We start from the raw sequence: 46,965 nt of genomic DNA, 5'->3' as shown, positions 1-46,965 counted from the left end.
GCCCGCCCACTCGCCGGCCAGCTCGCGGGTCAGCCTGGGCGCGCCCCGCTCGCCGGCGTGGTGGGCGGCCGTGACCAGGCGGCACAGGCGGGACCAGCCGCCCGCGCGGGCCAGCACCGTGACGCGGTCCTCCGCGCCGGGGCCGGTCTTGGGGCGGCGGGGCGGCGGCAGCCCCGGCAGCAGGCTGGGCGCCGGGACGTCGAGCGCGAGGTTCACGCCGAGCACCGGCGCGATGCCGGCCTCGGCGCACGCCTGGACGTGTTTGATCGCGCCGTAGAGCCCGTCGCGGTCGGTCAGCGCCAGGATGTCCATGCCGTGCTCGGCCGCCCGGCTCGCCAGCGCGCGCGGGAAGGCGGTGCCGTAGCGCATGGAGTAGGCCGAGCACACGTTGAGGTGCGGGAACGGGGGCGCCATCAGTCCCACGCCCTCAGCAGCAGCCAGCCGTTGCCGGCGGTGTCGTAGCGCAGCTCGTAGGAGCCCACCTCGCGGCCGGGGCCCGCCTCGACCCGCCAGAACCGGCGCTCGCCCGGATCGCCCTCGCTCGTCTTCCACCACTCGCGCGCGACCACCCAGTGGTCGAGGATCCGGCGCACGAGATAGAGGCGGTCGCGCCAGACGAACTGGGTCGGCTCCCCGTCTCTGGTCCACACCTCTATCGGATCGCCATAGAGTCTGCTCAAGACGCTTCTCCCCGCCGGCTCTGGTCTGTATGTGGAGCCGCCCGGGGGAAGGCGGGCGCTTACCTATCGAACATATGTTCTCAGCGCCCGGAACGCAAGTCGTTCGCCCCCGCCCCCGAGGTGGCCCTTCTTCCCCCGTACGGGGGAAGGGAACGCCTCCTCGTGGGGAGGCGCGGCCGGCGGGGGCCATCGCAGGATGGCGGCCATGAGGAAGCTCTCAGCGGCGGCTCTCGCCCTCGTGTCCGTGGTCCTCTACGGAGGGCTCCGCATCTCCTGGCAGCTCGGGCACATGCCGGAGCGCCTGTCACCGGTCGGTCCCGACCTGGTCGTCTTCACCGGGTGGGGAGCCGTGGCCCTGTGCGGCGCGGCGGCGGTGACGCTCGTGGCCATGATGACCGTCCGTACGGCGGGCCCGGCCAGGACGGCGCTCGCGGCCGTGGCGTGGGCGGTGGGCGGCGCGTTCGTGGTGTCGGGGGCCCTGCTGCTGCTCGACGTCGTCGGCACGGTCATCCCCGGCCTGGGGATCCCGGTCCACCCGCTGGGCGCCGTCAGCAAGGCGGCCTGCGTCGGCTGCGGGTCGCTGGTGTGGCGGTCCGCGCGGGCGTACCGGCGGGTGGAACTCAAAGGGCTGGACCACACGCCGCGCTGGGCGTACGCGGGCGCCTACGTCGCCGTCGGCGGCTTCCTGACGCGGGTCGCGGCGCAGGCGGCGGTCGGGTTCGGGAGCACGCCCTCCGCGGGCGGGACGGCGGTGTTCGAGGCCGGGTTCCTGCTGGCCGGGACGGTGCTGCCGCTGGCGCTCGTGCACAGGTGGGGGCGGGTGTGGCCGAGCTGGGCGCCCGGGCTCGCCGGACGCGCCGTGCCGCGCGGGCTGGTGTTGTGGCCGGCCGTCGCCGTGTCGGGCGGGCTCCTCGCGTACTTCGGGGTCGGGCTCGGGCAGATGGTGGCCGAACGGCTCAGCGGGCGCGTCCCGTTCGGCGCGGGCGACCCGCCGGAGACGTTCTACTGGGTCGCCGTGCCCGCCTACCTCGTGTGGGGGGCCGGGCTGGCCGTGGCGACGTCGGCGTACGCGCGGCGCACACGGGTTCCGTACGGATCTGCCCCGAGCAGGCCGGCATCGGTAAGCTAGCGCGGCGTGAGCGGTGAAACATCCCAGATCGGGCGCTACCGGCTGCTGAACGTGCTGGGCCGAGGTGGGATGGGCACGGTCCACCTTGCCGAGGATCCCGCCGGGCAGCGCGTCGCCGTCAAGGTGATCAACCCGGAGCTCACCCAGCACGAGCAGTTCCGCATGCGGTTCCGCCGGGAGGCCGACGCGGCCCAGCGGGTGCGCAGGTTCTGCACGGCCGCGGTGATCGAGGCCGCTCTCGACGGCGACCAGCTCTACGTCGTCACCGAATACGTGCCCGGTCCCAACCTCGAGGAGGCCGTACGCCAGTCCGGGCCCCTGCGCGGGTCCAGCCTCGACGCGCTGGCCGTCAGCGTGGCCACCGCGCTCACCGCCATCCACGGCGCCGGGGTCGTGCACCGGGACCTCAAGCCGTCCAACGTGCTGCTGTCGCCCGTCGGCCCGCGGGTGATCGACTTCGGCATCGCGCGGGCGCTCGACACGCTCGGCGGCGTCACGGGCACCGGCGAGCTGGTCGGCACGCCCCGCTACATGGCTCCGGAGGTGCTGCGGGGCGAGCCGGTGTCCCCGGCCTGCGACGTGTTCTCGTGGGGCTGCCTGGTGGCGTACGCGGCCAGCGGGCGGGCGCCCTTCGGCGGCGACACGCTGCCGGCGATCGTCTACCAGGTGCTCAACACCGAGCCGGCCCTCGACGCCGTCGAGCCCGGCCTGCGGGAGCTGGTCGGGGCCGCGCTGCGGAAAGACCCGGCCGCGCGGCCGACCGCGCAGCAGCTGCTCGACCATCTCGTGGGGCGGTCGGCCGCGCCGGAGCAGGCGGCGCAGACCGTACAGGTGACCTGGCAGCAGGCCGCCACCGCCCTCTACACCAGCGTGCGGCCGGGTGCGGCGAAGGGGCGCGGCAAGCTGGTCGCCGGGATCGCGGCGGCCACCGCGCTGGTCGTGGCCGGCGGGCTGACGGCGTGGGCGCTGCTCGGCCCCGATGGGCCGCCCGACGACCTGAGCGTCCTCTACCGCGAGGACTTCACGCAGACCACCGGCGGCTGGAACGGCACCTACGACCCGGGGCAGAGCTCCAGTTACGGATACCGCACGGACGGCACCTACGGGCTGGACGTGGAGGAGTACAACGAGGAGCGCTGGGCGAAGGCGCCCATCCCCTTCCTCATCGCCAAGCCCACGACCACGCCCGACCCCTCGGCCACGCCCACGCCGATGTTGCCGTCGTCCGTCGTGGTCGCCGTGACCTCCCAGGTCAAGAGGTCGACAGGCACCGGCGAGTACGGCGTCTACTGCCACAACTCCGACGAGGACGACACCTACTACGAGTTCGGGCTCGACACCAAGGGGCAGGCCAGGATCCGGCGCATCGTCGACGGCGCCGGCGGCACGCTGGCCCAGCCGGTGCAGGTCGACGGGCTGCCCGGCAAGCCCGCCCGCATCGTGGCGTCGTGCGAGCAGCGGGGGACGACGGTGCGGCTGACGTTGTGGGTGAACGACCAGCGGGTGCACCAGGTGGACGACCCCCACGGGATCGGCAACGGCCATGTGGGGTTGTTCGCGCGTACGGCGAAGGACGGCACGTCACTGCTGAAGACGACGTTCGACGACTTCGAGCTGCGCGCCCAGAAGGAGCCCTGAGCGCGCGCCTCAAACGACATCAGCCGGCGGGCGGATCCCGCCCGTGGCCTCGCTCAGAGGACGCCGGCGCGGGCGGCGGCGAGCGCGGCGTCGGCGGCGCGGTCGGCGTCCTGCTCGGTCACCGGCTCGTGCGCGACGAACAGCCGGTAGTAGACGGGGGCGACCGCGACCCTGATCACCTCGCGGACGTCGATGATGTCGGGCAGCTCCCCCCGGGCGACCGCCCGCCGGACCACCTCGGCCGACTGCTCGTGCCGCGCCACGAAGAACTCGTGCAGCGCCCGCGCCGCGTCGGGGTTCTGCATGGCGGCCGCCACGAACGCCGACGAGACCGGCCCCAGCTCCGGATCGTCGAAGCCGGTGCGCACCAGCTGCACGATGCCCCGCAGATCGCCCTTGATCGAGCCGGTGTCGGGGACGGGCCACGGCTCGTCCGTGGCCAGCTCGAGGGCGTCGGAGATCAGCCCCTCGACGTTGCCCCACCTCCGGTAGACCGTCGTCTTGTGCACCCCTGACCGCTCGGCGATGTTCTCCACCGTCAAGCCCGCGTAGCCGCACTCGCCCAGCTCTGCGAGCGTCGCCCGGCGTACGGCGTCGCGCACGCGCGCGCTCCGCCCTCCTGGACGCTTGTTAGACTGCAAAATCTACTCCAGTTGCATTAACCTTCCCCGCATGTCACACTAAAGCTACAGCAGTTGCGATTGGAGTTCTATCCTGATCAGCCTCCGCAAGGTTTCCAAGGCATACGGCGATCGCGCCGTGCTCGTCGACGCGTCCATGGCCGTGGGCCCCGGCGAGCGGGCGGGCATCGTCGGCGACAACGGCTCGGGCAAGTCCACGCTGCTCCGGCTGCTGGCCGGGATCGAGGCGCCCGACGACGGCGAGGTCACCGTGCCGGACGACGCCGGCTACCTCGGCCAGACGCTCGGCCTGCCGCCGTCCCACACGGTCCAGCAGGCGATCGACGCCGCGCTGGCCGGCCTGCGCGCCATGGAGCGCCGGATGCGCGAGCTGGAGTCGTCGCTCACCGACGAGGTCATGGGCGAGTACGGCGAGCTGCTCACGGCGTACGAACTGCGCGGCGGCTACCAGGCTGACGCGCGGGTGGACAAGGCGTTCCACGGGCTGGGCCTGGCCCACGTGGGCCGCGACCGGGTGCTGTCGAGCCTGTCGGGCGGCGAGCAGGCGCGGCTCGGCCTGGCCTGCGTGCTGGCGGCCTCGCCCCGCGTGCTGCTGCTCGACGAGCCGACCAACCACCTCGACGCGCCGGCGCTCGCCTGGCTCGAAGACCGCCTGCGCGAGCACAGGGGCGCGGTGGTCGCCGTGTCCCACGACCGGATCTTCCTCGACCGGGTGGCCACGGCGGTGCTCGAGGTCGAGCGGGGCGCCGTCACCCGGTTCGGCGGAGGCTACACCGGTTTCCTCGCCGCCAAGGCGGCGGCCAGGGCGCGCTGGGAGCAGGCCTACGCGGCGTGGTGCGAGGAGGTGCGCCGGCTGCGCGAGCACGCGGCCACCACGGCGCACCGGGTGGCCGCCGGCCGGCTGATGCGCGACAACAACAAGATGGCCTACGACCGCAACGCGGGGCGGGTGCAGAGCTCGGTCGCCAGCCGGGTCCGCAACGCCCACGAGCGGCTGCGCCGGCTGGAGGCCGACCCGGTCCCCCGCCCGCCGGAGCCGCTCCGCTTCCGCGGCACGTTCGGCGACGCGTCCTCCGCCGCCCCTTCCGGGCCGGAAGGGGCGGCGGGGGACGAACACGGGAGCGCCCCCGCCCGCGTGGTCGTGGAGCTGCGCGACGTAAGCGTCGGCGAGCGGCTGCGGGTGGAGTCGCTGACGATCAGGGCCGGCGACCGCCTGCTGGTCCGGGGCGCCAACGGCGCGGGCAAGTCCACGCTGCTCCAGACCATCGCCGAGCACGCCGAGGGCAGCGTCGGGTTCCTGCCGCAGGAGGTCACGTTCGACCCCGGCCAGACCGTGCTGGACGCCTACGGCCTCGGCTACGCCGACGAGCGCCGGGCGGCCCTGCTCGGCACCGGCCTCTTCCGGCCGCACACCCTCGACCAGAAGGTGGGCGCCCTGTCGGTCGGGCAGCAGCGCAGGCTGGCGCTGGCCAGGCTGCTGGGGCGGGAGCACGACCTGCTGCTGCTCGACGAGCCGACCAACCACCTGTCGCCGGTGCTGGCCGAGGAGCTCGAGCAGGCACTCGACGCCTACGACGGCACGCTCGTCGTGGTGTCACACGACCGCGCCCTCACCCGGCGCTTCCGAGGTAACGAGATCGAGCTCATGAGGGGCACCATATGTTGACCAGGATCAGTGCCGGCGCACCCTACGGCATCACCACAGGGGCGGACGGAGCGTTGTGGTTCACGCTCGTCCACGAAGGGCGCGTCGGCAGGCTGGCGCCCGGCCAGGAGCCGGTGATCCACCAGCTCGACCCGGCCGACGGCCTGCCGACCGTGATCACGCCGGGGCCCGACGGAGCCCTGTGGTTCACCGAGGGCAAGGGCGGGCGGGTCTGCCGCATCACCGCCGAAGGGCAGGTGACGGCGTACGCGGCCGACTCCCCGTACGGCATCGTCATGGGCCCCGACGGCGCCATGTGGTTCACCCAGATGCAGAGCGGCAAGATCGGGCGCATCGCGGCCGACGGGACGCTGAGCGAGTTCCAGGTGCCGGTGGAGGGCGGCATGCCGGCCTTCCTCACGGCGGGGCCCGACGACGCCGTCTGGTTCACCATCAACCAGGGCAACGCCATCGGCCGCGTGTCGATGGCAGGCGAGGTGACCGTCCACCCGCTCCCCACCGAAGCCGGCGCACCGGTGGGCATCACGCTGGGGCCCGACGGGGCGCTGTGGTTCGTGGAGATCGGCGCGGGCCAGATCGGCCGGATCGACACCGCGGGCGACATCACCGAATTCGCCCTTCCCGACCGGGAGGCCCGCCCGCACGCCATCATCACCGGCCCCGACGGCGCCCTCTGGTTCACCGAATGGGCCGCCGGCCGCCTCGGCCGCATCACGGTCGACGGCGTCATCGACCACCGTCCGCTCCCCTCCCTTCCCGACGATCTCGCCCACGGGCCTGACGGCGTGCGCAAGGGCGAGCCGCACGGGCTGACGGTCGGGCCCGACGGGGCGATCTGGGTGGCGCTGGAGGCGGGCGCCCTGGCCCGCATGTCCCCAGGACCGGCGGCCTGACCACCCCGGCGGCGGGCCCGCCCCGTCCTGCGAGCCCGACAAGCCGGCCCGGTCACCGCGGCGCTCGCCGCACCGGCGCCCGCGGTCCGGCCACACCGGCGTTCCCATCCCGGCAACGCCGACGCCCGCCGCTTTCGCCACACCGGCGCCCGCGATCCGGGGCACACCAGACGGTCCCGTTGCCGGGGTGTCCGTCCGGGGTGGTCCGTTCGCAGGCCGATTCGGTTCGGTTTCGTGCTTGACGTGAGGGCCCTTCCCGCGCTGGGGCCGGGTGAGGGCCGTTCCCGCGTTGGGACCGTTACTGGGTGGGAGCCGTCGCGGGGTGAGGCCATTCCCAGGTGGGGCGGTCCAGGGGCAGGATCGCGCCGACACGGTCGGGGCCGGTTGGATCAGGGCGGCGGTGAAGGAGTTGACTAGGGGGATGCAGAGCATCGTCGTTTCCGCTCAGGGCGGCCCAGAGGTTCTCGAATACGCCGAGCGTCCCGACCCGGTGCCGGGTGACGGCGAGGTCGTGGTCGACGTCGCCGCCGCCGGGGTCAACTTCATCGACATCTACCATCGCTCCGGCGCCTACCCGCTCGACCTTCCCACGTCCATCGGCATGGAGGGCGCCGGCACGGTCTCGGCCGTGGGGCCGGGGGTGCGTGACCTCGCCGTGGGCGACACCGTGGCCTGGGCTGACGTCATGGGGAGTTACAGCGGCAAGGTGGTGGTGCCGGCGGCCCGTGCGGTGCCGGTGCCCGATGGCGTGCCGGCCGACGTCGCGGCGGCGGCGATGCTCCAAGGGATGACGGCCCACTACCTCACCCACTCCACCCACGAGGTGCGCGAGGGCGATCAGGTGCTCGTTCACGCCGGGGCGGGCGGCATGGGCCAGCTGCTGATCCGGCTGGCCAAGCTCAAGGGCGCCAAGGTGCACACCACGGTCTCCACCGACGAGAAGGGCGAGCTGGCCCGGCAGGCGGGCGCCGACGAGGTGCTGCGCTACGACGACTTCACCGACGCCCTGCGCGGCAAGATCGACGTCGTGTACGACGGGGTCGGCAGAACGACCTTCGACGGCGGGCTTGAGGTGCTGCGGCCGCGCGGCCTCATGGCCCTGTACGGCGCCGCCAGCGGCCCGGTCCCGCCGCTCGATCCCCAGACGCTCAACCGGAAGGGCTCGCTCTTCCTCACCAGGCCCACGCTCGTGCACCACATCGCGCAACGCGAGGAGCTGCTGCAACGCGCGTCCGACCTGTTCGGCTGGATCTCGGCGGGGCAGCTGACGATCAACGTCTCGCGCCGCTACCCGCTGGCCGAGGCGCGCCAGGCGCACGAAGACCTCGCGGCCCGCCGTACGACGGGAAAGCTCCTCCTCCTACCCTGACAGCATGGACATCGCAGGATCGGTGTTATCGTTCGCCGCCGTGGTCGCCCTGCTCACGCTGACCCCGGGCCTCGACACGGCCCTCATCCTCCGGACGTCGTTGCTGGCGGGCCGGGGGCCGGCCTGGGGCGTGACGCTGGGCATCCAGCTCGGCACCCTGATCTGGGGTGTGCTCACGGCGGCGGGGCTGTCGGCGCTGCTGGCCGCCTCGGAGACGGCCTACCAGGTGCTGCGCTGGGCGGGTGCGGCCTACCTCGTGTGGATGGGCCTGCGCATGATCCTGACCAGGGCGGACGCGCACGCACTGCCGGAGCAGCAGGCGGTCGGGTTCGGGAAGGGGTTCGGCCGCGGGCTGATGACCAACCTGCTCAATCCCAAGGTCGGCGTCTTCTACGTGGCCATGCTGCCGCAGTTCATCCCGGAGGAGGCGCCGCACGCGGTCATGGGGTTGCTGCTGGCCGGGGTTCACGTGGTCGAGGGGCTGCTGTGGAGCGTCGCGCTGATCTGGTTCGCGTCGCTGATGAGCGGGCTCCTGCGCTCGCCCGGCGTGCGGCGGTTCCTCGACCGGCTGACCGGCGTCGTCATCGTCGGCTTCGGCGTGCGCCTGGCGTTCACCGACTGATCGGGAGGTATCCGGCTCGCCAGATCACGATGGCAGCCACAGCAGCAGACGTGTCACTCTCCGCATCTGGATATGTACCGAGCGTTGCGTGAGGGTGGGGTGGTCACACCACCATTCCTCCCGGAGGTGCTCCAACGATGCCCCGTCCCACCATCCTCGCCCGCCTGCTGACCGGCGCGGCCGTCGCCACCGCCGCCGTCGGCGCTCTCGGCCTTCCCGCAGCGGCCGCCCCCGCGCAGGTCCTGCCCCCCGACGTGATCCGGCTCGGCCCCGGCGAGCCGTGCCCGCCCGCCACGCTCTGCCTGTACCGCGACTACGGCCGCAACGGCCCGGCCTACGGCATAGGCGCCGGCCACGACGTCGACCTGCGCGCCCTGCCCATGCCCAGTGGCGTCGGCGGCCCTTCCGCCGCTGACAACGTCTCCTCCTGGGTCAACGCCACCCACAGCGTCGCCCTGCTGATCGACCGCGACGGCAGCCTGCCCCGCCCGCTGTTCCCGCACCGGCCCTTGGAGGAGCCGCCCGCCTCGAACGACTCCGTCGACGTGGTGGCCTGGCCACGTTGACGGCCCCCGGTCGTGCAGATCGCGCGAGCGACTCGAGGCCGTCGCCGCCCGACCTCGCCCCGACCAGAAAGACGCTCGGCCGCGACCACCGGCCGAGCGTCTGCTTCACGCGTTCCCTTGTTCGCGCGATGCCACGCCAATCATCTTATAGAATATCTAAAAGTAGAGAGTCTCTACCTTTATGTTAGGGTGCGGGCATGGACTTACCGAACACCACGTCGTTCATCACCGGAGCAGCGCAAGGCATCGGCCTCGGCATCGCCCGTGCCATCGCCCGCGAGGGCGGCAGGCTCGCCATCGCCGACATCGACGACGCCGCACTCGGCGAGGCCGCCGCCGAGCTGGCCGAGCTGACCGAGGTGGCCGCCTTCCACCTCGACGTACGCGACCGCGAGGCCTACGCTCGCGTGGCGGACGAGGCCGAAGCGCGGCTCGGCCCCGTCATGGTGCTGTGCAACAACGCCGGGCTCGCGTTTCCCGAGCGGCCCGCGGACATGACCTACGAGTTGTGGGACCTCGCCCTGGACATCAACCTCGGCGGCGTCGTCAACGGCGTCCAGACCTTCCTGCCCCGCATGCTCCGCCGCGGCGGGCCCGCGCACATCGTGAACACCGCCTCCGCCGCCGGGTTGATCGGCGCGGGCGTCGGCCCGATGTACACCTCGTCGAAGTTCGCCGTCGTGGGCCTGTCGGAGTCGCTGCGCCACCAGCTCGAAACGGCGGGGCATCCCGTCGGCGTCACGGTCCTGTGTCCCGGCGGTGTCGCCTCCAACATCGCCCGGTCCTCTCGTTCCCTGGTCGCCAGCCAGCACGGCGGCCCAGAACTCAGACGAGCCCAGGACAGGATCGACCAGCTCATGCCCAGGATCGATGCCGCCGTGGCGCGTTTCGGCGTCCCCACCGACACCGTCGGCGACCTCGTGATCAGAGCCGTCCGGGCGAATGACCTGTACGTGCTCACCGACCGCGCGGGAATCGACCTCGTCACCGCCCGCACCCGAGCCATCCTGTCGGCCATGCCCGAAACCGGCCCGGTCGAGGGGGACCTGGACAACGTCCGCGCCGCGGTCCACGAACCGTGAGCGCCCCCATATGGTGTCGGGATGACGGGGCAGACAGCCAAGATCGAGTCGCGTTGCCATGGGTGCGGGGGCACCCTGGTCCGCCAGGTCAACCAGTTCGTCGACCGCGGACAGTTGTGGTGGGATGCCGAGGCCTCCTGCGCGTCCTGCGGTGACGGCTGGTGCGAGCACTCGGATTCAGGCCGGCCGCCGGAAGATGTCCGCGCTGCCCTGCTGCGGCGCATGGCCCAAGCCGACTGCGCGTGGTCGGTCCAGTGCCTGACCTGGCCTCGATCTTGAGGGTTCTGCGAGAGGTCTGGGAGGCGCCGCTTCCCCGGGCTCGTGAACTCGCCGACGAGCTCACTGACACCGGCTTGGTCGGGACGCCGGCGGAGATGGAGTTCCTGCGCATCCGGCTGCGAAGCCGTGGCGTCGCGGCCGAGGTGAGGTCCGATGGCAGCCCCGAGCGGATCCCCCCATAGCCGGTCCTCAGCTGCCAAGGAGGCCCGGGGCGCTCGCGTGACGACGGGAGCCGTCGGCCGGGTGGTGCATCAGGGGACGCCTGGGGGCAGGACGGGCAGTTCGGAAGGGCCGTGCTCGATGAGCCGGAGCAGGGCGGCGGTGTCGAGGTGCCGCTCGACGAGGTCGCCGAGCGCGTCGAGCCGTTCTTCTCTCAGCCGGGCGAAGTCGGTGCCCGGAGCCGGGACGAAGGCCCGCCCCGCGCGATCGGCCACGTCGGCCAGGAAGGCGCGGCGGAAGCCGTCGTTCTCCAGGGCGCCGTGCCAGGTGGTGCCCCAGACGTGACCGGCCCGGCACCCGTCGAGGAACGGCTCGCCGCCCTCCACGGTCGCCCGGCCGTGATGGATCTCGTACGCGCGTACGGGCTGCCCGTACGCGACGCCCTCCGGCCGGCCGAGCCGCTTGTCCGGCGCGAACTCGACCCGTACCGGCAGCCGTCCCAGCCCGTCGACCCGGCCCGCGCCGGACTCGACCGTGTCGACGATCTCCCGCCCCAGCATCTGGAACCCGCCGCAGATACCCAGCACGGGCCCCTCCCTGTCGCCGATCGCCGCCGCCAGGCCGGTCGCGCGCAGCCACGCCAGGTCGTCGACCGTGGCCCGGGATCCGGGCAGCACCACCAGGTCGGCGTCGTCCAGCTCGATCGGATCGGTCACGAAACGCACCACCACGCCCGGCTCGGCGGCCAGGGCGTCCAGGTCGGTGAAGTTCGAGATCCTGGGCAGCCGTACGACCGCCACCCGCAGGGTCTGCCGGCCGTACGGCGGGCCGGTGGCCACCCTGCGGCCGTCGAGGGCCAGGGAGTCCTCCACGTCGAGCCAGAGCCCGTCGAGCCAGGGCAGCACGCCGTAGACCGGGCGTCCCGTCAGGCGTCTGAGCATGTCGAGCCCGGGTTCGAGCAGTTCGGCGGCGCCGCGGAACTTGTTCACAACAAATCCGGCAATGTGGGATTGGTCGGCGGCGTCCAGCAGCCCCACCGTGCCGTAGAACGCGGCGAACACCCCTCCCCTGTCGATGTCGCCGACCACGATCACGGGCAGGTTCGCGGCCCTGGCCAGGCCCATGTTGGCGATGTCGGCCCGGCGCAGGTTGATTTCGGCAGGGCTGCCCGCGCCCTCGCACACCACCACGTCGTACTGCTTTCTGAGCCTGCCCAGCGCCTCCAGCGCCGTGGTGCGGAGCAGGTCCTTCAGCGCGCCGTACTCCATCGCGTCGACGTCCGCGACCGGGCTGCCCATGAGCACGACCTGGCTGCGGCGGTCGCTGCCCGGCTTGAGCAGGACGGGGTTCATGTCCGCGACGGGTTCGACGCCGGCGGCCTGCGCCTGCATGGCCTGCGCCCGGCCGATCTCGGCGCCCTCGGCGGTGACGTACGAGTTGAGCGACATGTTCTGGGCCTTGAAGGGCGCGACGCGGACGCCTCGGCGGGCGAGCCAGCGGCAGATGCCGGCGGTGACCACGCTCTTGCCCGCGTCGGACGTGGTGCCCGCGACCAGCAACGCTCCCTTGACCATGCGAGCACCGTACCGGAGCCGACCGCTCACGAAATTCCGTGAAATCCCCCATTTACGAATGCTGTGACTTCTGCCACTCTGGCTAGAACGTAGCCCTAGAACGAGATTCTAGAGTTCCCTACTGAAAGGGTGGGCATGGTCGGTACGTTGGGCTCGCCACGCGCCGGCGCCATCGACGCGCAGGCCCGCGCGCCATTCGGCTGGGCGCCGCTGATCGTTCTCTTCATCGTCGGACTCGTCGACCGCATCGAGCACAACCTCCTGTCGGGCGTGCTCCCCCTCATCCAGCGCGAATGGGGCTTCAGCGACACCGCCGCCGGCTCCATCCCGACGGCCGCCGCCCTGGCCGCCGCGATCGTGTCGCTGCCCGCCGGCTACCTGGCCGACCGGTTCAGCCGTACGCGGATCATCGCGGTGGTCGTCTTCGTCTGGGCGATCGCCACGCTCGGCTCCGGCCTGGCCACCGGCTTCGCCATCTTCTACCTGATGCGGGTGCTGCTGGCCGCGGCCGAGAACATCGACAACCCGGCCGCGGGCAGCCTGCTCGCCGACTACTACCCGCCGGTCAGCCGCGCGAAGGCGTACGGGCTGACCCGCGTCACCACCTACCTCGGCGGCATCGGCACGCTGCTCGGCGGCGTGCTGGCCGAGATGTTCTCGTGGCGCACTGCGTTCCTCGTCATGGTCGTCCCCGGCGTCCTCACGGCGCTGCTGGTCTGGTTCCTGCGCGAGCCGCGCCGCGGCGAGCTGGACCGGCTGGTGGCCAAGGGCGAGGCCGCCCCCGCCACGCCCGCGGCGGAGCCGAAGCCGCCGTTCTGGCGGCAGTTCAGGCAGGTGCTGGCCATCCCCACGCTGATCTTCGTCTGCGTCGGGCTGTCCTTCCTCACCCTCGGCCTGGCAGGCATCTTCTACTGGCTGCCGACGCTCATGGTGCGCGGCTTCGGCGTCGGCGTGGGGACCGCCGGCTCGCTGAGCGGCCTGATCACCGTCGCGGGCACGCTGACGGGCACCCTGGTCGGCTCGTGGCTGGGCCGCAAGTGGCACGGCAGCCGCAAGGGCGGCCGGCTGCTCGCGGGCGGCGGCGGCATCACCGCCGGCTCGCTGGTGCTGGCGGTCGCGCTGTCGATGGACTCGATCGCCGCGCTGACGGCGCTCGTGCTGCTGGCCTGCTCCCTGATGTCGATCGCGATCCCCAACATGATGGCGTGCGTGGCCGACGTGGTGCCGGCCGCCTCGCGGGGTCTCGGCTTCGCGGTGCTGCAACTGCTCATCACGGCGGGCGGCGCCTTCGGCTCGCTCATCGTCGGCATCGCCTCGGACCGGCTCGGCTCGCTGCTGTCCGGCATGTACCTGCTGGTGATCCCGATGGTGGTCGGCGGCCTGCTCACGCTCGGGGCGCGGGCCTCGTTCGAGCGCGACGCGCGCAGGGTCCTGGAGGACGCCGCCCGCCGGCCCTAGGCTGGACGGATGCCGTCCGACCTGCCCATCTGCCGCACCTGCGGCGTCCAGTACGGCGAGCCGCGCGCCGACTGCCCGATCTGCGAGGACGAACGCCAGTACGTGGGGTGGAACGGCCAGCAGTGGACGACCCTGGCCGGGCTGGCGGACGAGGGCCACCGCGGACGTGTGGCGGCGGAGGGCCCCGGCGTGCTGGGCATCGGCACCGCCCCGCCCACGGCCATCGGCCAGCGCGCCCTCCTCGTCCGCACACCGGCGGGCAACGTCATGTGGGACATGGTCTCCTACCTGGACGATCAGCTGATCGCCGAGGTCGGAGAGCTGGGCGGGCTGGCGGCCATCGCCATCAGCCACCCCCACTTCTACGGCTCCATGATCGAATGGTCGCGGGCCTTCGGCGACGTCCCGATCTACATCCACGCCGCCGACCGCCGGTGGGTGGCCCGCCCCGACGACGCGGTGGTCCTCTGGGAGGGCGACACCCACCAGATAGCGGACGACCTGACGCTGATCAACGCGGGTGTGCACTTCGCGGGCGGCCAGGTGCTGCACTGGTCGGGCGGCGACGGCGCGCTGTTCTCGGGCGACATCGTCCAGGTCGTCCAGGACCGGCGCTGGGTGAGCTTCATGTACAGCTATCCCAACTACATTCCCGAACGACCGCACACCGTGCGCCGCGCCCTGTCGCTGCTGGAGCCGTACGCGTTCGACCGGGTCTACGGCGGCTGGTGGAACCGCGTCGTCCACACGGACGGCGCGGCGGCCGTGCGCCGTTCGGCCGAGCGTTATCTCGGCTTCGTCGAGGAACGCTGAGCGTCTCAGCCCTGCGGCGGCCTGCGCTGCTGCTCCTGCGTGCCCGGCTGTTCCTGCCCCTGCTCCTGCGGGCCCGCCTGCCCCTGCTCCTGCTGGGCGCGCCGCTGCTCCTCCTCCTGGCCCGCGGGGGCTCCGCCGCCGTAGCGCCGCTGCACCGAGTCGGCCCCCTTGCTGATCTGCTCGTCGTACTTGTGCCCGGTGCGCTCCTTGGCGTACTGCTCGGCGCGGTCGATCACCTGATCGAACTGCTTGGGGTGCCCCCTGGCCAGGTTCTCCGCCTTCTTCAGCCATTCTCCGATGCGGCTCATGACCGTCTCCCCGTTCCTTCAGACTGCAGTCGCCCCCTACCCGGACCTGAACCCAAGATGTTTCGCCAGGTCGTCGGGCTTGCCGCCGGGGTCATGCCAGCTCGGCGAGCGCTCTGGCCAGGCGGGCTTCCCGCCCGGCAGGGGTCCTGGCCTTCAGCAGCGGCAGGATCAGCCGGTAGCGGCCGGTCCTGCCGAGCGCGTCGAAGCGGGCCGCGGCCCGCGGCCGGGCCGCCAGCGCCTCGGCCAGGTCGGGCGGGACGGTGACGTCGCGCCGGGCGGCGTAGGCGGCGGCCCAGCGGCCGTCCGCCTGCGCGGCGGCCACCTCGGCCAGGCCGGGCGGCCGCATGCGACCGGCGGCGGTCAGCGCCTCCACGCGCTCGACGTTCACCTGCGACCAGGGGCTGCGCTTGCGGCGGCGGGAGTAGCGCTGCAGGAAGCGGTGAGGTCAGCCGAACAGCGGCCGGTTCGCCACGCTCCAGGCGATCCTGCGGCCCACCTCGTCGAGGTATCCCTCCTCGACCCACTGGGCCTGCGGCTGGTGCCCCGCTTCCGCCATCGTGCGGACCAGGGCGGCCACACCCCGCTGGACGTCGATCACCCTGTCGGCCAGGCCGGCGGCGCCGGCGAGACCGTAGGCGGCGGCGAACGACTCCATCCGGTGGCGGCGGTCGGGCGGCTCGGGGTAGCGCAGCCAGCGCAGGCACTCGGCGTCGTCGCGGAAGGGCGCGAGGTGTTCCAGGGCGTAGGCGACGTCGTACAGGCGCTCCGCCGGCCGGGCGTAGTCCCAGTCGAGGATCCCGACGGGGACGTCCCCCTGCCAGACGATGTTCCACGGCCCGAAGTCGCCGTGACAGACCAGCTCGCCGCCGCCCAGCCCGCGCTGCCCCGTGTGCCAGACGAGCTCCTCCGGCGGATCGAAGCCGGCGACCGCGTCGTGGTAGGCGCGCAGCAGCCGGGCGCACGTCTCCAGCCCGGCGTCGCCGACCACCCTCGCCCAGCCCTGCGGCCCGGACTCGCCCTCCAGGTAGGTGAGGACCTCGCGTCCCTGCTCGTCGATCCCGAGCACCCGCGGCGCGTAGGGGAACCCGGCGCCCTCCAGATGCCGGAGCAGCGCGTGGACCGCCGGCGTCCAGGGCTGGACCGGCCTGCGCACGGTGTCGCCCACGCGCACCACCCGGCGATGCGGAGTGTCCTGCAGCACGATCTCCTCGGCCATGGGAACGCGGGCTCCTTCCCTCGGATCGCCCGGCGCGGCGCCGGTCCGGCTCCTCACGATGCCATGCCGGTCGGAGCGCGGCGGCGAAACGCTCGCGGGACGTCGCCCCCGCGGCGCGGAGAGGGCTCAACCGCCGCGCCGCGGGGACGCCGTCACGACCGGAACGCGGGCAGGTCCAGGTCACGCGGGTGCGGCAGGCCTCCCTTCCGCCGGTCCTTCAGGCGTTCCCGCAGCTCGCGGAGGTCCGGCGGCGAGTTCGTCACGAAGGACGCGGTCCGCGTGCCGCCCTCGCGCGTGCCGGCGACCATGACGTCGTCGCCCGCCTCCAGGTCGGACACGGACGCGTCGTCCTTCCCATCCGCGCGCACCTCGGTGTCGCCGTTGAGCACCCAGGTCCAGCTCGTGCCGTCGGCGCTCCTGACCGTCATCGACGTGCCGGAGACCTCGGTGATCCGGCCCCGCTGGCGGTTGCGCACCGTCGTCCGGCCGTCGTCGTCGCGCGTCACGCTCTCGCCGTACAGCACCTCGCCCCATCTCGGCAGGCCCGCGGAGAAGGCCGGGGGCGAGGTGGCACTCGGCGCCGCGGCGTACGCCGCGCTGCCGAGCCCTCCCACGAGCACGGCCGCCGTCGCGATGGCCACCAGGTGTTTCATGTGATTCCTCCTTGTCGGTCGCCAGGCAGTCTCCGGCGGCGGCGCTAACACGGGCGTAACACCGCTTGGCGTTACGCCCGCGTTATCGGGTCGCCGCCAGGGTGGAGGGCAGAGGCGACGCGCGGCGGAGGTTGCGATGCGGGTGCTGGTCGTGGAGGACCAGGCGGATCTGGTGGAGATCCTGCTGGAAGGGCTCCGGGCCGAGGGCATGGCGGTGGACGCGGCGTTCGGCGGGGCGAGCGCGCTGGAGCAGCTCGCGGTCAACCGGTACGACGTCGTCGTGCTGGATCGCGACCTGCCGGACGTGCACGGCGACCAGGTGTGCACGGAGCTGGTGGCGGGCGGCGCCCACCCGCGGGTGCTCATGCTCACCGCGGCGGGCACGCTCGGCGACCGGGTCGAAGGGCTCGGCCTGGGCGCCGACGACTACCTGGCGAAGCCGTTCGCCTTCGCCGAGCTGGTGGCGCGGATCCGGGCGCTGGCGCGGCGGTCCAACCCGGCGCTCCCGCCCGTGCTCGCGTACGACGACCTCACCGTGGACACCGCACGCCGCGTGGCCACCCGCGCCCTGCGGCCCCTGGACCTGACGCTCAAGGAGTTCGGCGTGCTGGAGGTGCTGCTGGGCGCGCGCGGAGCCGTCGTCACCAGCGAGGAGCTGCTGGAACGGGTCTGGGACGCCCACACCGACCCGTTCACCAACACCGTCAGGGTCACGATGATGCGCCTGCGCCGCAAGCTCGGCGAGCCGGGCGTCATCGACACCGTGCCCGGCGCGGGCTACCGGATCGGCCGGCCATGACGGCGGTGGGGTCGATCGCTCGGCTGCGTCCCGCCGCCACCATCCGGCTGCGCCTGACCGTGCTGTACGGCGGGCTGTTCGTGGCGGTCGGCGTGCTGCTCCTCACGATCACGTACGGGCTGTTCGCGCGCCAGCTCCAGGCGCGCGGGCGGGGCGTCCCCCGGCCGGACCCGCCCGTCCTGTCCCCCTACGCGAACGATCCCGGATCCATCCGTGAACGGATCGTCGAGGCGCTCGCCCAGCAGCGGGCCGAGGCGCTCAGCGAGCTGCTCACGCAGTCCGTGCTCGCTCTCGCGCTCGTGTCGATCGTCGCGACGGCGCTCGGGTGGGTGATGGCGGGACGGGTGCTGGGCCCGCTGCGCGACATCACCGCGGCCGCGCGGCGGTTGTCGACGCACAACCTCGACGAGCGCATCAATCTGCGCGGCCCGCGCGACGAGCTGAAAGAGCTCGCCGACACGATCGACGCCATGCTCGGCAGGCTGGCGGCGGCGTTCGAGGCGCAGCGCCGCTTCGTCGCCAACGCCTCGCACGAACTGCGGACCCCGCTCACCGTGCAGCGCGCCGCCGTCGACGTCGCGCTCGCGCGCCCCTCGCTGGAGTCGCTGCTGACCATGGCCAGGCGGATCCGCGCCGCGACCCGGCGCCACGAGCACCTCATCGCCAGCCTGCTCGCCCTCGCCCGCAGCGAGCGAGGGATCGAGCGCTACGAGCCCGTCGACCTCGCGGCGGCCGTACGGGACGCCCTCGCCGCGGCGGCGGGCGACATCGAGCTCAAGGGCCTGCGGCTCGCGCACGCGCTCGCCCCCACACCCCTGTCAGGCGATCCGGTGCTGCTGGAACGGCTGGCCGGCAACCTCGTCGAGAACGCGGTCCGGCACAACGCCGAAGGCGGCTGGATCGACGTGCGCACGGAGGCCGGGCCCGGCTCGGTGACGCTGCACGTCGCCAACAGCGGCGCGCGCGTCGCCCCCGAGGCGGTGGCCGCGCTCTTCGAGCCGTTCCGCAGGCACGCCCCCGACCGGGCCGGCGGGGCAGGACAGGGGCACGGGCTCGGCCTGTCCATCGTCGCCGCGATCACCCACGCCCACCTGGGCCGCTACGCCGCCAGGGCCAGGGAGGAAGGCGGGCTCGAGGTGTCGGTCACCCTGCCGCGAGGCGCCCACACCCCCGTGCCGGCTGCCAAGGACGCGCGTGCCGCCCCTACCATTCGCGCATGACCACGTACGACTTCACGCTCACCGCCGAGGGCCCGTTCGACTTCGGCGCCTCGCTGCGCTTCGTCGAGGAGTGGCCGGCGACCAGCGCGCTGCCGTCCGACGGCCGCTCGCTGCGCTTCGCCTACAACGCGGAGGCCGACTGGCTGCCCATCGGGGTGACCGCGACGGCCGCGCCCGGCGGGGTCGCCGTCACGACCACCCGCCCGGCAGGGCCGGACATCCGGGGGGAGGTGGCGCGCATCCTCTCCCTCGACGTCGACGGCGCCGGCTTCGCCAAGCTCGGCGAGGCCGACCCGGTGCTCGGCGACCTGCAGCGGCGCAGCCCGGGCCTGCGGCCGGTGTGCTTCTGGAGCCCGTGGGAGGCGGCCTGCTGGGCGGTGATCGTGCAGCGGTCGTCGATGGTCATCACCTCCCGGCTCAAGCAGCGCATCGCCGAACGTCACGGCGCCCGGGTCACCGTGGACGGGCGGACGTACGCGGCCTTTCCGCCACCCGTGTCCCTGCTGGACGCCGGCGGTCTCGGGCTGCCGGGCCAGAAGGAGGAGTGGCTACGCGGCCTGGCCCGCGCGGCCCTCGACGGCGTGCTCACCACCGAGCACCTGCGCTCGCTCTCCCCCGAGGACGCCCTCGCCGAGCTCCGTGCCCTGCCCGGGGTCGGGCCGTTCTCCGCGGGCCTCATCCTGATCCGCGGCGCGGGCGCGCCCGACGCGTTCCCCGGTGACGAGCCGCGCCTGTTCGCCATCCTGCGCGAGGCGTACGGCCTGCCGGAGGACGCGCCGCCCGCCGCGTACCGGAGGCTGGCCGAGGCGTGGCGGCCGTACCGCTCCTGGGCTTCCTTCCTGTTCCGGGCGTCCACGTACGGGGTGGCGGAGGGCCGGGCCACCGGCGCGCAAGAGCACAGGTAATCGATTTCTGACGACCTGCGCCGGCTCCTCACACGCTGCCGGGGAACGGCGGCCGTCCGGGCCGGGAAACGCACGATCACCTCCTTGGTCTCGGTGAACGGCCCGTCGGAGACCAGCACCTCGCCGTTGCGCACGCGTACGGTCGTGGCCGCGGACGTGGGGGCCAGCGCGTCGCCGTCGAGGCGGCGGCCGCGGGCGTCGTTCTCCGCCACCCACGCCTCGATGTCCGGCATATCCGACCGTGGTCCCACGGCCATGACACGGGGAGCACGCACCGCGCCCTCCCCCAGTACCCGCGCCTGGCGTACGCCCGTGTGAGTGTGCAGACACGACGCGCGACCGGGAGTCATCGCTCCACGCCTGAATCCGCTCCGGCACGCAGAGGCGGCACCGCGCGGCGGGGTGAACCCTCGCGGCGCGAGGGCCCCGTACCCGGGGCTGGACATCGAGGATGGACCGCGCCTCTCGTATGATCCGGTGAACGCGAGGGAAGGCAGGGCGATGGCGGACGGGCAGACGCCTCCGGGTGCTCGCCCCGGCCGGCCGCCTGGCCGTGACCTGCGGCCGGTGACGGGCGGCCGGTTCGCCACCCACGACCTCGAGCTCCGCGACGGCGTCGTGGTCAAGCGCTACCGGTCGTGGGAGCGGCAGGAGCCCCTGCGGGAGTGGGAGGCGCTGACCGTGCTCGCCGCGCACGCGCCCGGTCTCGCGCCGGCGCCGGTCGCGGCCGCCCTGGACACGGTGCCTCCCAGCGTGACGATGACCCGGCTGCCGGGCATCCCGCTGCGCGGCGAGCGTACGACGGACGAGCAGGTCGGAGCGCTGGCCGACGCCCTCGGCCGGTTGCGCGCAGCGGTGCCCGCCGCGGTCCTGGCGTCCATGCGGCCGGCCGTGTGGACCCCGGCCACGGCCGTGGCGAAGGCCCGGACCTGGGCCGCCGGGCAGCGGCCAGGTCCCGCGGACGACCCCGTCGCGCGGAAGGCGCACGCGCGAGGGACGGCATGGCTGGCCGGCCCGGACCCTGACGAGCTGCTCGTCGACCCGTTCCCTCCGGTCCTCGGGCAGGGGGACGGCAATCGCGCCAACTACCTGTGGGACGCGCACGACCGCCGGATCCGCCTCCTGGACTGGGAGGACTCCGGCAGCAGTGACGGCGCGTTCGAGCTGGGCGATCTCCTTGAGCACGTCTCGCGGCTCGAGGGCGACCTCGACGCGGCGCGGCTGCTGGACCGCCTCGGGCTCACGCGGGCGGAGCGCGCCCGCGTGCTGGGTTTCCGGCGGCTGATCGCGTTCACCTGGTTCCTCCTGCTCGGGCCGGAGGGACCGTTCGCCGCGCGCAACCCGGCCGGGTCGTGGGAGCGGCAGGCCGGGCGGGTGCTGGAGCTGCTCGGCTGACCGCGGGACGGCCGGCGCATGAGTGTTTTCTCATGTCGCAGCCGTGTACACCGTGTGTTCGCTTCATTACTGTTTGTAGCTGACAGTGATCCTTCACAAGGAGGTTCCCCGTGCGTCCATCCCCTCGTAAGATCGCCGCCGTGGCGATGATCGCCGTCGCCGCCGGCATCGCCCTGTCAGCTCCCGCTCACGCCGTCGTCGATCCCACGAAGCTCAACAGCCTGGAGTCGATCACGAGGATCGACCCCGTCGTGATGGCCAACTGCGCCACCGGCGGCGTCGCCGACCCCGTCGGCGCGGTGGCCGTACCGCCCGAGATCCCCCTGGTGGGCTGCCTCACACTCTGATCACCGCGGAGCGCCGGTCGTGGCCGTGCGGCGGCCGCGACCGGCGTCTCACCACGAGATGCCCTCCGTCCGGGGTAGCCCGGCCCCGTCAGAGCACCGCCTGGCCCGGCTCCCGGACACGATGTCCAGGGAGCAGCGGGGACGCCAGCGCCGCGGCGCAGAAGAAGGCGGCGTTGCACCAGAGCGTGGTCGCCGTCGCCGCGCCGAAGCCGCCGCCGGCCGGCGAGAAGAAGATCACGCCGACGACCGCGATCCCCAGGGCCGTACCGAGCTGGATGGCGGTGTTGACCACCCCCGAGCCGGCGCCGGCGTCGTCCGCGGGCACCTCGCCGAGCGCGACGGCCGCCGGGATCGGCACGCACAGGCCCATCCCCAGCCCGATGACCAGCTCGGCGGGCGCGATCGACCGCCTGGGAAGGCCGGATACGCGACCCGGCGCCCGCGACGCGACGGACCGCCGCCGGGTGCTGGTCGAGCTGGTGCGCGAGGGGCCGTACCAGGAGCTCGAAGGCGTCCTGGCGGAGATCGACCGCGCCTACGCGGAGCTCGCGGCCGGCTACAGCGAGGAGGAGCTGGCCATCGTGCACGACTTCGCGGTCCGCGCGAACGATCTGATCCACGAGCAGACCCTGCGCCTGCGTGCCGAATGACCCGCTCCCCGGCCGCGCGGCTGTCGCCGGGCGCTTGTCCCGGAAAGGCCGGCCCCGGGGTCAAGAACCCGGGTGAAGGCGTCACCGCCTGCTCGGTCCTCTCAGAGAGCGGTCAGGCCGGCACCCATCAGGACGAGGCTCGCCACGCCGGCCACCGCGCGGAGCGTGTTCCACGCGGTCCACCTGCTCGCGTAGTCCTTCCACGGCATGGTCCCGGCTTCCAAGGCGTTGTTCATCGGTACGTTGATCGCCACCGTGACGAGGAACGAACCGACGAAGTTCACCGCGGCGGCGGCGAAGAACCAGAGGGCGGCAGGAGCGTCCGCGAGCAACCCGGCCACCAGCGCCGCCAGCGGCGACCCCAGGAACACGAGGTAGAGCCAGGGGTTGAGGATCTTACGGTTGATGCTGCGCATGGCCGCCTCCGCCTGGGCGGGGTCGGCGGCCTTCAGGCCCGGCATGACGGACATGGAGAAGGTGTAGAACAGGCCCGCGAGGGCGCCGTGCAGCGCGAGTGCGACAAGGGACAGTGCCAACATGAGCTCATAGTGACGCCCGCGGCATGAGACGGTCCATGCATCGGGCGCTCGATCGCATACGCGAGCGTCCAGGACGTCACGGCCGCGGCCACCGGCCCCGCCGCGGGCTCCTCCCGGTCGGCGCGGCGGATCCACGCAGCGGGCCTGGCCGGGCAGCGCGGCGGATCCACGCAGCGGCCGGGCCGATCAGCGCAGGGGGTCGAACTCGTGCAGGACGGCGGGCTGCTTGCCGGTCGTGATCTGCTCGGCCAGCAGCCGGCCCGTGATCGGGCCGTGGGTCAGGCCCCACATGCCGTGCCCGCCGGCCACGTAGATCCCCGGCCGGGCTGTCGCCCCGACGAGCGGGCGCCCGTCGGGGGTGACCGGCCGCGGGCCCACCCAGACGTCGGTGCGCTCGTCCCAGCGCACGCCGTCCAGCAGCGGGCGGGCGGAGGCGATGATCGCCTCCATCCGGGCGGGTACGCCCGGGGCGTCGGGGTCGCGGAACTCCATGGTTCCCGCCACGCGCAGCGCCCCCTGGTACGGCGTGCACGCCACCCGTACGTCGGGCAGGTAGATCGGGCCGGGCACGGGACGGTCGACCGGCACGGTGAAGGAGTAGCCCCGGCCGGCCTGCACGGGGACGCGGACTCCCCAGCGTGAGGCCAGGCGTGGCAGCCACGCGCCGGTGGCCACCACCACCGCGTCGGCCGACACGGACGTGCCGTGGCGCGAGCTGACGGTGATCCTGCCGTTCTCGTCGCGCACGTCGGCGACCTCGAAGGCGTACACGGTGGCGCCGCGGGCCATGACCGCCTTGCCCAGGGCGTGGACGAACCCGCCGGGGTCGACGTACCGCTGCCCGTCGATCCGCACGCCCGCCCGCAGGGCCGCGGAGGCGAGCGGCGCGTACTCGGCGAGCCGGGCGCCGTCCAGGACGGCGTGGTCGACGGGCTGTCCCGCGTCGGCCATCCGGCGCAGCTCGCGCAGCAGGCTCTCGGCCTGTTGCGGGGTGCGGAAGGCCGCGGTGATGGGGGCGTCGACGACGGGGGCGTCCACGCCGTTGGCGGTGAGCACCTCGTACGCCTCGATGCACTCCTCGTTCAGCGGCAGGTTCGCGCGCACCGCCCGCGTCCACGACGACCACCGGGAGTTGGCGGCGAACCGGGCCAGGAACGCCCACAGCTTCGGATCGACGGTCGCCGGGACGTGCAGCGGCGCGGCCGGGTTCACCAGCGATTTGAGGCCGTAACGCAGGACGGAGGGCTCGTTGAGCGGGATGGCCAGGCCGGGCGCGACCCATCCCGCGTTGCCCCAGGACGCCCCGGCCGCCACGCCGGCGCGATCGACCACGTGGACGTCGACGCCGCGTTCCTGCAGGAACCACGCGGTCGACAGGCCGACGATGCCGGCGCCCACCACGATCGCCGATCGCGGCGGGTCGGTGATGCGCTCGTTGCCGGTCATGGCATGCCTCCGTACTGGACAAATATCGCTCTTTCTCCCAGGATCGCGTGCGCGAGACCTTCCAGCGTTGTGCGGAGCCGACAATCGCGCCGGCCGGATTGTCCGGTCGTCACAACGGCCGAGTCACAACGGCCGAGTCACAACGGCCGGTCGTCACAACGGCCGGTCATCCTCCAGGGCGGCCAGCGTGATGATCATGGCCAGGCGCTGGCGGGCGTCGTCCAGGTCGAGCGGGGTGATCTGGGCGATCTTGCGGAGGCGGTTGCGTACGGTGTTGGGGTGGACGCCGAGCCGTTCGGCGGCGACGGCGGGGTCGCCCTGGGCCTCCAGCCACGCCCGCAGCGTGGCCATGTAGTGGGTGCCGTGGCGGGCGTCGTGCCGGCGCAGCGCGCCGACCGGCCCGCGGGCGGGGGTGCGGCCGGTGCGCGCGGCGGCCCGCAGCCGCCGCAGCAGGATGTCGTCCCAGGACTCGTCGTACGCCGGCGGCGCGGCCCGGAGGGGACCCGTCTCGTGCAGCGCCAGGCACTCGTCGGCCTCCTGCCGGCTGGCCGGCAGCTCCGCCGCCCTGGCCGGCGCCCCGATCCCGGCGAGGAGCCTCACCTGCGCGGGCAGGGCGGACCCCAGCGCGGACACCCAGGCACGCGCCGCGCCGGCCTCCTCGCCAGGCAGGATGGTGTAGAGCGTGTTGCCCAGCAGCGTGCTGCGCCCGGGCCGCGACCAGCCGAAGCCGGTGGTGGCCCGTTCGAACGCCAGCAGCAGCGCGGCGTGCCGCTCGTTCCCGGTGTGCGCGCGGACGGCGATGACGCGCAGCGTCTCGCCGGCCAGCCCCAGCTGGCTGAGCACCGTCGCGGCGTCGGCGCTGCCCTCCAGCAGCCGGATGGCCAGGTCGGACTCCACCTGCCGCTCCAGGTCGGCGCTCGCCCGCTGGCGCAGCAGGTGCAGCGCCACCGTGCGCGCCCCGTCGGTCAGGGCTCCGAGCCGCGCCCCGGTCAGCGGGCTGCCGCAGGTCACCCAGACCGAGCCGAGCACCTCGCGCCCCGCCCGCACGGCCACCGCCATCCGCCCGGTCAGCCCGTGCTCCGGGTCCTGCTCGACGAACACCGGCTCGTCGGACGCGGCCAGCCGGTCGAACACCCCCCGGGACTGGAACAGCTCGCGCAGCCGGTCGGGGACCTGCCGCACCAGGATCGTCTCCAGCCGGGCCGGGTCGCCCGCCTGCTGGGAGCGTGAGTACGCCAGCACCCGCGACAGCCGGTCCTCGATGGTGACCGCGCCGCCGACCACGTCGGCCAGGCTGTCGGCCAGCGCGAACAGGTCCGTCGGCCCGCGACCCGCCTCCGTCTCCCGCCCTTCCAGGACGAGCCCGTACACCACGCCGGCGAGCTGGCTCCACGACACGGCGGGGTCGACCAGCATCACCGCCACGCCCTCGCTCCCGCCGGCCGAGGACGCCTCGCGGGCGGCCTCGGCGCCGGCGCGCACCAGCACCACCGTGGCCCGCGCCGACACCGCCCACCGCACCGCCTCGGTCGCCGACGGGGCGCCGACCGCCAGCAGCACGTCTCCCTGGACGCGCTCGTCGGTGGGGTCCGGCATCGCCACGCTGCGCAGCTGGACCGAGCGCGTCTCGGGCCGCCCGCACAGCCGCACCCCGTATCCGCCCAGCACGTTGACCAGGCGATCGAGTCGGATCACGGGCTTACCCTGCCCCGGCGATCAGCGGCCACGCGCGGCGATGCCGGAGGCCAGCGGGGGCCGCTGGCACAGCCGCATCAGGCCGCGTACGGTGGCGTGCTGCGGCTCGGGCGGCGTGCTGACCGGCATGCGCAGGACGGTGTCCAGGCGGTTCAGCAGCTGCGCCTGGAGGGCGCCGCCCCCGGTCACCGTCAGGCCGTTGCCGCGCGCCGCCGCGCGAAGCTGGGCGGGCAGGCGGCGCAGCAGCGCGGCCGTCATGTCGACGACGCCGTCCAGCACGTACGGCAGCAGGCCCGCGCTGGTCGTGGCGCCCAGCTGGATGGCCACGGCGTCGCTGATGGCGCCGTCGCGGATGGCGACGGCCTCGACGATGCCCGCGCCCACGTCGAGCAGCAGAAACGGCCGCGAGCCGGTGACGTCGAGGCCGACGCCGACGGCCGCGGCCAGGGGCTCCTCCACCAGCGTCACCCCGCACCCGGCGGCCTCGGACACCGCGGTGCGCACCGCCCGCCGGTCACTGGGCGACGCGGCCACGGGCACGCCGACCACCACCTGCTCCATCGAGCGGTCGCCGGCCGTCTGGACGTCCCGCAGCACGAGGCGTACGAGGCGCCGGCACGCGCCCGGGTCGGCGACCATCCCGTGCCGGATCGGGCGTACCGGATCGGCGGCGCCGGCGACGGGCGGGGAGGCGACGACGGCCGAGGGGCGGTCGGCGATGGCGACCCCGCTCGACGTCAGCGCTCTGGTGCGCGCGGTGCCCAGATCGAGCGCCACCCGGCCGTGGCGGGTGCGCTGGAGGGTACGGGCTGGTTCGAGCTCGGCCATGGCGGTGTTCGGCTCCTTGCTTGACGCGAGAAGGAAGGAAGGGGGCGTGTCCCGCTTGGGGGACGTCCGTGCCGGCGGGCAGCCGGGCGCGCGCGGCCGGGCCGCGCGACAGCGGACGCGCGGCAGGAGACGAGGCGGACCGGCTAGACCGGCGGCGGGCTGCGTGACCCCGCGGGGCGTTGCCCGAACTGCTGGGGATCTCCGACGGCTGCCGGGCCGTGCGGCGGGGGCAGCAGCACGAGATGGGCGGCGTCGCTCTGCCGCGCGCCGGTCTGCGCCGGCACCAGGTGTTCGCGGCCGGTGGAGAGCTGGGGCGGCAGGCCCGTCAGCCGGTTGTCCGTGGTGCCGGGGCTCCACGTCGTCGCCTCCTGGGTGACGGGGTCACCGGCGGTGTGCCGGACGCCGGACGCGCCGGCCACCAGCGAGCACACCAGGACCAGGCTCAGCACGATGAGCCTGCGCGGGGTGTTCCACGGTCCCGTCACACGGCCGACCATAGCCCAACTGAGACAATGGCGGCATGCAGAAAGTCTCGCTCGCGGCCCTGGCCCGTCAGCAAACCGATCTGGCGGCCGGCGCCGGTGGCGGTCACACCGCCGACACCGTGCACGGCGGGCACGAGAAGGTGCTGCGCCAGACGGTCATCGGCATGAAGCAGGGCGCGTGCCTCGCCGAGCACGAGAACCCGGGAGAGGCCACGGTGCAGGTGCTGCACGGCCGGGTGCGCATGGTGGCCGGTGCGGAGTCGTGGGAGGCGCGCACCGGAGACCTGCTCATCGTGCCCGACGCCCGCCACAGTCTCGAGGCGCTGGAGGACTCCGCGGTCCTGCTGACCGTCGCCAAGTCGCGCTGACCCCGGCCCGCCCGATCCGCTGTCACCGGTGGGGAGCCTGACGGCTGCCCACCGGTCTCCCACCAGTACGCCTTCCGTGCCCGCACCGGTTCCGGGGGCGGCCTCTTGACAGGGGGCCCGCGATTTGAAAACTTCCTTGACAGATCGAGGTTGACAACGTTGTCATCCGCCTTCTGGCAGATCGTTGTGAGCACCCCCTGGCCATCCCCGTCCCGTCCCGACAAGGCACGACCCACGCAGCCGCCTTCGTGACGCTGCCCGACCGAGTCCCCGTACCGGCTGACGCACGGAAGGTTCCTCCTCGATGAAGCACCCTCGCCGACGATCCCTCATGACGGCGGTCTTATGCGCGGGCGTCGCCCTCGCGCTCTCCGCCCCGGCCGCCGCCGCGCTGACCACCCAGTACGGCCCCGCGGGCGCCACCGCACAGAAAGGTCCAGACCCGATTCCCAATCCCGGCCCTTCGGGCACCCCGACCCCCGGCCCGTCCTACAGCCCGCCGCCCGACCCGAAGGCGAGCGAGCCGCCTCCGTCCGCGGAGCAGGCGCGGCGAGCGGCGCAGGACGGGCAGAAGCTGGCCCAGGCGGAAGGAGCGGCCTTCGCCTCCTCTTTCGAGCCCGGCGACCCCCAGCCGACCTGGATCAACACCACCGAGACCGACGCCAAGGGCGACAAGAAGGCCGAGAACGTCACCGGCACCCTGCCCGGCGGCATCGAGGGCAGCATCTCCGACAGGATCGCCCGGATCAGCGTCAGCGGCGAGTTCTTCGACGCCGGCGAGGTGAAGGAGAACCTCGCCGACACCGACGCGAGCACCAAGTGGCTGGTGGACAGCGGCACGGGCTGGGCACAGTACGAACTGTCCGAGCCGGTCGCGGTCGTGCACTACGCGCTGACCTCCGCCGACGACGTACCCGAGCGCGACCCCCGCGACTGGCAACTCCAGGGCTCGCAGGACGGGAAGACCTGGACGACCCTGGACACCCGCACCGGCGAGACGTTCTCGGCGCGCCTCCAGCGCAAGGAGTACCGGTTCGCCAACACGACGCCCTACGCCCACTACCGGCTGAACGTGACGCGTGTCGGCGGCGCCCCCATGCTGCAGCTGGCCGAGTGGGAGCTGTCCGACGGCCACAGCGGCACCGGGCCGCCCAGCGACATGCGCAGCCACGTCGGCGAGGGCCCGACCCGCGGCCACACGTCCAGGCCGCGCGCCGGCTTCACCGGCCTGCGCGCGTTCCGGTACGCGGGCGGCACCACGTCGGGCAAGGGCGGCTACTCCACCAACAAGGTGTTCGAAGTGGACATCCCGGTCACGTCCGGGACGGAGCTGTCCTACCTGGTCTTCCCCGAGTTCACCTCGGCCCACCTGCGCTATCCCAGCACGTACGTCTCCGTGGACCTGGCCTTCAGCGACGGCACCTACCTCAGCGACCTGAAGGCCGTCGACCAGCACGGGGTCCGGCTGGCGCCACGTGAGCAGGGCGAATCCAAGACCCTGTACGCCGACCAGTGGAACTTCAAGCGCGCCGAGATCGGCAAGGTGGCCAGGGGCAAGCGGATCAGCCGCATTCTGGTGGCCTACGACAGCCCCGTGGGCGAGGCCGGGTTCCGCGGCTGGGTGGACGACATCAAGATCGTCACGGAGCGGAAGCGGCAGCCGTACGAGGGCCGCGGCGGGCGTGACGAGCGGCGGCCCTCGGAGTACGCGGTGACCACCCGCGGCACCCACTCCACGGGCGGGTTCTCGCGGGGCAACAACTTCCCGGCCACGGCCGTGCCGCACGGGTTCAACTTCTGGACGCCGATGACGGACGCCGCCTCGACGAGATGGCTCTACGAGTACCACCGGGCGAACAACGCGGCGAACCTGCCCGAGATCCAGGCGTTCACCGCCAGCCACGAGCCCAGCCCGTGGATGGGCGACCGGCAGACGTTCCAGTTCATGCCGTCGGCGGCCGAAGGGGCGCCCGACCCGTCGAGGACCGCCCGCGCGCTGCCCTTCCGCCACGAGCGGGAGGTCGCGCAGCCGCACCTGTACGCCGTCACCTTCGACAACGGCCTCAAGACGGAGATCGCGCCGGCCGACCACGCGGCGCTGGCCCGGTTCACGTTCCCCGGCTCGTCGGCCAAGCTGATCTTCGACAACGTGGACAACCGCGGCGGCCTGACCCTCGACGTGTCCGGCGGCGTGGTCACCGGCTATTCCGACGTGCGCAGCGACCTGTCCACCGGGGCGACGCGCATGTTCTACTACGCCACCTTCGACCGCCCGGTCACCGGCGGCGGCAAGCTGACCGGCCAGGGACGCGACAGCGTGCTGGGCTATCTCGCGTTCGACGCGGGCGAGAAGCGCACCGTGTCCATGCGGATCGCGTCCTCGCTGATCAGCGTGGAGCAGGCCAGGAAGAACCTGGAGCTGGAGATCGGCGCGTCCGACACGCTGGAGCAGGTCAGCGAGCGGGCGCGCAAGGCGTGGGACGCCAAGCTCGGCGTCATCGAGGTCGAGGGCGCGAGCCAGGACCAGCTCGTCACGCTGTACTCCAACCTGTACCGGCTGTTCCTGTATCCCAACTCCGCTTTCGAGAACACCGGCACCGCGGACGCCCCGGTGTACAGGCACGCGGTGCAGTCGGCCGTCGAGACCCCGCCCAGCACGCCCACCGAGACCGGGGCGAAGGTGGCGGACGGGAAGGTGTACGTCAACAACGGCTTCTGGGACACCTACCGCACCACCTGGCCCGCGTACGCGCTGCTCACGCCCAAGGCGGCCGGGGAGATGGTGGACGGGTTCGTGCGGCAGTACGAGGACGGCGGCTGGATCGCGCGGTGGTCCTCGCCGGGCTACGCCGACCTGATGGTCGGCACGAGCTCCGACGTCGCCTTCGCCGACGCCCACCTGAAGGGGATCACCGGGTTTGACGCCGAGACCGCCTACGAGGCGGCGGTCAAGAACGCCACGGTCACCCCGACCACCCGCCACGTGGGCCGCAAGGGCCTGTCCACCTCCGTCTTCCTCGGCTACACGAGCACGGAGTCGACGGGTGAGGCCATGTCGTGGGCCATGGACGGCTACATCAACGACTTCGGCATCGCGAACATGGCCAAGTCGCTGGCCGAACGGTCGAAGGGCGCGAAACGCGCCCGCTACCTGGAGGAGCACGAGTACTTCAGGAACCGGGCGCTCAACTACGTGCACATGTTCGACCCGGCGGTCCGCTTCTTCCAGGGCAGGAACGCCGACGGGTCGTTCCGGCTCAAGCCGGACGCGTACGACCCGCGCGAGTGGGGCCACGACTACACCGAGACGAACGGCTGGAACATGGCCTTCCACGTGCCGCAGGACGGCCGCGGCCTGGCCAACCTGTACGGCGGCGCGGACGAGTTGGCCGGCAAGCTCGACGCGTTCTTCGACAGCCAGGAGACCGCGCTGTTCCCCGGCTCGTACAACGGGGTCATCCACGAGATGCGCGAGGCCCGCGACGTGCGGATGGGCCAGTACGGGCACAGCAACCAGCCCTCGCACCACATCGCCTACATGTACGACTACGCGGGACGACCGTGGAAGACCCAGGCCAAGGTGCGCGAGGCGCTGTCGCGGCTGTACCTGGGCAGCGAGATCGGCCAGGGCTACCCGGGAGACGAGGACAACGGGGAGATGTCGGCCTGGCAGGTCTTCAGCGCCCTCGGCTTCTACCCGCTGCAGATGGGCAGCCCCTACTACGCGATCGGCTCGCCCCTGTTCGAGAAGGCGACCGTGCGCCTGGAGAACGGCAGGAAGCTGGTGATCAGGGCGCCGGGCAACAGCGCGCGCAACGTCTACGTGCAGGAGGTGAAGGTCAACGGCAAGCCGTACGGGAAGACGTACCTGCCGCACGACCTGGTCGCCAAGGGCGGCGAGCTGGTGTTCGAGATGGGGCCCAAGCCCTCGCGCTGGGGCACGGGGAGGAACGCCGCCCCGCCTTCGATCACCGGCGACGACCGGATCCCCACGCCGCTGCACGACCTCACCGGGCCCGGGCGCGGCACGGCGTCGGCGCCCGGCGGCGCCGACGTGAGCGCGCTGTTCGACGACGACTCGGCCACCGGGGCGACGGTGCCCGAGTCGGTGCGGTACTCCTTCGACGGCGAGCGCACGGCGCGCTACTATACGCTCACGTCCGGCTCGGGCGAGCCCGCCCAGGATCCGTCCAGCTGGGTCCTGGAGGGCTCCAAGGACGGCAACGCGTGGAAGTCCATCGACAAGCGGACCGGTGAGAGCTTCACGTGGCGGTCGCAGACGCGCCCGTTCAAGATCACCAGCCCGAGCGCGTACACCCACTACCGGATCAGGTTCACCGGCGGCTCGGCGGTCTCGCTGGCCGAGGTGGAACTCCTCGCCCCCGAGCCGCCCGCCACGTCGACGCTGGTCATCGAGAGCTCCGGGGTCTTCGCCGCCCCCGGTGAGACCGTGCGGCTCTCGGCGACCGTGGCCAACCACGCCACGAAGCCCGCCGGCGGCCGGCTCACCGCCACGGGACCCGAGGGCTGGACCGTCCAGCCCGCGTCCGCCCCCTTCGGGCCCATCGCGCCGGGCGCGTCCCAGACCCTGACGTTCGAGGTGGCGGTGCCGGCGACGGCCGGTCCCGGCAGCCACGTGATCCGGCTCGCCGCCACCTCCGACCAGGGGTCCACCGGCGAGCAGGTGGCGGTCACGCTGATCGGCGACACGGTGGAGTTCACGCCCGGCACCCCGGCCGAGGAGCCCTGGCTCCTGGACGCGGGCGGCTCCCAGCTCGACGGCGAGGTGCACGACGGGCGTGCCCGGTTCACCGACGGCGACAGCCACGCCACCTACCGGTTCGAGCTGCCCGCCCAGGTCACCGGCGGTTCGCTGACGCTGGACATCGCCAACCAGTTCCTCGTGGAGGTGTCGGAGGATCAGCGCACCTGGCGGACCGTGCTGCGGGAGGAGAACGACGTTCGCGACCGGTCCAACCGGGCGGAGCGCACGCTCGACCTCGCCGACCTGCGGGGCGAGTCCCGGACGTTCTACCTGCGCATCGGCGACAGCCGGCCGGATGACGGCTGGGGCTCCTGGCTGGCCAGGGTACGCCTGGAGCTGACCCGTACGCAGGCCTGACGGGGGAAGCGGCGGTCACCTGGCCGGGGACAGGGCGAGAGCCGGGTCCAGGGCCAGGGTGGCCGCCGCGAGCCCGAGGAACACCATCGCCAGGTAGAACTGCGGCGCGTAGTCGCTGACGCGGAGATGGGCGAAGAGAGCGCAGACGAAGTAGAGCACGAGACCGGCGGCGGCGGCCGTCCCGACGAGCGGCACGCCGAGCAGCCCGAGCGCCAGCCCGAGCGCGCCGAGCACCTTCAGCGCGCCGATCGGCCAGACCAGCCATGACTCGGGCACGCCGGCCCGGTCGAGCGCGGGGCGCAGCGTGCGCATGATCGGCTTGAGCCGGGTCATGGCCGCGAGCCCGGAGAAGGTGTTGGCGGCGACGGTCACCACGGCGGTGACGACGTAGGCGGTTGACATGGATACTCCTGGTGGATCGATGGGGAAGGCGGTGACCGCCTCGGCAACCAAGAGGGTCAGGAGTGCCCGGAGTGTGACGTCTCCTCCGCGACCTGACGCGTGGGCGACCACTTGACGCCCCGCTCCCAAGATCGAACGATGAAGGGCAGAAATCGATTTCACCGTGCCGCGCCGATCGTCCCCGCCCCGGCCGGCGAGCTCTCGGTGCGCCACAACGCCTTCACCGGCAGGTGGCTGACGACCTACCTGCAGGCAGCCACATCGTGCTGCGATCCGCGCCCGAGCCCACGGGCCCGTGGAGCGCCGTCCTGCTCGGCGAAGTCGAGCGCGGCCCTGGCGACGCCGGCGGAGACGACGGAGAGCGACTGGGCGGCGTACGTGATCGCGGGATAGCGGTAGAGAGGCTCGTCGATCACCGGCTCCCCGCCGCGGATGAACGTCCACTCCCTGCCGATCTCGACGTCCTCGGCGACCAGGTCGAACGAGCCGGTGCCCCGCATGCCGACGACGTCCCGGTCGCGGACGATCTCCAGGCGCTCGGGGCGGACCAGCGCGCCGCGCGGCCTGCCGGCGGTCGAGTCGTCGCCGGGGATGCCGACGCAGACGATGTCGGCGGCCATGCAGCCGCTGGCGAACTTCCACCGGCCGTTGACGAGGAAGCCGCGCTCGGTCGGCGTGGCCTGCCGGACGGGGAACAGGGCGCCGGCGAAGACGACGTCGGGGCCGTCGGCGTACAGCTCGGCCTGGGTCTCCAGCGGCAGCGAGCCCAGGTAGACCAGTTGTGAGCCGAAGCCGGCGACCCATCCGGTGGAGCCGTCGACGGCCGAGATCCGCTCGATCTTCCTGAGGAACTCGGCGGGCGGCATCGTCTCGCCGCCGAACCGCTGCGGCGTCGAGGCCCGGTAGAAGCCGAGCCTTTTGAGCCGGGCGACGAAGTCCTTGGGGACGTAACACTGCTCGCGGAACTCCTGGCGGCGCTCGGCCAGCTCCGCGAGCATCTCGTCGAAGGCGTCACGGTCGTGTGGCGCCGCGCTCCCCTGGGTCTTCGCCATCTCTGCTCCTCGTGGGCTCCGATGCGTACGCCGAGACCGTGAACACCCTACGGCGGCGCGCGAAGGAGGCGTCGTAACGCGTGCGGTCGGCCGACAGGGCTGTTGACAGGGTGGCCGGTGCAGCGAAAGATACGGTCATCCGTACAACTGGGAGGATGCATGAAGCTCATGGTCGCCGTGGTGCTGCTGCTGGGAGTCCTGGTCTCCCCCGCGCGGGCCGCCGACACGATCGAGGCCCACTACGCGGCGGCCGGGCCATGGGCCGTGGCCACCGCCGACGTCGGCGGCGAGTATCGGATCCACTACCCGGCCGACCTGGGCGAAGGAGGCGTCAAGCATCCGATCGTCACCTGGGGCAACGGCACGAACGCCGTTCCCACCCAGTATCCGGGCGTGCTGGACCAGCTCGCCTCCTGGGGGTTCGTGGTGATCGCCACGACGGACACGACGACGGGCGCCGGCGTCGAGATGATCGACGCCGCGGAGTACATGGTGGCCAGGAACGGCGACTCCGCCAGCGTGTTCCACGGCAAGCTCGACGTGAGCAAGGTCGGCGCCGTCGGCCACTCGCAGGGCGCGGGCGGCTCCGTCAACACGGCCACCAAGTCGGGCGGCCTGATCTCGTCGGTCGTCCCGATCGCGCTGCCCGCCCCGATCTGGGTCGACCCGGACGACGCGTTCTCCGTGGACCAGCTGGACTGCCCCGTCCTGTTCCTCAGCGGCAGCCGGGACGGCCTGATCTCCCCGCACTCCGCCATCCGGGCGTACTACGAGGCCGTCCCCGGCGCCGCCGCCAAGGCCATGCTCAAGGGCGCCGGGCACAACACGATCCAGGGCGACGGCGGCGGCTTCCTGGGATACCTGACCGCCTGGCTGATGTACACCCTCCAGGGCGACACCTACGCCCGCGGCGCCTTCGCCGGCTCCGCACCGGAGATCGGCACCAACTCCTCCTGGGAGCACGCCGCCCAGAAGAACCTTCCCTGAGCGTCAACGGATCGCGAAGGCGGCGGCGGCGTTGCCGGTCAGCGCCGCCCGCGCCACCTCGCCGAGCCCCGCGGCCTCCAGCCGCGGGACGAACCTGTCCAGCAGGTATGCCAGGCCGGGCCCGCCGCCCAGGCTCGGCCAGTACGACCTGCGGGCGAGGTCCATGCCGAACAGCAGCCGGTGCCCGAGCCCTCGCCCGGCAAGCGCCTCGACCAGCGCCACGACGTCGCTGTCCGGCCCGTACTTGATCCGTCCCGGCCGGTCGAACGCGAGGTACGCGCCCCGCTCCGCCAGCGAGACGAGATAGCCGGGGTCGGGGTTGTGGTCGATGTGCCCGAGCACCACCCGGTCGACGTCGAGAGCGTCCAGCAGCTCGTGCCCCATCGTGCCCTTGTCGCAGTGGGTGACGACCGGAGCGCCGGTGCGCCGCGCGGCCTGGGCGACGGCGCTGATCAGCCGGCCGTGCGGCAGCCGGTGGTAGCCGGCGGCGAGCTTGACGGCGCCGGCCCGCGCGGGCGAGCGCCGGACGATCGGCCCGACGAGGCCGAGCTCGTCCATGCCCTCCTCGATCTCGGAGACCAGCAGGCCGGCGATCTCGTCGGCGTCGTAGTGGTGCAGCCAGTGCGCGTCGCTGTAGTAGGTGCTCTTGTGGAAGCCGGTCACGGCCACGACGTGCAGGCCGGTCCGCTCGGCGAGGGCCCGCATCAGCCGGGGGCTGCGGCCGAACCCCAGCGGGGTCATCTCCACGACCGCGGCGAGCCCCAGCCGCCGCGCCGCCGAGACCTCCGCGACGGCGGCCTCCAGCGAGTCGAGCCGGTAGTCGGGCTCGTTGCGCACGGGCCAGCCGCCGGTCATGAACAGGTGCTCGTGGGCGTAGGTGACGCCGAGTTCCTCGACGTCACCCAGCACGGTACGGACCGTCACAGGATGGCTCCGTTCGCCCGCAGCCTGCCGCGCAGGACGTCCACGTCGACGTCCGCCGGTTCCCTGGAGCTCTCCACCGCGAGGGCGGCGGCCGTGCCCGCCGCCTCTCCCATGGCCATGCACTGCCCCATCGAGCGGGCGGAGGCGTGCGCGTCGTGCGTGGCGGACAGGGACCGCCCGGCGACGATCAGGCCGGGGGCCTCGGCGGGCAGCAGGCAGCGGTAGGGGATGCCGTAGGTGCCGTGGCCGCGGACGTACTCCCAGCGGGTCCCGGCTCCCGCGTCGTGGTCCTCGATGGGGGCGCCGCAGCGGGCGATCGTGTCGGGGTGGTCTCTCCCTGCCAGCACATCCTCGCGGGTCAGGACATATCGGCCTTTGAGGCGCCGGGACTCGCGCACCCCGATCCGGACCGACGTGCCCAGCAGCACGGCGGAGCCGTACCCCGGGACCTTCTCCCGCAGGAAACGCACGTACGCGCTCGCCTGCCGCCGCCCCTCACGCTCGGCCCGCGACAACTCCATCGGATCGGTGGGGTCCAGGCCGCTCACCCGCGTGAGGTTGGTGTGCACGATGCCGTCGTGCACCGTCCTGTGCACCGACCCGTCGCGCCGGGGCAGCTCGTACGCGTCCCCCGCCTCCTCCATCAGGGCGCGCAGCTCGGCCGCCGAGGTCGCCGAGGTCGCCGACAGGTCCACGCCGCCGAGCCGGAACGTCGTGGTCATCGGCTGCAGCCGCATGCCGGGCCGCTCGACCGCCGCCCCGGCCCGCCAGGCGATCTCCGCGTCCCCGGTGGCGTCGACGACCACCGGCGCCCTGACCCGGAACCGCCCGGCGACGGTCTCGACCTCGTCGCCCGCGCCGCAGACCCGGGCGTGCAGCAGGACGGTGACGCCGGCGGTGAGCTCGTCCCACACGACCTTGAGCGCCTCGGGCTCGTACGTGACGCCCGTTCCCGCGCCGTAGGTGTTGGGCCGCTCGAAGGCCGATCCGGTGGCGAACAGCCGCTCGCACACCTCCCACCCGATGCCGCCGACCACCCGCGGGGATCCGGGGCCCGGCGCGTAGAAGCCGTAGAAGGTGTCGAGCACCGCGGCGCCCGTGCCGCCGAGGTATCCGGCGCTCTCCACCAGCAGGCAGCGGGCGCCGGACCGGGCGGCCGCCACCGCGGCGGCGCACCCCGCGCTGCCCCCTCCGGCGACGATCACGTCGCCTTCCCACAACACGTTCACCGCGGCGTTCCTCTCATCGAAGATGCCAGCCGCCGTCGACGGGGATGACGGCTCCTGTCGTACGGCCGGCCGCGGGGGAGAGCAGCCAGAGCACGGCGGCCGCGACGTCCTCAGGGGTGCAGAGCCTGGCCCCCAGCGGCATGAGCTCGGGCAGCCTGGCCCGGATGGCGTGGTCGGTCTGGGCGCGGCGGCTCATGGGGGTGGCCACCAGCCCGGCGGAGATGAGGTTGATCCGCACCCCGCGCGGCGCCGTCTCGCGGGCGGCCGACCTGATCAGCGGGATGAGCGCCCCCTTGGACGAGGCGTAGGCCACGGTGCGGAAGTCGTCGTCGAGCGCGGTGCCCAGCGCCGAGCCGATCACCACGATCGACCCGCCCTCCTCCATCACCGGGATCGACGCGCGCAGCAGCCGGAACACCGACGTGTGGTTGACGCGGTGCACCTCGTTCCAGGCCTCGTCACCGCACGCGGTGACGCCGCCGTCGCCCAGCGCCCTGCCGGACATGCCGACCGCGTGCACGACCCCGGTGATCTTCCCGTACGCCGCCGACGCCCGCGCGATGGCCTGCTCGGCGCCGCCCGGCCTGGTGATGTCCAGGCCGTTGTCGAGGTCGGCGCCGAAGACCTGGCCGCCGGCCGCCCGTACCGCGTCCACGCAGGCCCTGCCGATGCCGCCGGCGGCCCCTGCCACCACGACGGTCATGCGCCGGGCTTTCTCAGCACCTCGGAGGCCCGGCGCGCGTGCTCCAGGTAGGCGGCCTCGAACAGCTCGTCGGAACGCCGCCGGCCGACGAGCTTGGCGCTGGAGATGACCGGCGGCATCAGGCCGTCCGCCGCGAGCAGCTCCGCCGTACGGACCTTGATCTCGTTGACCACCGCGACCACCGCCAGCGTGCTGCCCGGCCCGACCGGCTCGGCCAGCCCCTCGACCCGGCACAGCGCGTCGCCCACGGGCGTGCACAGGTCGATCACCACGTCGGCGTGGTCGGCCAGCCGCGTGCCGCTCGGGTGGCCTGGCCCGACCGCGGCCGTCTCCCGCGCCGACGTCACCGCGATGACGGGCACGCCCGCCTTGCGCAGCCCCATGGCCATCTCGATAGGGACCGCGTTGAGGCCGCTGACGCTGAACACGATCGCCGCGTCCGCGGGCCGCAGCTCGTAGTTGGCCAGGATCTGGTCCGCCAGCCCCTCGACCCGCTCGATGAACATCGCCTGCCGCATCCCGTTCGCCCCCGCGACCTGCGTGTAGAACGTCGTCGCCAGCTCCACGATGGGATGGAAGCCCGGGTAGGACCCGTACCGGGGGAACAGCTCCTCGACACCCATGCGCGAGTGCCCGGTGCCGAACGTGTGCACCACTCCCCCGCCGCCGATCACCCGCGCCGCCACGTCGGCCGCGGCCGCGATCGGCTCCTCCTGGGTACGCTCGATCTCCCCGAGCAGCTCCATCGCCTGCTTGATCCACTTCACTGCGGCTCACCTCCATAGAGCGCGGCACCGATCGCCCCGGCCCACGGGCCGAGCGCGGCGGGCAGCACCGTCACGTCACCGATGAGCGGACGCCTCCGCTCGAACTCGTCGCGCATGGCGGTCAGCATGAGGTCGAGCGCCCCGGCCACGCCGCCTCCGACGACGATCGTCCCCATCCCGAGCAGCGCCGCCGCGTCCCCGAGCGCCACCCCCAGCGCCCAGCCGGCCCGGCTCATCGCCGCCGCGGCCACCCGGTCGCCCGCCCGTGCCGCCGCCGCGACGGCGGCCGGGGTGGCGAAGCCGTCGAGTCCCCGCACGATCGCCGGGCCCGCGGCGTAGGTCTCGGCGCACCCGCGGTTGCCGCAGCAGCACCGCGGCCCGTAGGAGTCGACCGTGATGTGGCCGACCTCGCCCAGGTTGTCACGGGGCCCCGCGAGGATCTCGCCGCCCAGCGCCACCGCCCCGCCGACGCCCGTCCCGAGCACTGCGAAGAGCACGTCGGACATGCCGCGGGCGGCCCCCGCGCGGAGCTCGGCCAGCGCGAACGCGCGGGCGTCGTTGACCACGGCGACCGGCAGCCCGGTGCCGGCGCGCAGCTCGGGCCCGACGGGGAAGCCCGTCCAGTCCCCCGGCGGGTTGGGCACGAACTCGGCGATCCCGGCGGTCCGGTCCACGTGGCCGGGCAGCCCGATCCCGATGCTCGTCACGCCCTCGCGTACCAGCCCGCCGGCCAGGGCCACCACCGCGCCGGGCCCGGGCGGCGTCGGCGCGGAGCCCGAGCCGACCACCTCGTGGTCCGCGCCGAGGAGCGCCCACTTCACGGTGGTGCCCCCGACGTCGACCCCGAGCCGCGTCACCACGTGAGCGGGCCTGCGCCGGACACGGGGCCGGACACAGGGCCGGCCGGGGTGACCAGCTCGACCGGGCCGAGGGGCGCGAGCCGCCCGCTCCCGTCCGGCGCGACGGTCAGCACCCGGCTCCGGAACGAGGCGCCGCCGCCGACGTGGAGCCGGCCCGACCCGTCGGGTACGACGCCCAGCAGCCGCAGGTAGGCCAGCAGCGGCTGGGCGTGCGCGTGCAGGTTGGCCACCGGGTAGGCCTGCATGGCGACGCCGAGGTGGGCCAGGTCCCAGGTGCGGCCTGGGCGGGCGGACTCGGGCGGCAGGTAGGCGTCGGGGCCGGACAGCGTGCCCTCCCACACGTCCGGATAGGCGGCCGCGTGGGAGGCCAGCGACATGCGCCGCCACCATGACCAGCCCAGTTCGGGGGCGTGCTCGGCGGCGGCCCAGATGAGCGTCATGTTGATCGCGTACCAGATCGCGCCGTCCCCGGCCCGGCTGCCCGGCAGGGCGGGCCATCGTACGCGGGCGCCCAGGGGCGATTCGGCGGCGGCCGTGGCCTCGATCGTGTCCAGCAGGGCGCGGGCCTGGCCGGGCGTGGCGGCGCCGCAGAGGATCGCCCACGGCTGGACCTCCAGCCACAGGTCGTCCTCGCCGACCACCACGCCGGGGCCGTAGGCGCGGCGGAACCAGCGTCCCGTCCACTCGCCGGCCACCAGGTCGCGCAGCGTCCCGCCCAGCTCGCGCGCCTCCTTGCCGGTCGCGTGGTCGCCGAGCCGCTCGGCCAGCGCCGCGTAGCGGGGCAGCACCCAAGCCGCCATCGCGGAGTTCAGCACCGATTCGCCGCGTTCGATCATGTCCTCGGCGGGCGCGCCGCTCCTGGAGATCGCCAGGTCGTTCCAGTCGGCGTTGAGGATGCGCACGTGCCCGTGGTCGCCGCGCCCGACGACGTCGGCGAAGAAGCGGAACTGCCGCCGCAGGTGCTCCCCGAGCGGCACCGGCCGCGCGTCGTGCACCGGGTGGTAGGGCACGTCCGCGCCGAACGCCGCCGCGTCCCCGGTCGCGGCGAGGTACTCGGCGGCCAGCCACAGCGCCCACAGGTTCTGGTCGGACGGCCGGAACAGGTCGGTCCACGGTGACTTGTCCGGTCGCAGCGCGTACGGCAGGTCGCCGTCCGGGCTCCCCCAGGCGCAGGTGTTGCGCAGCACGGACAGGGCCAGGTCGGGCTCGGTGTACACGAGCGGCAGCGCGTGCTGGAGCGGGTCGCGGGCGGCCCCGTTGAACCCGTGCCGGAAGGAGTAGCACGAGCCCTGGTCGAGGGTGTGGCCGCCGAGCACCCCGTCGGCGCAGGAGCCGCCGGCCAGCAGCGCCGCGTGCCAGGGGACCTCGCGCTCGGCCTCGGGAGCCTGGGCGGCGTGTGCCCGGGGCAGCCGCGCGGCCAGCCCGGCGAGGCTCGCCTCGGTGCCGCCGCTCACCGGAGCACCCTCGTCGAGCAGGCCGTACCGCAGCTCGACGGTCCGCTCGCCGCCCGGCTCCAGGTCGAGGGGGATCGTGAGGCGCCCGGAGCGGGTGCGCTCGCCGCCGATCAGCTCCAGTTCGAGACCGGGGTCGGGAGCCGGCGCCGGGCCGCTGATCAGGCTGACCTCGGCCGGGCGGGACTGCCACTCCTCGGTCAGCGGCACGCGTACCCGCTCGTCCGTCAGGTTGCGGACGCGCAGCCGGACCAGCACCCAGGGCTGCTCGCCCTCCGGGCAGAGCACGGTGCGCTCCAGCGACAGCCGCTCGCCGGCCACCCGCACCACCGCGAACGCGGGCCCGAACAGCCGCTCCGTCGTGGAGCCCGCGGTCGACAGGCCGCCGGCGGTGGCGACGCCGGTGTCGCGGGTCAGCCAGCGCAGCCCGGTGTGCTCGTCGAAGAGGTCGCAGCGCCCGTAGTTGTCGGCCACCAGCGTGATGCGCCGGTTCCCCAGGTGGACGGCGTGCCGCCGGGTCGGCGGATCGAGGATCGGGTCCCACAGCGCCCGCGGGTCGCCGTCCTGGTCCATCGTGTACGAGAACGCGGGCAGGCCGTGGACGAGCGTCCACTCGCCGAAGGCGGTCACTTCTTGACACCCCCGAGGGTCAGTCCGGCGACGTAATAGCGCTGGAGGAAGAACATGACGACGATGGGCGGCACCGCGGTGACCAGCGCCGCGGTGGTCATCAGCCGGATGTCGTAGCCGATCTCGGTCTGCAGCTGGGAGATCCCGACCGGCAGCGGCCACAGCGCCGGGTCGTTGGCGACGAGCAGCGGCCAGAGCAGGTTGTCCCACTGCGTGAGGAACTGCAGCAGGAACAGCGTCAGCAGCGCGGGCCGCAGCAGAGGCACCGCGATGGTGGCGAAGATCCGGAACTCGCCCGCGCCGTCCACCCGCGCCGCGAGCAGCAACTCCTCGGGCAGGCCGAGGGCGAACTGGCGGACCAGGAACACGCCGAACGCGCTGATCATGCTCGGCACGATCATGCCCTGGTAGGTGTCGATCCAGCCGAGCTGGTGGACGATCACGTAGACGGGCACCATCACGACGGTGGGCGAGAGCGCCAGCGTGACGACGACCAGGGCGAACAGCGCCTTTCTGCCGCGGAAGCGGAGCCGGGCGAGCGCGTAGCCGCTCGCGCCGGCGAAGAGCACGTCGAGCAGGCCGATGCCGAAGGACAGGATGAGGCTGTTGCCGAAATAGACGGGGAAGCCGCCGCCGGCGAACATCTCGGCGATGTTGGCGAACAGGCTGAACTCCGCGCCGCCGCCCTCGGGCGCCGAGGCCACGACGGCCATGACGCCGACGGGCAGCAGCATGACCGCGACCACCAGCGGGAGCAGGACCCTACTCATCGCCACCGCCGCGCAGGAACCGGAACTGCACGAGCGACAGCACGACCAGCAGGGCGAGCAGCACCATCGCCATGGCCGAGGCGTAGCCCATGCGCTCGAAGGCGAAGGCGTTCGACCACATGTAGTACGGCAGCACCTCGGTGGCGCCCGCCGGCCCTCCGCCGGTCAGCAGGAACGCGGGGATGAACGCCTGCATCGACCCCACCACGGCGATGACCAGCACGAACAGCAGGGTCCTGCGCAGCAGCGGAACGGTGATCGAGAAGAAGGCGCGTACGGGTCCCGCGCCGTCCAGCGCGGCGGCCTCGTACACGCTGGGCGGCAGGCCCTGGAGCCCGGCCGTCAGGATGATCACGAAGAGCCCGAGGTGTTTCCAGGTGACCATGATCACCAGGGCCCAGAGCGCGATCCCGTCGTCGGTCAGCCAGGACACCGGCGCGAGCCCCGCGAGGCCGAGCACCGCGTTGGCCGGTCCGCCGTCGGCGTAGATGATCCGCCAGACCACGGAGGTGGCCACCAGCGGCATCACCGCCGGGATCATCATCAGGCCGCGCAACACGCCGTTGAGGCGGCCGGGCTTCGACAGCGGCACGGCGATCGCCAGGGCGAGCACGATCGACGGGATCACCGAGCCCGCCGTGTAGGCGGCGGTGACCTGGGCGGAGTTCCAGAACCCCGGGTCCTCCACCATCTTGCGGTAGTTGTCCAGGCCGGTCCACTCCGGCATCCCGGCCAGGTCGTAGCGGGTGAAGCTCAGATAGGCCGCCGACAGGAACGGCAGCAGCCAGAACACGCCGAAGTAGATCGCCGCGGGCAGCGCCAGCAGCCCGCCGGCCCGTCCTTCCGCCCGCCGCTGCCCCTGGCCCGACAGCGTGGCCGTGCGCCCGAGCCGCAGCTGGACGGCTGTCACAGGGCGAGCCGCATCGCCTGGTCGAAGTCCTGCGCGGCCTGCTCAGGGGTCTTCTTCCCGTGTGCCACGGCATCGCCCGCGTCGGTTAGCGCCTTGGCCATCTCGGCCCACACCGGGGTCCTCGGGCCGAAGTCGGCGTGCGGCGCGGAGGCCGCCATGATCTCGATGGCCTTCCGGTCGGCGCCTTCGAGCTTCTCCCAGCCCGTGATCGGCGTGAGCGAGCCCGCCTCGCGCAGCTGCTCGGCCGCCACGTCGGGCCGCTGCAGGTAGTCGATGAAGTGCCAGGCCGTGTGGCGGATCTCGCTCTTGTCGGCCACCGCCCAGCCCCAGGTGTAGGCGGGCACCACCGCCGGCCCGGCGTCGAAGCGCGGCATCGGCGCGATGTCGTAGACCTTGCCGGACTCGAGCTTCTTGTTGAGCGTCGGGAGCAGGTCCATCGCGAACAGGCCGGAGACGAGCATCGCCGCCTTCCCGCCGGCGAACAGCCCGAAGGCGGACAGCGGGTCGGAGAGCTTGGCGTTGCCCAGGCCGGCGTAGAACCGCAGCGCCGCCACGCCCGCGTCGGTGGCCATCGTGGCCTTGCTGCCGTCGGGGCTGAGGATCGTGCCGCCCTTCCCCTTGACCAGGGCGAGGAGCTGCATGACCGTCCACTGCGGGTTGCCGAGGATCCACTGCAGGCCGACCTTCTCGCCGTCGGCCGAGGTGAGCCGCTTGCTGTAGTCGGCGACCTCCTCCCAGGTGGAGGGCGGCTTGTCCGGGTCGAGCCCGGCCTCGGCGAACCGGTCACGGCGGTAGTAGAGGTAGCAGAGGGTGTAGTCGGTCGGCACGCCGTAGACCTTGCCCTCGTAGGTGAGGGAGTCGATCGCGGCCTTGTCGTAGCCGCCGCTGAGCGACGGTTCTGCGGGCGCCAACCGGCCCTTGCGGGCATGGCCGGGGACGGTCCAGCCGCCGATCCTGAACACGTCGGGTGGCGAGCCGCCCGTGAAGGCGGTGAGCAGCTTGGTGTCGAGCTGGGCGACGGGGATGTAGAGGGGCTTCACACCGACCTCGCGGAACTCCCGCGTGTACTTCTCGACCAGCGGGGTGAAGACCGCGTCGTAGGCCCGCGTCTGGTGCAGCCAGACCGACAGGTCGCCGCGCGGCACGCCGTCGGCGGGCGCCTCGGGCTCCGCGCGGCCGCCGCACGCCGCCAGCACGGGGGCGAGCGCGGCGGCGGCGAGCAGGCGCCGTCTGGACACGCCGTTCAACTCGGCTCCTGACCCATCAGGGCGTTCTTCGCGTCGTTGAGCTCGACGGAGAACACGGCGAGGTCGCCTCTGGCGTGGCGGATCGTGTATTCAAGCGGCAGCCCGCCCTCGGTGACCGTCGACCGCGCGGTGGCCAGCAGGGCCGCGGCCATGGGCACGTGCAGCAGCCCGGCCAGGCGGTAGTCGGCGTTGACCGCGCCGATCGTCTCCTTGCCCGAGGCCGGGGTCAGCCCGTACTTCAGCCGCAGCAGGCCGTAGAGCGATCCGGTCAGGTCCTCGTCGAGGATGCCGGGCACCAGCTCGGCGGGCAGGTGGGCGCTCTCGATCATGCAGGGCTCGTCGTCGAGCAGTCGGAGGCGTTCGAGGAAGACGACCTCGCCGCCGGCCTCCAGGCCGAGCGCCGGTGCGAGGTCGGCGGCGCACGGCTGCGCGCGCGCCGCGAGCACCCGCGTGGTCGGCTTGCGGCCCAGCCTGGCCATCGTCTCGGTGAAGCCGGCCGGCCGGGAGCCCAGAAGCTCGGAGGTGACCCCGACCGGTGCGGTGTAGGTGCCGCTGCCCTGCCGGGCCACCAGCAGCCCCTCCTGGACCAGGTCGCCGATCGCCCGCCGCGCGGTGGCCCGGCTCACCCCGGCGAACACCATGAGGTCCTTCTCCGCCGGGATCGGGGTGTCGGGCTCGCACTCGCCGATCACCGCGCGCAGGCGCTCGCGCAGCTGATAGTAGAGCGGCACGGCGGCGCCCGGTTCCAGAGCCAGCCGCCGCGCCCAGTCGATGTCGGTCATCCGGTGCCTCTTGCCCACGAAGTTGTACGGACGACCGTATCTTTTCGGTCGGCCGACGCACCTGTCAATGGCACGCTTCCAAACCCGTTGTGATCGATCAGGCGGTCGCGCCGGCCGGCGGGCCGCCGCCCAAGGTCCTCATCCTGGCCGGCGGCGACGCCCACGACTGCGCCCATCCGGCGCTGCGGGCCGGGGGCGGCGGGGTTCCTGGTCGCGTTCACCCCACGTCGTCAACCCGCCGCGGCAGATCACTCGACCTTCCGCGGTAGGTGCTGCGCCGTCAGCCGGGTCGCGGTCCTGAGGCTTCCAGCCGGGCGCGGATCTCCTCGCGGACGGGAAGGGCCAGCGCGTCCCGGTGGGCCTGTTCCAGCAGCGCCCCGATGTGGACCCGCGCGCCCGACTCCGCCGAGCGCACCGCCGCCTCCACCATGGCCAGGGAGCGGATGTTGCGGGCGATCGATCCGGACGGTTCGACGCCCGTGCGCAGCGCCGCGACGAACTCGGCCAGCGCCCCGGAGATCTCCTCGTGAGTGCCCGCCGGCACCTCGGACGCGCCGCCGGTGCTGGAGGTCACGCGGTCCTCGCCGTCCCAGGTCACGGTGCCTCCGGGGCCGGTGGCCCGCCACTGGCCGTTCCAGGGGGTCTCCAGCCCCTCCGAGCACCAGGAGCCGGTGAAGACGTAACGGGTGCCGCCGTCGAACAGGAACGTCGCGGTCGCCGCCGCGTCGCCCCGGTACCAGCTCCAGGCGGGGTTCCAGCTCTCGCACACGACCGAGATCGGCTCCGCTCCCAGCAGGTGACGGGCCGCGTCGAAGGCGTGGATGGCCATGTCCACCAGCAGCGGCTGCTCCATCACGTCGCGGAAGCCCCCGAAGCGCTCGCCGCGGAAGAAGCCGGTGCTGAGCAGGCCGGGCGTGCCGAGCTCGGCGATGCGGCGACGGTACTCCTCCAGGGCGGCGTAGTAGCGGCGGGACTGGCTGATCATCAGCAGCCGGCCGGTCGCCTCGGCGGCGGCGACCTGGACGGCCGCCTCGGCCAGGGTCGGCGCGGCGGGCTTCTCGCACAGGACCGGGAGCCCGGCGAAGAGCGCCTCGATGTTCACCTCGTTGTGGGCCGCCGGGACGGTGGCGTTCACGACGGCGTCCGGCCCGGTGTCCGCGAGCAGGTCGCCGAGCGAGGCGCCGACCTTGGCGTCGGCACCGGCGGCGCGCACGGCGGCCCGCGCCCGCTCGACGTCGAGGTCCGCCACCCCGACGAGATCGACGTCGTCGGACGCGGTCAGGGTGCGCAGCCAGACCCGGCCCATCGCGCCCGCCCCGACCTGGACCACGCGGAGCGGCCGCACCGGGTTCGCGGCGGCGCTCACTCCGCGGCCTCCTCGCCGTGCATCGCGCCCTGGTGGCCGTGCCCGGCGCTGAAGCCGCCCTCCTCGGAGCGGAGCAGGGCCGGCAGCTCGCGCCGTGACGGGTCGGCGGCCGCCCATTCGGCTCCGTTGGCGATGACATGCAGCACGTCCGGGTGGTGGTACACCGGGTAGTCCTGGTCGCCGGGACTGAAGTAGAAGATCCTGCCGTTGCCGCGGCGGAAGGTGCAGCCGCTGCGGAACACCTCGCCGCCGGTGAACGAGCTGATGAAGATCAGCTCGTCGGGGGCCGGGATGTCGAACTGCTCGCCGTACATCTCCTGGGCGGGGATCTCGATGGGGT

Annotated in this window: 47 protein-coding genes; 19 read left to right on the top strand and 28 right to left on the bottom strand. The window is 73.2% G+C overall.

The features are described 5' to 3' along the window. Together E1292_RS22820 and E1292_RS22815 are read right to left on the bottom strand one after the other, a co-directional pair. On the bottom strand, positions 1-414 hold a 414-nt coding region (locus E1292_RS22820), incomplete at its 3' end, for a PHP domain-containing protein (RefSeq protein WP_132597255.1). Next, entirely contained in the window at positions 414-680 is a 267-nt protein-coding gene (locus tag E1292_RS22815; RefSeq protein ID WP_165974685.1) for a DUF6504 family protein, read from the bottom strand. The genes E1292_RS22820 and E1292_RS22815, both read right to left, overlap by 1 nt. Before the next feature lie 205 nt (positions 681-885). Here E1292_RS22815 and E1292_RS22810 point away from each other — a divergent pair, with 205 nt between their 5' ends. Next, entirely contained in the window at positions 886-1,809 is a 924-nt protein-coding gene (locus tag E1292_RS22810; protein WP_132597254.1) for a hypothetical protein, read from the top strand. A 6-nt stretch (positions 1,810-1,815) separates the two neighbouring features. Continuing rightward, positions 1,816-3,447, top strand: coding sequence for a serine/threonine-protein kinase (locus E1292_RS22805; protein ID WP_246090274.1), 1,632 nt, complete (start codon positions 1,816-1,818; stop codon positions 3,445-3,447). Between the two features lie 53 nt (positions 3,448-3,500). Here E1292_RS22805 and E1292_RS22800 read toward each other — a convergent pair whose 3' ends face one another. Then, entirely contained in the window at positions 3,501-4,049 is a 549-nt protein-coding gene (locus E1292_RS22800) for a TetR/AcrR family transcriptional regulator (protein ID WP_132597253.1), read from the bottom strand. Positions 4,050-4,158: 109 nt separating this feature from the next. Between E1292_RS22800 and E1292_RS22795 the strand changes: the two genes are divergently transcribed. From E1292_RS22795 to E1292_RS22770, 6 genes are all read left to right on the top strand, one after another. Next, positions 4,159-5,754 (top strand): ABC-F family ATP-binding cassette domain-containing protein, encoded by a 1,596-nt coding sequence (locus tag E1292_RS22795; protein ID WP_439331900.1) that lies wholly within the window; start codon positions 4,159-4,161, stop codon positions 5,752-5,754. Then, positions 5,748-6,647, top strand: coding sequence for a Vgb family protein (locus tag E1292_RS22790; protein WP_132597252.1), 900 nt, complete (start codon positions 5,748-5,750; stop codon positions 6,645-6,647). The genes E1292_RS22795 and E1292_RS22790 overlap by 7 nt, the downstream gene beginning before the upstream one ends. Before the next feature lie 421 nt (positions 6,648-7,068). Beyond that, positions 7,069-8,016: a quinone oxidoreductase family protein gene (locus E1292_RS22785; protein WP_132597251.1), complete on the top strand. Its 948-nt coding sequence runs from the start codon at positions 7,069-7,071 to the stop codon at positions 8,014-8,016. Positions 8,017-8,020: 4 nt separating this feature from the next. Then, entirely contained in the window at positions 8,021-8,638 is a 618-nt protein-coding gene (locus E1292_RS22780; protein WP_132597250.1) for a LysE family translocator, read from the top strand. A 137-nt stretch (positions 8,639-8,775) separates the two neighbouring features. Continuing rightward, on the top strand, positions 8,776-9,204 hold the full coding sequence (locus tag E1292_RS22775; protein WP_132597249.1) for a peptidase inhibitor family I36 protein: 429 nt from the start codon (positions 8,776-8,778) through the stop codon (positions 9,202-9,204). A 197-nt stretch (positions 9,205-9,401) separates the two neighbouring features. Beyond that, positions 9,402-10,286: an SDR family NAD(P)-dependent oxidoreductase gene (locus E1292_RS22770; RefSeq protein ID WP_132597248.1), complete on the top strand. Its 885-nt coding sequence runs from the start codon at positions 9,402-9,404 to the stop codon at positions 10,284-10,286. A 530-nt stretch (positions 10,287-10,816) separates the two neighbouring features. Here the strand turns inward: E1292_RS22770 and E1292_RS22765 are convergent. Continuing rightward, positions 10,817-12,298, bottom strand: a complete 1,482-nt coding sequence (locus E1292_RS22765) for a cobyric acid synthase (RefSeq protein ID WP_132597247.1) — start codon at positions 12,296-12,298, stop codon at positions 10,817-10,819. Between the two features lie 135 nt (positions 12,299-12,433). Here E1292_RS22765 and E1292_RS22760 point away from each other — a divergent pair, with 135 nt between their 5' ends. After that, a complete protein-coding gene (locus E1292_RS22760; RefSeq protein WP_132597246.1) occupies positions 12,434-13,756 on the top strand; it encodes an MFS transporter in 1,323 nt (440 codons plus the stop codon). 9 nt (positions 13,757-13,765) lie between these two features. Then, positions 13,766-14,569, top strand: coding sequence for an MBL fold metallo-hydrolase (locus E1292_RS22755; RefSeq protein ID WP_132597245.1), 804 nt, complete (start codon positions 13,766-13,768; stop codon positions 14,567-14,569). A gap of 5 nt (positions 14,570-14,574) precedes the next feature. Here the strand turns inward: E1292_RS22755 and E1292_RS52785 are convergent, their stop codons facing one another. From E1292_RS52785 to E1292_RS22735, 4 genes are all read right to left on the bottom strand, one after another. Next, on the bottom strand, positions 14,575-14,877 hold the full coding sequence (locus E1292_RS52785) for an antitoxin (RefSeq protein WP_132597244.1): 303 nt from the start codon (positions 14,875-14,877) through the stop codon (positions 14,575-14,577). 91 nt (positions 14,878-14,968) lie between these two features. Next, positions 14,969-15,310 (bottom strand): YdeI/OmpD-associated family protein, encoded by a 342-nt coding sequence (locus E1292_RS22745; RefSeq protein WP_132597243.1) that lies wholly within the window; start codon positions 15,308-15,310, stop codon positions 14,969-14,971. Positions 15,311-15,322: 12 nt separating this feature from the next. Beyond that, positions 15,323-16,093: an aminoglycoside phosphotransferase family protein gene (locus tag E1292_RS22740; RefSeq protein ID WP_132597242.1), complete on the bottom strand. Its 771-nt coding sequence runs from the start codon at positions 16,091-16,093 to the stop codon at positions 15,323-15,325. Positions 16,094-16,245: 152 nt separating this feature from the next. Next, a complete protein-coding gene (locus E1292_RS22735; protein ID WP_132597241.1) occupies positions 16,246-16,746 on the bottom strand; it encodes a DUF5666 domain-containing protein in 501 nt (166 codons plus the stop codon). Positions 16,747-16,882: 136 nt separating this feature from the next. Between E1292_RS22735 and E1292_RS22730 the strand changes: the two genes are divergently transcribed. From E1292_RS22730 to E1292_RS22705, 5 genes are all read left to right on the top strand, one after another. Then, complete coding sequence (locus E1292_RS22730) at positions 16,883-17,545, top strand: response regulator transcription factor (protein WP_132597240.1); 663 nt, start codon at positions 16,883-16,885, stop codon at positions 17,543-17,545. A gap of 5 nt (positions 17,546-17,550) precedes the next feature. Then, complete coding sequence (locus E1292_RS22725; protein WP_220447008.1) at positions 17,551-18,765, top strand: sensor histidine kinase; 1,215 nt, start codon at positions 17,551-17,553, stop codon at positions 18,763-18,765. After that, a complete protein-coding gene (locus E1292_RS22720; protein WP_132597238.1) occupies positions 18,762-19,670 on the top strand; it encodes a DNA-3-methyladenine glycosylase family protein in 909 nt (302 codons plus the stop codon). The genes E1292_RS22725 and E1292_RS22720 overlap by 4 nt, the downstream gene beginning before the upstream one ends. A gap of 477 nt (positions 19,671-20,147) precedes the next feature. Next, positions 20,148-21,065, top strand: a complete 918-nt coding sequence (locus tag E1292_RS22710; RefSeq protein ID WP_132597237.1) for an aminoglycoside phosphotransferase family protein — start codon at positions 20,148-20,150, stop codon at positions 21,063-21,065. Between the two features lie 110 nt (positions 21,066-21,175). Beyond that, on the top strand, positions 21,176-21,412 hold the full coding sequence (locus E1292_RS22705; protein WP_132597236.1) for a hypothetical protein: 237 nt from the start codon (positions 21,176-21,178) through the stop codon (positions 21,410-21,412). A gap of 88 nt (positions 21,413-21,500) precedes the next feature. Here the strand turns inward: E1292_RS22705 and E1292_RS22700 are convergent, their stop codons facing one another. Then, positions 21,501-21,770, bottom strand: a complete 270-nt coding sequence (locus E1292_RS22700) for a hypothetical protein (protein WP_132597235.1) — start codon at positions 21,768-21,770, stop codon at positions 21,501-21,503. Between the two features lie 22 nt (positions 21,771-21,792). On the opposite strand from E1292_RS22700, the gene E1292_RS22695 reads away from it, so the two are divergent. Beyond that, complete coding sequence (locus E1292_RS22695) at positions 21,793-22,062, top strand: helix-turn-helix domain-containing protein (protein ID WP_132597234.1); 270 nt, start codon at positions 21,793-21,795, stop codon at positions 22,060-22,062. A 101-nt stretch (positions 22,063-22,163) separates the two neighbouring features. Here E1292_RS22695 and E1292_RS22690 read toward each other — a convergent pair whose 3' ends face one another. From E1292_RS22690 to E1292_RS22670, 5 genes are all read right to left on the bottom strand, one after another. Further along, positions 22,164-22,601 carry an anthrone oxygenase family protein gene (locus tag E1292_RS22690; protein ID WP_132597233.1) on the bottom strand — a complete coding sequence of 146 codons (438 nt, stop codon included), beginning with the start codon at positions 22,599-22,601 and terminating at the stop codon, positions 22,164-22,166. Positions 22,602-22,787: 186 nt separating this feature from the next. Beyond that, positions 22,788-24,047 carry an NAD(P)/FAD-dependent oxidoreductase gene (locus tag E1292_RS22685; protein WP_132597232.1) on the bottom strand — a complete coding sequence of 420 codons (1,260 nt, stop codon included), beginning with the start codon at positions 24,045-24,047 and terminating at the stop codon, positions 22,788-22,790. 153 nt (positions 24,048-24,200) lie between these two features. Beyond that, complete coding sequence (locus E1292_RS22680; RefSeq protein WP_132597231.1) at positions 24,201-25,742, bottom strand: PucR family transcriptional regulator; 1,542 nt, start codon at positions 25,740-25,742, stop codon at positions 24,201-24,203. Between the two features lie 21 nt (positions 25,743-25,763). Then, positions 25,764-26,570, bottom strand: a complete 807-nt coding sequence (locus tag E1292_RS22675) for a rod shape-determining protein (RefSeq protein ID WP_132597230.1) — start codon at positions 26,568-26,570, stop codon at positions 25,764-25,766. Between the two features lie 143 nt (positions 26,571-26,713). Further along, positions 26,714-27,055 (bottom strand): hypothetical protein, encoded by a 342-nt coding sequence (locus tag E1292_RS22670; RefSeq protein WP_132597229.1) that lies wholly within the window; start codon positions 27,053-27,055, stop codon positions 26,714-26,716. A gap of 35 nt (positions 27,056-27,090) precedes the next feature. On the opposite strand from E1292_RS22670, the gene E1292_RS22665 reads away from it, so the two are divergent. Both E1292_RS22665 and E1292_RS22660 read left to right on the top strand, forming a co-directional pair. After that, entirely contained in the window at positions 27,091-27,423 is a 333-nt protein-coding gene (locus E1292_RS22665; RefSeq protein WP_132597228.1) for a cupin domain-containing protein, read from the top strand. Positions 27,424-27,754: 331 nt separating this feature from the next. After that, positions 27,755-32,545: a GH92 family glycosyl hydrolase gene (locus E1292_RS22660; protein ID WP_132597227.1), complete on the top strand. Its 4,791-nt coding sequence runs from the start codon at positions 27,755-27,757 to the stop codon at positions 32,543-32,545. A 15-nt stretch (positions 32,546-32,560) separates the two neighbouring features. On the opposite strand, the gene E1292_RS22655 is transcribed toward E1292_RS22660, so the two are convergent. Together E1292_RS22655 and E1292_RS22650 are read right to left on the bottom strand one after the other, a co-directional pair. Continuing rightward, the gene (locus E1292_RS22655; RefSeq protein ID WP_132597226.1) at positions 32,561-32,947 is read right to left on the bottom strand and encodes a DoxX family protein; all 387 of its coding nucleotides are present in this window, start codon (positions 32,945-32,947) and stop codon (positions 32,561-32,563) included. Positions 32,948-33,189: 242 nt separating this feature from the next. Next, positions 33,190-33,999 carry an acyl-CoA dehydrogenase family protein gene (locus tag E1292_RS22650; RefSeq protein ID WP_132597225.1) on the bottom strand — a complete coding sequence of 270 codons (810 nt, stop codon included), beginning with the start codon at positions 33,997-33,999 and terminating at the stop codon, positions 33,190-33,192. 159 nt (positions 34,000-34,158) lie between these two features. Between E1292_RS22650 and E1292_RS22645 the strand changes: the two genes are divergently transcribed. Further along, a complete protein-coding gene (locus E1292_RS22645; protein ID WP_132597224.1) occupies positions 34,159-34,986 on the top strand; it encodes a poly(ethylene terephthalate) hydrolase family protein in 828 nt (275 codons plus the stop codon). A 3-nt stretch (positions 34,987-34,989) separates the two neighbouring features. On the opposite strand, the gene E1292_RS22640 is transcribed toward E1292_RS22645, so the two are convergent. From E1292_RS22640 to E1292_RS22585, 12 genes are all read right to left on the bottom strand, one after another. Continuing rightward, complete coding sequence (locus tag E1292_RS22640) at positions 34,990-35,910, bottom strand: phosphotriesterase family protein (protein WP_132597223.1); 921 nt, start codon at positions 35,908-35,910, stop codon at positions 34,990-34,992. After that, positions 35,907-37,139, bottom strand: a complete 1,233-nt coding sequence (locus E1292_RS22635; RefSeq protein ID WP_132597222.1) for an FAD-dependent oxidoreductase — start codon at positions 37,137-37,139, stop codon at positions 35,907-35,909. The genes E1292_RS22640 and E1292_RS22635 overlap by 4 nt, the downstream gene beginning before the upstream one ends. A gap of 13 nt (positions 37,140-37,152) precedes the next feature. After that, a complete protein-coding gene (locus E1292_RS22630) occupies positions 37,153-37,842 on the bottom strand; it encodes an SDR family oxidoreductase (RefSeq protein ID WP_132597221.1) in 690 nt (229 codons plus the stop codon). After that, on the bottom strand, positions 37,839-38,609 hold the full coding sequence (locus tag E1292_RS22625; protein WP_220447007.1) for a sugar isomerase domain-containing protein: 771 nt from the start codon (positions 38,607-38,609) through the stop codon (positions 37,839-37,841). The genes E1292_RS22630 and E1292_RS22625 overlap by 4 nt, the downstream gene beginning before the upstream one ends. Next, positions 38,606-39,469, bottom strand: coding sequence for an ROK family protein (locus E1292_RS22620; protein WP_132597220.1), 864 nt, complete (start codon positions 39,467-39,469; stop codon positions 38,606-38,608). Before E1292_RS22620 ends, E1292_RS22625 begins: the two co-directional genes overlap by 4 nt. After that, positions 39,463-41,550, bottom strand: a complete 2,088-nt coding sequence (locus tag E1292_RS22615) for a GH36-type glycosyl hydrolase domain-containing protein (protein ID WP_132597219.1) — start codon at positions 41,548-41,550, stop codon at positions 39,463-39,465. Before E1292_RS22615 ends, E1292_RS22620 begins: the two co-directional genes overlap by 7 nt. After that, the gene (locus E1292_RS22610; protein WP_132597218.1) at positions 41,547-42,320 is read right to left on the bottom strand and encodes a carbohydrate ABC transporter permease; all 774 of its coding nucleotides are present in this window, start codon (positions 42,318-42,320) and stop codon (positions 41,547-41,549) included. The genes E1292_RS22615 and E1292_RS22610 overlap by 4 nt, the downstream gene beginning before the upstream one ends. Beyond that, complete coding sequence (locus E1292_RS22605) at positions 42,313-43,230, bottom strand: carbohydrate ABC transporter permease (RefSeq protein ID WP_132597217.1); 918 nt, start codon at positions 43,228-43,230, stop codon at positions 42,313-42,315. The genes E1292_RS22610 and E1292_RS22605 overlap by 8 nt, the downstream gene beginning before the upstream one ends. Continuing rightward, a complete protein-coding gene (locus E1292_RS22600) occupies positions 43,227-44,468 on the bottom strand; it encodes an ABC transporter substrate-binding protein (RefSeq protein ID WP_165974684.1) in 1,242 nt (413 codons plus the stop codon). The genes E1292_RS22605 and E1292_RS22600 overlap by 4 nt, the downstream gene beginning before the upstream one ends. Before the next feature lie 5 nt (positions 44,469-44,473). Next, a complete protein-coding gene (locus tag E1292_RS22595; RefSeq protein ID WP_132597215.1) occupies positions 44,474-45,259 on the bottom strand; it encodes a GntR family transcriptional regulator in 786 nt (261 codons plus the stop codon). Positions 45,260-45,539: 280 nt separating this feature from the next. Then, positions 45,540-46,625, bottom strand: coding sequence for a Gfo/Idh/MocA family protein (locus E1292_RS22590; RefSeq protein WP_165974683.1), 1,086 nt, complete (start codon positions 46,623-46,625; stop codon positions 45,540-45,542). Further along, the coding region (locus E1292_RS22585; protein WP_181958279.1) for a ThuA domain-containing protein at positions 46,622-46,965 on the bottom strand (344 nt) is incomplete at its 5' end. The genes E1292_RS22590 and E1292_RS22585, both read right to left, overlap by 4 nt.

Source organism: Nonomuraea deserti, from assembly GCF_004348685.1.
In the GTDB taxonomy this organism is placed as follows: domain Bacteria; phylum Actinomycetota; class Actinomycetes; order Streptosporangiales; family Streptosporangiaceae; genus Nonomuraea; species Nonomuraea deserti.
The sequence above is the reverse complement of the archived record's forward strand: the minus strand, read 5'-3'. Positions and strand labels throughout refer to the sequence as shown.

Bases quoted from the DNA above. Each gene is read 5' to 3' on its own strand.
- E1292_RS22630 (WP_132597221.1), bottom strand. From the start codon at position 37,842: ATGACCGTCGTGGTGGCAGGGGCCGCCGGCGGCATCGGCAGGGCCTGC.
- E1292_RS22660 (WP_132597227.1), top strand. From the start codon at position 27,755: ATGACGGCGGTCTTATGCGCGGGCGTCGCCCTCGCGCTCTCCGCCCCG.
- E1292_RS22755 (WP_132597245.1), top strand. From the start codon at position 13,766: ATGCCGTCCGACCTGCCCATCTGCCGCACCTGCGGCGTCCAGTACGGC.
- E1292_RS22695 (WP_132597234.1), top strand. From the start codon at position 21,793: ATGACCAGCTCGGCGGGCGCGATCGACCGCCTGGGAAGGCCGGATACG.
- E1292_RS22650 (WP_132597225.1), bottom strand. From the start codon at position 33,999: ATGGCGAAGACCCAGGGGAGCGCGGCGCCACACGACCGTGACGCCTTC.
- E1292_RS22675 (WP_132597230.1), bottom strand. From the start codon at position 26,570: ATGGCCGAGCTCGAACCAGCCCGTACCCTCCAGCGCACCCGCCACGGC.
- E1292_RS22770 (WP_132597248.1), top strand. From the start codon at position 9,402: ATGGACTTACCGAACACCACGTCGTTCATCACCGGAGCAGCGCAAGGC.
- E1292_RS22655 (WP_132597226.1), bottom strand. From the start codon at position 32,947: ATGTCAACCGCCTACGTCGTCACCGCCGTGGTGACCGTCGCCGCCAAC.
- E1292_RS22810 (WP_132597254.1), top strand. From the start codon at position 886: ATGAGGAAGCTCTCAGCGGCGGCTCTCGCCCTCGTGTCCGTGGTCCTC.
- E1292_RS22610 (WP_132597218.1), bottom strand. From the start codon at position 42,320: ATGAGTAGGGTCCTGCTCCCGCTGGTGGTCGCGGTCATGCTGCTGCCC.
- E1292_RS22685 (WP_132597232.1), bottom strand. From the start codon at position 24,047: ATGACCGGCAACGAGCGCATCACCGACCCGCCGCGATCGGCGATCGTG.
- E1292_RS22665 (WP_132597228.1), top strand. From the start codon at position 27,091: ATGCAGAAAGTCTCGCTCGCGGCCCTGGCCCGTCAGCAAACCGATCTG.
- E1292_RS22765 (WP_132597247.1), bottom strand. From the start codon at position 12,298: ATGGTCAAGGGAGCGTTGCTGGTCGCGGGCACCACGTCCGACGCGGGC.
- E1292_RS22740 (WP_132597242.1), bottom strand. From the start codon at position 16,093: ATGGCCGAGGAGATCGTGCTGCAGGACACTCCGCATCGCCGGGTGGTG.
- E1292_RS22780 (WP_132597250.1), top strand. From the start codon at position 8,021: ATGGACATCGCAGGATCGGTGTTATCGTTCGCCGCCGTGGTCGCCCTG.
- E1292_RS22775 (WP_132597249.1), top strand. From the start codon at position 8,776: ATGCCCCGTCCCACCATCCTCGCCCGCCTGCTGACCGGCGCGGCCGTC.
- E1292_RS22790 (WP_132597252.1), top strand. From the start codon at position 5,748: ATGTTGACCAGGATCAGTGCCGGCGCACCCTACGGCATCACCACAGGG.
- E1292_RS22690 (WP_132597233.1), bottom strand. From the start codon at position 22,601: ATGTTGGCACTGTCCCTTGTCGCACTCGCGCTGCACGGCGCCCTCGCG.
- E1292_RS22735 (WP_132597241.1), bottom strand. From the start codon at position 16,746: ATGAAACACCTGGTGGCCATCGCGACGGCGGCCGTGCTCGTGGGAGGG.
- E1292_RS22595 (WP_132597215.1), bottom strand. From the start codon at position 45,259: ATGACCGACATCGACTGGGCGCGGCGGCTGGCTCTGGAACCGGGCGCC.
- E1292_RS22785 (WP_132597251.1), top strand. From the start codon at position 7,069: ATGCAGAGCATCGTCGTTTCCGCTCAGGGCGGCCCAGAGGTTCTCGAA.
- E1292_RS22720 (WP_132597238.1), top strand. From the start codon at position 18,762: ATGACCACGTACGACTTCACGCTCACCGCCGAGGGCCCGTTCGACTTC.
- E1292_RS22730 (WP_132597240.1), top strand. From the start codon at position 16,883: ATGCGGGTGCTGGTCGTGGAGGACCAGGCGGATCTGGTGGAGATCCTG.
- E1292_RS52785 (WP_132597244.1), bottom strand. From the start codon at position 14,877: ATGAGCCGCATCGGAGAATGGCTGAAGAAGGCGGAGAACCTGGCCAGG.
- E1292_RS22760 (WP_132597246.1), top strand. From the start codon at position 12,434: ATGGTCGGTACGTTGGGCTCGCCACGCGCCGGCGCCATCGACGCGCAG.
- E1292_RS22645 (WP_132597224.1), top strand. From the start codon at position 34,159: ATGAAGCTCATGGTCGCCGTGGTGCTGCTGCTGGGAGTCCTGGTCTCC.